42 protein-coding genes and 1 tRNA gene are annotated in these 52,387 nt (G+C 50.1%); 38 read left to right on the forward strand and 5 right to left on the reverse strand.

The annotated features are described in order from the left end of the window. The 14 genes from ULO1_RS14840 to ULO1_RS12775 form a co-directional block, all read left to right on the forward strand. A partial coding sequence (locus tag ULO1_RS14840; protein WP_159446903.1) for a PD-(D/E)XK nuclease family protein occupies window positions 1–533 on the forward strand: 533 nt, incomplete at its 5' end. Then, on the forward strand, window positions 530–2,776 hold the full coding sequence (gene recJ / locus ULO1_RS12715; protein ID WP_079933708.1) for a single-stranded-DNA-specific exonuclease RecJ: 2,247 nt from the start codon (window positions 530–532) through the stop codon (window positions 2,774–2,776). The genes ULO1_RS14840 and recJ, both read left to right, overlap by 4 nt. Before the next feature lie 26 nt (window positions 2,777–2,802). Beyond that, entirely contained in the window at window positions 2,803–5,046 is a 2,244-nt protein-coding gene (locus ULO1_RS12720; protein WP_079933709.1) for a PQQ-binding-like beta-propeller repeat protein, read from the forward strand. A gap of 48 nt (window positions 5,047–5,094) precedes the next feature. Next, on the forward strand, window positions 5,095–6,078 hold the full coding sequence (locus tag ULO1_RS12725) for a CotS family spore coat protein (protein WP_079933710.1): 984 nt from the start codon (window positions 5,095–5,097) through the stop codon (window positions 6,076–6,078). A gap of 181 nt (window positions 6,079–6,259) precedes the next feature. Continuing rightward, entirely contained in the window at window positions 6,260–6,535 is a 276-nt protein-coding gene (locus ULO1_RS12730) for a hypothetical protein (RefSeq protein WP_078664921.1), read from the forward strand. Window positions 6,536–6,743: 208 nt separating this feature from the next. Then, a complete protein-coding gene (locus ULO1_RS12735; RefSeq protein WP_159073846.1) occupies window positions 6,744–8,720 on the forward strand; it encodes a sigma-54-dependent Fis family transcriptional regulator in 1,977 nt (658 codons plus the stop codon). Window positions 8,721–8,864: 144 nt separating this feature from the next. Further along, window positions 8,865–9,350, forward strand: coding sequence for a 4Fe-4S dicluster domain-containing protein (locus tag ULO1_RS12740; RefSeq protein WP_079906224.1), 486 nt, complete (start codon window positions 8,865–8,867; stop codon window positions 9,348–9,350). A gap of 1 nt (window position 9,351) precedes the next feature. After that, the gene (locus tag ULO1_RS12745; protein WP_078664918.1) at window positions 9,352–10,071 is read left to right on the forward strand and encodes a CoB--CoM heterodisulfide reductase iron-sulfur subunit B family protein; all 720 of its coding nucleotides are present in this window, start codon (window positions 9,352–9,354) and stop codon (window positions 10,069–10,071) included. Beyond that, the gene (locus tag ULO1_RS12750; RefSeq protein ID WP_079933711.1) at window positions 10,068–14,429 is read left to right on the forward strand and encodes an FAD-dependent oxidoreductase; all 4,362 of its coding nucleotides are present in this window, start codon (window positions 10,068–10,070) and stop codon (window positions 14,427–14,429) included. Before ULO1_RS12745 ends, ULO1_RS12750 begins: the two co-directional genes overlap by 4 nt. A gap of 1 nt (window position 14,430) precedes the next feature. After that, entirely contained in the window at window positions 14,431–14,868 is a 438-nt protein-coding gene (locus ULO1_RS12755) for a hydrogenase iron-sulfur subunit (protein ID WP_078664916.1), read from the forward strand. After that, a complete protein-coding gene (locus tag ULO1_RS12760) occupies window positions 14,855–15,520 on the forward strand; it encodes a methylenetetrahydrofolate reductase C-terminal domain-containing protein (RefSeq protein WP_078664915.1) in 666 nt (221 codons plus the stop codon). Before ULO1_RS12755 ends, ULO1_RS12760 begins: the two co-directional genes overlap by 14 nt. Continuing rightward, on the forward strand, window positions 15,517–16,410 hold the full coding sequence (locus tag ULO1_RS12765; RefSeq protein ID WP_079933712.1) for a methylenetetrahydrofolate reductase: 894 nt from the start codon (window positions 15,517–15,519) through the stop codon (window positions 16,408–16,410). The genes ULO1_RS12760 and ULO1_RS12765 overlap by 4 nt, the downstream gene beginning before the upstream one ends. A gap of 130 nt (window positions 16,411–16,540) precedes the next feature. Further along, window positions 16,541–17,599, forward strand: a complete 1,059-nt coding sequence (locus ULO1_RS12770) for a hypothetical protein (protein WP_079906221.1) — start codon at window positions 16,541–16,543, stop codon at window positions 17,597–17,599. 134 nt (window positions 17,600–17,733) lie between these two features. Further along, window positions 17,734–19,389: an AMP-binding protein gene (locus ULO1_RS12775; RefSeq protein WP_079906220.1), complete on the forward strand. Its 1,656-nt coding sequence runs from the start codon at window positions 17,734–17,736 to the stop codon at window positions 19,387–19,389. A gap of 48 nt (window positions 19,390–19,437) precedes the next feature. Here the strand turns inward: ULO1_RS12775 and ULO1_RS12780 are convergent, their stop codons facing one another. Continuing rightward, complete coding sequence (locus ULO1_RS12780; protein WP_079933713.1) at window positions 19,438–19,962, reverse strand: hypothetical protein; 525 nt, start codon at window positions 19,960–19,962, stop codon at window positions 19,438–19,440. Window positions 19,963–20,007: 45 nt separating this feature from the next. Then, a complete protein-coding gene (locus ULO1_RS12785; RefSeq protein WP_079933714.1) occupies window positions 20,008–20,520 on the reverse strand; it encodes a hypothetical protein in 513 nt (170 codons plus the stop codon). A gap of 217 nt (window positions 20,521–20,737) precedes the next feature. On the opposite strand from ULO1_RS12785, the gene ULO1_RS12790 reads away from it, so the two are divergent. From ULO1_RS12790 to ULO1_RS12805, 4 genes are read left to right on the forward strand one after another with little or no spacing between them, the layout of a single operon-like run. Further along, window positions 20,738–22,603, forward strand: coding sequence for a methyl-accepting chemotaxis protein (locus ULO1_RS12790; protein WP_079906217.1), 1,866 nt, complete (start codon window positions 20,738–20,740; stop codon window positions 22,601–22,603). A 56-nt stretch (window positions 22,604–22,659) separates the two neighbouring features. Beyond that, window positions 22,660–23,673: an ATP-binding cassette domain-containing protein gene (locus tag ULO1_RS12795; RefSeq protein ID WP_078664910.1), complete on the forward strand. Its 1,014-nt coding sequence runs from the start codon at window positions 22,660–22,662 to the stop codon at window positions 23,671–23,673. Beyond that, window positions 23,670–24,461 (forward strand): ABC-2 family transporter protein, encoded by a 792-nt coding sequence (locus tag ULO1_RS12800; protein ID WP_078664909.1) that lies wholly within the window; start codon window positions 23,670–23,672, stop codon window positions 24,459–24,461. Before ULO1_RS12795 ends, ULO1_RS12800 begins: the two co-directional genes overlap by 4 nt. Window position 24,462: 1 nt before the next feature. Continuing rightward, complete coding sequence (locus ULO1_RS12805; protein ID WP_078664908.1) at window positions 24,463–25,251, forward strand: ABC transporter permease; 789 nt, start codon at window positions 24,463–24,465, stop codon at window positions 25,249–25,251. Here the strand turns inward: ULO1_RS12805 and ULO1_RS12810 are convergent, their stop codons facing one another. Continuing rightward, window positions 25,252–26,253, reverse strand: a complete 1,002-nt coding sequence (locus ULO1_RS12810; protein ID WP_159446904.1) for a 4Fe-4S binding protein — start codon at window positions 26,251–26,253, stop codon at window positions 25,252–25,254. Window positions 26,254–26,419: 166 nt separating this feature from the next. On the opposite strand from ULO1_RS12810, the gene ULO1_RS12815 reads away from it, so the two are divergent. The 18 genes from ULO1_RS12815 to ULO1_RS12900 all read left to right on the forward strand — a co-directional run bounded on the left by ULO1_RS12815 (window position 26,420) and on the right by ULO1_RS12900 (window position 47,988). Continuing rightward, window positions 26,420–28,039, forward strand: a complete 1,620-nt coding sequence (locus ULO1_RS12815) for a sensor histidine kinase (RefSeq protein ID WP_078664906.1) — start codon at window positions 26,420–26,422, stop codon at window positions 28,037–28,039. Then, the gene (locus ULO1_RS12820) at window positions 28,008–28,694 is read left to right on the forward strand and encodes a response regulator (RefSeq protein ID WP_079933716.1); all 687 of its coding nucleotides are present in this window, start codon (window positions 28,008–28,010) and stop codon (window positions 28,692–28,694) included. The genes ULO1_RS12815 and ULO1_RS12820 overlap by 32 nt, the downstream gene beginning before the upstream one ends. A 126-nt stretch (window positions 28,695–28,820) precedes the next feature. Continuing rightward, window positions 28,821–29,855 carry a TRAP transporter substrate-binding protein gene (locus tag ULO1_RS12825; protein WP_078664904.1) on the forward strand — a complete coding sequence of 345 codons (1,035 nt, stop codon included), beginning with the start codon at window positions 28,821–28,823 and terminating at the stop codon, window positions 29,853–29,855. A gap of 63 nt (window positions 29,856–29,918) precedes the next feature. Further along, window positions 29,919–30,473: a TRAP transporter small permease gene (locus ULO1_RS12830; RefSeq protein ID WP_242946579.1), complete on the forward strand. Its 555-nt coding sequence runs from the start codon at window positions 29,919–29,921 to the stop codon at window positions 30,471–30,473. Continuing rightward, window positions 30,439–31,734: a TRAP transporter large permease gene (locus ULO1_RS12835; RefSeq protein WP_079906213.1), complete on the forward strand. Its 1,296-nt coding sequence runs from the start codon at window positions 30,439–30,441 to the stop codon at window positions 31,732–31,734. The genes ULO1_RS12830 and ULO1_RS12835 overlap by 35 nt, the downstream gene beginning before the upstream one ends. Window positions 31,735–31,788: 54 nt before the next feature. Then, on the forward strand, window positions 31,789–32,775 hold the full coding sequence (locus tag ULO1_RS12840) for a DctP family TRAP transporter solute-binding subunit (protein ID WP_079933717.1): 987 nt from the start codon (window positions 31,789–31,791) through the stop codon (window positions 32,773–32,775). A gap of 83 nt (window positions 32,776–32,858) precedes the next feature. After that, window positions 32,859–33,428, forward strand: a complete 570-nt coding sequence (locus tag ULO1_RS12845) for a hypothetical protein (protein ID WP_079933718.1) — start codon at window positions 32,859–32,861, stop codon at window positions 33,426–33,428. A 19-nt stretch (window positions 33,429–33,447) separates the two neighbouring features. Beyond that, on the forward strand, window positions 33,448–36,534 hold the full coding sequence (locus ULO1_RS12850; RefSeq protein WP_079933719.1) for an efflux RND transporter permease subunit: 3,087 nt from the start codon (window positions 33,448–33,450) through the stop codon (window positions 36,532–36,534). Next, entirely contained in the window at window positions 36,524–38,446 is a 1,923-nt protein-coding gene (locus tag ULO1_RS12855) for a sigma 54-interacting transcriptional regulator (protein ID WP_159446905.1), read from the forward strand. The genes ULO1_RS12850 and ULO1_RS12855 overlap by 11 nt, the downstream gene beginning before the upstream one ends. A 146-nt stretch (window positions 38,447–38,592) precedes the next feature. After that, complete coding sequence (locus tag ULO1_RS12860; protein WP_078664898.1) at window positions 38,593–39,459, forward strand: CoA ester lyase; 867 nt, start codon at window positions 38,593–38,595, stop codon at window positions 39,457–39,459. A 30-nt stretch (window positions 39,460–39,489) separates the two neighbouring features. Continuing rightward, window positions 39,490–40,704 carry a succinate--CoA ligase subunit beta gene (locus ULO1_RS12865; RefSeq protein ID WP_079933720.1) on the forward strand — a complete coding sequence of 405 codons (1,215 nt, stop codon included), beginning with the start codon at window positions 39,490–39,492 and terminating at the stop codon, window positions 40,702–40,704. 50 nt (window positions 40,705–40,754) lie between these two features. After that, window positions 40,755–41,651 (forward strand): CoA-binding protein, encoded by an 897-nt coding sequence (locus ULO1_RS12870; protein ID WP_079906207.1) that lies wholly within the window; start codon window positions 40,755–40,757, stop codon window positions 41,649–41,651. A 15-nt stretch (window positions 41,652–41,666) separates the two neighbouring features. Next, on the forward strand, window positions 41,667–43,007 hold the full coding sequence (locus ULO1_RS12875) for an MmgE/PrpD family protein (RefSeq protein WP_078664895.1): 1,341 nt from the start codon (window positions 41,667–41,669) through the stop codon (window positions 43,005–43,007). 20 nt (window positions 43,008–43,027) lie between these two features. After that, entirely contained in the window at window positions 43,028–43,639 is a 612-nt protein-coding gene (locus tag ULO1_RS12880) for a succinate dehydrogenase cytochrome b558 subunit (RefSeq protein WP_079933721.1), read from the forward strand. Window positions 43,640–43,657: 18 nt separating this feature from the next. Then, window positions 43,658–45,442 carry a succinate dehydrogenase flavoprotein subunit gene (sdhA, locus tag ULO1_RS12885; protein ID WP_079906205.1) on the forward strand — a complete coding sequence of 595 codons (1,785 nt, stop codon included), beginning with the start codon at window positions 43,658–43,660 and terminating at the stop codon, window positions 45,440–45,442. After that, complete coding sequence (gene sdhB, locus ULO1_RS12890) at window positions 45,414–46,160, forward strand: succinate dehydrogenase iron-sulfur subunit (RefSeq protein WP_078664892.1); 747 nt, start codon at window positions 45,414–45,416, stop codon at window positions 46,158–46,160. The genes sdhA and sdhB overlap by 29 nt, the downstream gene beginning before the upstream one ends. A gap of 24 nt (window positions 46,161–46,184) precedes the next feature. Beyond that, window positions 46,185–46,766 carry a DUF1847 domain-containing protein gene (locus tag ULO1_RS12895; RefSeq protein ID WP_079933722.1) on the forward strand — a complete coding sequence of 194 codons (582 nt, stop codon included), beginning with the start codon at window positions 46,185–46,187 and terminating at the stop codon, window positions 46,764–46,766. Between the two features lie 16 nt (window positions 46,767–46,782). Then, window positions 46,783–47,988, forward strand: coding sequence for a Coenzyme F420 hydrogenase/dehydrogenase, beta subunit C-terminal domain (locus ULO1_RS12900; protein WP_079933723.1), 1,206 nt, complete (start codon window positions 46,783–46,785; stop codon window positions 47,986–47,988). Window positions 47,989–48,077: 89 nt separating this feature from the next. On the opposite strand, the gene ULO1_RS12905 is transcribed toward ULO1_RS12900, so the two are convergent. Continuing rightward, window positions 48,078–48,455, reverse strand: coding sequence for an ATP-binding protein (locus tag ULO1_RS12905; RefSeq protein WP_078664889.1), 378 nt, complete (start codon window positions 48,453–48,455; stop codon window positions 48,078–48,080). Between the two features lie 159 nt (window positions 48,456–48,614). Next, window positions 48,615–48,712, reverse strand: a tRNA-Sec gene (locus ULO1_RS14845). Between the two features lie 111 nt (window positions 48,713–48,823). Between ULO1_RS14845 and ULO1_RS12910 the strand changes: the two genes are divergently transcribed. Next, window positions 48,824–49,915: a cache domain-containing protein gene (locus ULO1_RS12910; RefSeq protein WP_078664888.1), complete on the forward strand. Its 1,092-nt coding sequence runs from the start codon at window positions 48,824–48,826 to the stop codon at window positions 49,913–49,915. A 152-nt stretch (window positions 49,916–50,067) separates the two neighbouring features. After that, the coding region (gene fdnG, locus ULO1_RS12920; RefSeq protein ID WP_242947964.1) for a formate dehydrogenase-N subunit alpha at window positions 50,068–52,387 on the forward strand (2,320 nt) is incomplete at its 3' end.

Consider the following 52,387-nt stretch of genomic DNA (forward strand, 5'->3'; position numbering starts at 1 on the left):
CCCGCCAGGACGGGTACAGCTATTATCCCGAACAGGAATTGCGCTGGCAAAGTCCCTGGGGTTCTTTGCTGGTTAAATATGATTTGCTGGTGCAAATTCCCGATGGCCGCCTGTTAATTTATGACTGGAAGACTCAGGCTGCTCCTCTGCAAGAGAAACTGCTGACAGAACGCTGGCAAACCCGCCTCTACCTGCTGGTAGCCGCTCGCTGTGGTCGCAACTATCTGGGTTTGCCCCCTGATGCCGAGGTTAGCCTGGTCTACTGGAATCCCCGCTATCCGGCCCAGCGGGTAGTCATACCGGGAAAGGAAAAGTTTCTGGCCGAGGCAGAAGAACGTTTAAGTCAGGTGCTGGCGGAAATCCAGGCAACAATTGCTGCTGCCGATTATCCGCCTGTAGGCGTGGAGGAGGTTTGTCGCAGTTGTGAATACCGCCCTCTCTGTCAGGGTCAGATTACTGAAGAGCTGGATCCAGCCAGGGAACTGGGGCTGGAGGATTTAAGCTGGCAACTGGTTGAGGGGGAAAGCTGGTGAGAGAGGTCAGATTTCAGTTGCGTAACCTCCGGCCGATGCCGGTTGAACTGCAGGAACTGGCAGGCAGCAAACCTTATCTGGCCCAGCTCCTCTGGCAGCGGGGCTGGACTGAATTGCCGCCAGAAGCGGAGTTGAGCTCTCCGCTGGATTTACCCCAGCTGGAAACCGGCGCCCGCCTGGTCTGGCAGGCCATCGAAACGGGGCAACCTATCCTGGTCTATGGGGACTATGATGTGGATGGAGTCACTGCTACCGCTGTTCTGTACCGGGCCCTGCATGCTCTGGGGGCAAAGGTGGAGTACCACGTACCTGACCGGTTTGAGGAAGGATATGGATTAAATAAGGAGCGGCTGGAACAGGCAGCGGCTGCCGGGATCCAGCTGGTGCTCACCTGTGACTGCGGAGTGAGCAATGAAGAAGAAGTACGGCGAGCCAGAGAGCTAGGGCTCAAGGTGGTGATTACTGATCACCACCTGCCACCGGAACGGCTGCCGGCGGCAGAGGCGGTGATCAATCCTCACCTGCTGGCCCAACCCGCCCATCCGGCTGCCTGGCTTTCCGGTGTCGGTGTAGCCTATTATCTGGTGCGTCAGCTCTATCAGCTGGCCGGGAGAGCGGGTCAGGAAAGAGAACTGGAACAGCTGGTAGCCCTGGGGTTGGTCGCTGATGTGGTACCTTTGCTGGGGGATAACCGTACACTGGTGAAACGGGGTTTACAGCTGTTGCAATCCGAACAGGTTTGTCCCGGTTTGGGCCTGCTGCTGGCCCGTTACCGGCAGGAGGAGATTGATGAAGAGCTGATAGCTTTTCAACTGGCACCCAGGCTCAATGCCGCCGGGCGGTTGGATCATGCTCGCCTGGCGGTAGAATTGTTGATTGGCCGTGATGAAACCAGGTTAGATGAAATTGCCCGCAGGCTGGAATTGCTGAACCGGCAACGCAAAGCCATCGGGGATGAAATGGGGCAGGAAGCGGAAGAATTATTGCGCCTGAGGGGCTGGCAACCGGGTGAACCCATTCTGCTCTGGCAGCCGCACTGGCATCATGGCGTACTGGGAATAGTGGCCGGGCGCCTCTGCGAAAAATATCGGGTGCCGGTATTGCTGGCAGGATTGAAGGAAGATGGGGAAACCCTGACCGGTTCTGCCCGGGCACCGGCAGGTTACCATTGCCGGGAGGCTTTGCAACAGGCTGAAGTTCATTTGCAGAAATATGGCGGTCATGCGGAAGCAGCCGGATTTTCCCTGCCTCGCCTGAACTGGGAAGCTTTTACCACCACTCTCAAATCGGTTTTGATGCAACAGCAGCAAAATCTGCCGACCACTACAACCCTGCTGTATGATCTACCTTTCAATCTGACCGAGTTAAGCCCGGAACTGGCCCGGGAATGGCAGGAATTGAAGCCTTTTGGACCAGGCAATCCCCCTCCTGTATTTTTACTGGAAGGGGTGGAGATAGTTTCGACCCAGGTCCTGGCTCAACGCCATTTGAAGCTTACCATCAGACAGCAGGGAATAGGACAAACGTTGAACTGGTGGCTGGCGGCGGAACGGGCAGAACAAATTGTGCCGGGAACCCGGGGGGATTTGCTGGTGCAGCCAGTCTGGCAGAAGGAAAGTACGCAGCTGATTTGCCTGGATTTTCTGGCTCGCACCCTGCCGGGACCACAGCCAGCCCTCAATCTGGTTATTGAGGACTGGCGCAACTGGAGGGAGGAAGGGCGGCAACTGCCGCTCTGGCAGGAGAGCTGGTATTATCAGTGGGGTGAAGGGTATACTCCGCCAGTCAGGGCAGAAACCCTGGTTTTGTTGAAACCACCGCCATCGGAACGCCAGCTGCGGGAAATGCTGGCCTTGACCGGGGCCCGGCGGCTGGTACTGGCTTTTGGCAGAGCAGATTTGGGCAGGGCTGATGATTTCCTCCAGAATTTGCTGGCACTCTTGAAACATAACCTGGCCCTTTTGCCTCCCTTTCTGGGGCGGATTAACCTGGAAGAGGCGGCAGCCAGGCTGGGGGAAACGGTGGAAACTGTTTTTCTTGGTCTGCAGGTATTACAGGCCCGTCATTTTCTGCAAATATTAGAAGTAGAAGAGGAAGAGCTGATTCTGCAAAAAGGACCCGGGAAAGGGCCAGGAGACCGTAAACTGGAAGCGGGTTTGCTGGCAGCTTTACAGGAAAGTACAGCCTTTCGCCGATTTCTTTTAGAAAAAGAGCTAGATAGAATAAAACTTTATTTACATTAAATTTGTTTTTAAAGGGGACTGGAGTTATGCGTAAGTTAATATTCCTCTTGAGCCTGGTTCTGGCCTGGTTCTGGCCTGGGCTGGCCCGGGCTTCCGAAACTGTGGCTGCGGCAGTCTACCAGGGCTACCTGGATCCGGCTGCGGACTTAACCTTTGCTGTAATTACCGATTCCCATGTGGGTTTTAGTACAGGCCTGGCCCGAACCAGGCTGGCAGTAACTGAACTCAACCAGAATCCTGTGGCCCTGGATTTTGTCATTCACATGGGTGATATGACGGAAAAAGGACTGGCCTGGGAAATCAATGCTTATCGCCAGGCGGTCAGCCCTCTAAAGGTGCCTTTGTACAACGCTCTGGGCAACCATGACAGCCGCTGGAGTGATCAAACCAAACCCGTTTGGGCCCGGCTGTTCGGGCAGGGAGGCAAAAGCTATTATTCCTTTGATTATAAGGGCTACCATTTTATTATCCTGGATTCAGCTATCCCTGGTGCTACCCATGGCCATATCGATGGACCCCAGCTCAGCTGGTTGCAAGCTGACCTGGCCCGGCTGGCTCCTGGTACGCCGGTGCTGGTTTTCAGCCATCATCCGCTGGCTTTTAGTAACCGCTTTATCGATAATGAGGATCAGGTACTGGAAATACTGCAAGGCTATAATGTTCTGGCCTATTTTGCCGGACATGGCCACAGCCACCTGCAGTGGAACCGCAATGGTCGTCCCTTTTTTATGGTGAAGGCCATTGTGGATGGTGGCTATGCCCTGGTTCAAATCAAAGAGGGGAAATTGACCCTCTGGCATAAACAGATCGGTTTCCCCTGGCTGAAAAAGCTGGCGGAAGTTTCAACTCGCGAAACTGTTAACCTGCAAGGAGCGGAAGTGCAGGCTGCGGCTGCGGGAATCAGCCTGCGCTTATCCGGGGAAGAACGTCCTGAGCGTATTGAAGCCCGGGTAGACCGGTCTGGCAACTGGCAGAAACTCGCTCCCCGGCCTGATGGCAGCTGGCAGCTGAACTGGCAGATTACTACCCCTGGTCAACATCTGGCTACAGTTCGCCTGGTTTTTTCCGGCGGCCAGGTCTACCATCTCAATCAAACCTTCCAGGTTACCGGTCAACCGGCTCTGCTCTGGCAGGCTGAAGTAAAGGGCAGTGTCCAGTCTGCTCCACTGCCCTGGAACAAACAACTGCTGGTTACTTCCAGTGATGGGCAACTGACGGCTCTGGACCGCTTCACCGGTAACCGTCTCTGGTCATACCAGGTGAGCCCGGAAGGGGAGGCTCTGGTGGGAGGAGCAGTGCTTTTCCCTGAGGGAGCCATGGCTGTGGCAGTGGATGGCTGGGCTGCCGCTGTTAATGACGAAGGCCAGGTGCTCTGGCAGGTTAAGTTACCGGCGGGTTCCCTGGCTACACCGATATGGAGCGGCAAGTACCTGATCTGTGCCCTGGCTACCGGGCAGGTAGTGGCACTGGCTCCTGAAAATGGTGGGATTGTCTGGAACTACAAAACCGGCGGGGGTCTACGGGCCCAGCCGGTGCTGGCTGGTAACCGTCTTTTTGTAGGTAGTAACGATGGTTACGTATATGCCCTGGCGGCCGATAGCGGCAAGCTTCTCTGGAAGACCCTGATCAATAGCGGATTTTATTATGCTCCGGCTACCGCACCGATGGCGGTAGGGTATGGGCTGGTCTATGCCGTTGCCCCTGCGGACAAACGCCAGGGCGGCTATTCCCTCTTTGCTCTGGACCAGCTGGACGGCAAACTGGCCTGGAAGGCCAAACTGGCAGGAGGCTATGGTGCACCGCTGGTACAGGGACAGGCGGTATTTGTTAATGCTGTCAGTGGCCGCTTGTATGCTTATCATCCTCTGACCGGCAAGGAATTATGGCAATTTAATAGCGGCAAGACCATCTATGATACCCGACCCGTTCTGGTGGGTGGTCAGCTGGTCTGGAACACCTTCTATGGTGGCTTAATTGGGATCGATGCTCAGAATGGCCGCCTCAGCTGGCAGTACAAGACAGGGGATGCCTTTATGCTGGCGGCACCGGCAGCAATGGGGGATGTAGTCTATGGGGCAGACCTTGAGGGCCAGGTCCTGGCCCTCAAGGTACCTCTCACGCCGACGGGAGCTATTCTGCAGGGGAAACTGCCAGACTGGCGGATATACCTGGCCGAGCAGGAACGGCTCAAGGCCGAGGCCCAGAAAAAACTGGCTGAACAGGCGAAAAAGAAGAAAAAGGCGAAAGCAAAAAGAAAAAAGAAAAAATAACTCCTTTCTTCCCCCGGGCATAAACTGTGCCAAAGGGGGAATTTTTTTATGAAAAGAATAGCAGAGGCTTACGGTTGGGAAAAAGCCAGGTTTCGACGAATCAATGATACAGTCTGGAAAGTGCGGGCCCGGCAAGGGGTATTTGCTTTAAAACGACCTACTACCAGTCCGGAACGACTGGCGTTTATTACAGCTGCCCTTCAGTATTTAAAACAAAAGCAGTTTCCCTGGTTTGCTCCCCTGGTACTGACAGGGCAGGGCGAAGCAATCTGGCAGGAGGGGGGAGAGAGCTGGCTGGCCACGGGCTGGGTTCAGGGTAGGGGCTGTGATTTTCGCCGCCGGCAGGATTGCTTGCAGGCAGCCCGGACCCTGGCGGCTTTGCATCAGGTGGCTCATGGGCTGACACCACCGCCGGGCAGCCGGCCCAAAACCATGTACTGGGCCTGGCCGGAAAAATATGAGGAAAGGATTGAGGAGTTGCAGGCTTTTCAAAAACTGCTGGCCATGAAGGGAAAACTCAATTCCTTTGAACGGGGATTTTTGCAGGCTTTGCCCCGGGGTTTGCAACTGGCCAGGCAGGCTCTGGAAGTACTCAACAGCAGCCAGTACCAGGTGGTGGCTAGTGAAGCTGAAAGAGCTCAGGCTTTTATCCATCGGGATGTGGCGGCCCGTAATTTCATCATTCATCTGGATGGGCATGCTTATTTAATCGATTTCGATTATTGTCGCCAGGACTTACCAGCAGCCGATGTGGCCCGGTTGTTGCAACGGGCTATGAAGCGCCAGGGCTGGCAGAGGGAAAAGGCAGAAGCCATTCTGGCCGCTTATGAGGAGATACGCCCCCTGTCAGCTGAGGAAAAGACGGTGATCGCTGCTTTTCTCACTTTTCCCCAGAAATTCTGGCGCCTGGCCAATCGCTATTTTTACCGCAAAGAAGGCTGGAACCAGGAGAAATACGCCGCCAAACTAAATAAGGCTGTAAACTACTGGGAGAAGGTGCCTGAAGTATGTGCCTTGCTGCTGGCGGGATAAGACAGTATGCAACAGATGCTGGGACACTGGGAAGAGGCCGCATAACAATTAAACTGCCTGAATAACCATTGAGGGACGAAAAACTTCTTTTCGCCGATAAGGCCCGCAGCGGGCATTGCTCTTGCTAGGATAATAGTCAAAAGCAGCCGAAAGCAGGAGCGGCGGAAAGGAGGAATGGAAGATGGCGGTGGATAAAATTCGCTATCCCGAAGGGATGCCGGAAGTGCTGCCTGGCCCGGAAAAGCCCCAATTGCGCCTGGTGCAGAAAATGGAGTTAAAGGAGGTGCGGCGGGGGGCGATTGTAACTTCGGTTACGGCCGTCTATTTCTGCCGAGCCTGCCAGGAGAAAAAGACAGCTCTGGATGTAAAACTGTGTGATTGTGGTTTGATTATGTGCAACCAGTGCTGGTCTGAGTGGGATGACCGCTGTCCCCTCTGCGAAACCGATTTATCATGACCTTTAACTGCTGATTTTGACCATTGGCCGCCCGGCTGTTTCAATTTTGCTGAAAAAAAGGTACATTGAAAGCAAAGGGGGAAAAAGGGGCGGACGCTTATGCAACAGGTTTGGTGGGGAAAAAGGCGCATAGGGTGGAATGGGCAAACCGGTCCGAACAGGACCGGTTCTGTTTTTGTGCAGACAGGAACAAGAGGGGGAGTGCGGGATGGTACATCTGCTCTCTGACCATTTGTATCAGGCCTGGCTGGAATTTCAGCGTCAGGGCCGGGCTGGAATAAACCAGGAGCACCTGAGGCCGGAAATAGCCGAGTCCTGGCGGCGTTCCCGCCAGGCCGGGATCAAATCGGAGCTAAAAAAAGTACCGCTGGTGCTGGGCAAGGAAGAATTGTTCAGCCGGCGGCGGGAAAGGGAAGAGTTAATCAATCTGGCTACTCCCTATTTAAAATCTCTCTACTCTTTTGTCCAGGGCTCCGGGTTTATCGTATCCCTGGTGGATGAAGAGGGCTATTTGCTGGAAAGCGTTGGGGACCCGGAAACCCTGCGTTTGGCTCGTGAATGTCGTCTCGTGCCTGGTGCCTGCCTGGCGGAAGGAGTGAGCGGCACCAATGCCACCGGGCTGGCTTTGCGCTTACTGCGGCCTATTCAGGTTTTTGCTGCCGAACACTATCTTGAGGGCCTGCATCCCTGGACCTGTTCTGCCGCTCCCATTATGGGCCTGGCTGGCCAACCTCTGGGCGCTATCAGCATGACGGGCAGCTTTGAAAAGGTGCATAGCCACACGCTGGGGATGGTAGTAGCCGCTACCCAGGCTATTGAAGGGCAGTTAAAAATCAATCGGGCGCTGGAGAGAATGACGGTGTTAAATCGTTATCAGAGCGCCATTATGGAGGCTATCTCAGAAGGATTACTGGCTCTGGATGAGCAAGGCCGGGTAACCCGTTTGAATCAGGCGGCGGCCCGGATTTTGCGGTTAAACAGCGAGGGGGCCATTGGGCAGAGAATCGACGAAATCCTGGGGGAAGGTAACCCTGTCAGCCGGGCCCTGACCCGGGCGGAGGAAATTTCCGAGGAGGAGTGGCAACAGGAAAGCTGGCGGGGGCAGATTCACTGTACTGTCTCCTGCCGGCCTATTTATAACAGCCAGCAACGGCTGGTGGGGATGGTAGTGGTGGTCAGGGAAATCCAGAAAGTAAGACAGCTGGTATCTAAAATGGTGGGAGCCCGGGCCCGCTTCAGTTTTAATGACCTGATCGGTACTAACCCGGCTTTTCTGCGGACAGTGGAGCTGGCTCGCCAGGCGGCCCGCAGCAATTCCACCGTGCTCTTGCTGGGGGAAAGCGGCACCGGCAAGGAGGTTTTTGCTCAGGCTATTCACAATGCCGGGCCCAGGGCCAGCGGACCGTTCATCGCTATCAACTGTGCCGCCCTGCCGCGGGAACTGATCGGTTCTGAGCTGTTCGGCTATGCGGAAGGAGCCTTCACCGGGGCCAAACGGGGTGGTAACCCCGGTAAATTCGAGCTGGCTGATGGCGGGACAGTATTTCTGGACGAAATCGGGGAAATGCCCCTGGAAATGCAGGCCCATTTGCTCAGAGTCTTGCAGGAACGGACAGTGATGCGTATCGGGGGCCAGCAGGTTATTCCGGTGGATGTACGGGTGATTGCGGCTACCAACAAGAATTTGCGGGAGGAAGTGGAAAAAGGGCGTTTTCGCCTTGACCTCTACTACCGTTTGAATGTCCTGACCATCCAGATGGTGCCCTTGCGCCAGCGCCCGGATGATATCATGCCTCTGGCTAGATTTTTCCTGCAACAGATGACTGAGCGGCTGGGTAAGCAGATCAGAGGCTTTCATCCCCGGGCCGAAGAGCTGCTGGTGCGGTATTCCTGGCCGGGGAATGTGCGGGAGCTGGAAAATGTAATCGAACGGGCAGTCAATGTAGCGCAGGGGCCCTGGTTGACCCCGGCGGAGCTAGGACCGGAATTTCTCATGGAGGGCAAATCCCTTCGGCTGGAGCCGGTAAATAGCAAAACCATGCGGCGTTCCCTGGATGAAGAAACCATTCTCAATACCATCAAGCGCTGTCAGGGTAATCTGGCCCGGGCGGCCCGGGAACTGGGAGTTGCCCGCAGCACTTTGTATCGCAGACTGGAACAGCTGGGACTGTTGCGCGACAGATAAGAAGACATTTAACAGGTAAATGGTTTTAACCGTTTACCTGTCTTTTTTTGTTCTTGAGCAGGCGGTATTGACATTTTACCGGGAAGGGGGAGGAATTGGAGTGTCCCTTGCATGTAATTAAAGCAACACGAGGAGGTGACCGGTATGTTGCCAGTTGATGGCTGTTACCAGTGTCAGAAGTGTACCGCCGGGTGTCCGGTAGCTCCCTGGACGGACATCGGACCTGCCCGGCTGGTAGAGCTTTTGTTAAATGGTCAGGAACAGGAGGCCCTGCAGTCCAATCGCCTCTGGCTGTGTTTGCACTGCGGTACCTGTGCTGCCCGCTGTCCAAACGGAATCGATGCGGGGGAAGTTACCGCTAGTTTGAAACAGAAAGCCTGGCTGCAGAAAATGGTAACCCCATCCCCGTTGCCGGCTTTTTACCAGAGTTTTCTAGCCAGTGTGGCCCGCTGGGGCCGGGTCTATGAACTGGGTATGATACTGGGGTATAAATGGCGGACCGGCCGCTGGCTGGCGGACCTGGCTCTGGGCTGGCAGTTGCTAAGGCAGGGCAATTTACGTCTTCTGCCCCAGCCCATTCAGGGGCGATCTGAGGTAGCGGCTTTGCTGCAGCGGGAAGGGAGGGCATAGAATGGTTTACGGATATTTTCCCGGTTGTTCCCTGCATTCAACAGCCCAGCTTTATGAAGATACTGCCCGCAAGGCCCTGGCTCTGCTGGGGATTGAGGTCAGGGAAGTACCGGACTGGAATTGCTGTGGAGCGACCCCGGGCCATGCCTGGTTGCCACCGGTAGGGGAGGCCCTGGCTCAGCGCAATTTAAAGCAGGCTCGCAAGGCGGGGCTGGGAGAAGTGCTGGTCCCTTGTGCTGCCTGTTACAACGTGCTGGCCCGTCAGGCCGGACCGGACCTGAAGATCCGGCATCTGCTGGAACTGATGACTGAAGCCGGGCTTTTACAGGAAATAGAGAAACGGGCCCGGGGACAGCTATCCGGGCGCAAAATTGCGCCTTATTATGGTTGCCTGTTAGTACGACCAGCGGAAATCGCCTTTGATGATCCTGAACAGCCCCGGCGGCTGGATCAACTGTTGCTGGCTTTGGGAGCAGAACCTGTGCTCTGGTCCTACAAAACCGCTTGTTGTGGGGGCAGCATGGCCGTGCCCCATGGCCAGGTTGTTTCCGAACTGGTTAAAAAGATTGTGGAGGCTGCGCGACAGGCCGGAGCTGCGGAAATAGTTACTGCCTGTCCCCTCTGTTATGCCAATCTGGCCTGGCGGCAAGGGGGCAGCAAAAAGCTGCCGGTTCGCTATTTTACAGAATTGATTGTGGCAGCACTGGGGGTGAGCAGATGAAACCGGAACAAGTGATAGGAGCAGCTCTGGTGGTAGGGGGCGGACCAGCGGGGATGACTGCCGCCCTGGATTTGGCGGAAAGCGGGCATCTGGTTCATCTGGTCACCATCGGCCCCAGTCTGGGGGGAACCATGGCCCAGCTGGATAAAACTTTTCCCACCAATGATTGCGCGATGTGTTTGTTAGGTCCCAAAATGACTGATACTCTGAATCATCCCAATATTCGCCTCTCTACCTGCACCGATTTACTGGAGTTAAAGGGAGAGCCAGGTCAGTTCACAGCCCGGCTGAGGGTGCGGCCCCGCTATGTAAAAGAGGAAGAATGCACTGCCTGCGGGGAATGTGAACAGGTCTGTCCGGTGGAACTGCCCGCTGAGTTTAACCAGGGCCTGAACCGGCGCAAAGCTGTGCATAAAGCTTTTCCCCAGGCAGTGCCTAATAAATATTTGATCAGCAAGCGGGGGACCAGTCCCTGCCGTCTGGCCTGTCCAGCCGGAATCAATGTTCACGCCTATATTGCCCTGGCGGCCCAGGGGCGCTGGCGGGAGGCCTGGGATATTATTCGTGAGGCTATTCCTTTTCCCATCATCTGCGGTACCGTCTGTCACCATCCCTGTGAACAGGTTTGCCAGCGGGGGCAGGTAGAGGAATCGGTGGCCATTAGTCGGATCAAACGCTTTATTGGGGTCAAGGTGCTGGAAGAACTCAGGGATGAAGATATACGTCCGGCTATCAGGCGGCAGGAACGAGTAGCGGTGGTGGGGTCTGGACCAGCAGGTCTTTCCTGTGCCTATCACCTGGCCCGACGGGGTTATCAGGTTACGGTTTTTGAGGCCTTGCCGGTAGCCGGAGGTATGATGCAGGTTGGTATCCCCGAATATCGCTTGCCCAAAGCTCTGGTGCAGAAGGAAATCGAGCTAGTTCAGCGTCTGGGGGTAGAAATTCGGGTTAATAGTCCCATCGGTGGGGAAAGAACTATCACCAGTCTCCTGGAAAAAGAAGGATTCCAGGCGGTGTTTCTGGGCATCGGTGCCCATGAGCCTCAGACTCTGGGATTGCCCGGGGAAGAACTGGATGGTATCTATCACGGGGTCAGCTTTCTCCGCCAGGTAGCATTAGGGGAAAGACCTGTCCTGGGGCGCAAAGTGGCGGTGATCGGCGGCGGCAACACCGCTATGGATGCTGCTCGTACTGCCTTGCGCCTGGGGGCAGAAGAAGTGACTGTTATATACCGGCGCACGGAAGAGGAAATGACTGCTTTACCGGAAGAAGTGGTGGAAGCCCGGGAGGAAGGGGTGGAATTCCGTTTCCTGACTTCCCCATTAGCCTTCCTGGGTCAAGAGCGGGTTCAGGCGATTAAAATCCAGAAAAACCAGCTGGGGCCTCCTGGACCGGACGGGCGGCGGCAGCCCCGGGGTATTCCCGGTTCGGAGGAGGAACTGGCGGTAGATGCAGTGATTATCGCTGTCAGCCAGGCGCCGGAAAAATCCTTCCTGGGGGAACATCCCGGTCTTAAAACCCGGGGCCGTCTTATCGAAGTGGACCCTGTCACACTGGCCACCAGTCTGCCTGGCGTTTTTGCCGGCGGCGATGCTGTGACTGGACCCAAAACTCTGGTGGAAGCCTGTGCTGCCGGCCGGGAAGCGGCGGAATCGATTGATCGTTACCTGAACGGCCTGGATCTCTACCAGGGCCGGGAGTGCCGCTTCCTGCCTGAAGCCCGCTGGACCCCGGAAGAGCTGGCCCGGGTGCAGCGGCAGCGCCGGGTAGCGGCCAGTAAATTGCATCCGCTGGAACGACGGCAGACCTTTGCGGAAGTGGTACAGCAATACAGTGAGGAACTGGCCCGCCAGGAGGCTGCCCGTTGCTTGAATTGTGGCGGCTGTTGTGAATGCCGTCTCTGTGAGAGCGCCTGTAAGAAACAGGCCATCGCCCATGACCAGCAGGCAGAAGAAAGGGAAATAGCCATTGGAGCGGTTTTGCTGGCTCCCGGTTTCAGTTTGTTTGATGCTCGCCGTTACGGGGAGCTGGGCTATGGGATTTACCCTGATGTGGTTACATCCCTGGAATTTGAACGCATTCTCAGTTCCACCGGACCCAGTCAGGGCCATGTGGTCAGGCCCAGTGACGGGCAGACTCCCCGTAAAATCGCTTTTATCCAGTGTGTAGGGTCCCGGGATGCCTGTCGGGGTAACTCCTGGTGTTCATCCATCTGCTGTATGTATTCGGTTAAGGAAGCCATCATTGCCCGTGAACATGACCCGGAAATCGAGCCCACCATTTTTTATCTGGACCTGAGGGCCTATGGCAAAAATTTTGACCGCTATGTCCAGTCGGCCCGGGAGCAGGGAGTGCGCTTTATTCGCTCTATGGTGGCAGGAGTAAAATATGACCCTGTAAGAAAAAAACTGCTGGTCCAGTTTAGCCGGGAGGGTCAGGCAGCAGAAGAGGAATTTGACCTGGTGGTGCTGGCCGTAGGGGTAGAGCCACCGGCAGGGGCAAAGGAACTGGCCCGGGCGGCCGGGATTGAGCTCAACCAGTACGGCTTTGCCTGGACCCCACCGGAAGACCCGGTGGCGACCAGCCGGTCCGGGGTTTTTGTGGCAGGAGCTTTCCAGGGACCGCGGGATATTCCTGAGACAGTAGCCAATGCCAGTGCTGCTGCAGCCAGAATCGCCGCTCTGCTGGCCCCGGGACGTCATACTCTGGTCCAGCCCAAAACCTATCCCCCGGAACGGGATGTGAGTCAGGAGGAAGCGCGCATCGGGGTGTTTATCTGCCGCTGTGGGATCAATATCGCTGCTGTGATAAATGTGCCCCGGGTGGTAGAGGCAGCTGCCCGTTTGCCAGGTGTGGTCTGGGCGGAGGAATTCCTATATTCCTGTTCCCAGGATTCTCTGAAACAGATTATTAACCGCATCCATGAACACCAGCTGAACCGGATAGTAGTGGCTTCTTGTACGATCCGCACCCACCAGCCGCTGTTCCGGGAAGCACTAAAGGAAGCAGGTCTCAATCAGTTCCTGTTTGAAATGGCCAATATCCGCGATCAGTGTTCCTGGGTGCACCGGCTGGAACCGGAAGCGGCCACGGCCAAAGCCATTGACCTGGTGAAAATGGCTGTTGCCAAAGTGGCCCTGCATCGTCCTCTGCAACTGCATCCAGTACCGGTAGTGAATCAGGCTTTGATAATCGGGGGAGGACCGGCCGGAATGGCAGCCGCCTATAACCTGGCGGAAATGGGCTTTCCTGTTCACCTGGTAGAAAAAAAGGAGGAACTGGGTGGCCTGGCTGGTTACCCCGGGGATGAAAGCGTTATTGCTGACCTGAGGCAGCGGGTTCAGTCTCATGCCCGGATCAGTATCTATACCCGGTCGCATCTGACCGAGATCGGAGGCCATCAGGGCCATTTCCGCTCCCGCATTGAGACGCCTGCCGGACCGGTAGTGGTGGAACACGGAGCGGTGGTTGTGGCAACAGGATTGGAGGAAGCAGAACCTGATCCGGATTTGACGGCCAACCTGGGCGAGGGCTGGTTAAGCCTCAGGCAGGTGACCCAACTGCTGGAAAAAGAACCTGACTGGCAACCTGCTTTTGAGCGGATCAGCATTGTCCTCTGTGCCTCCCAGCCCTTAGGTCCGGTATCCTTCTGTTCTCGCACCTGTTGTCTGCAGGGGCTGCGGTTGGCCCGCCAGCTCAAAAGCCGCTGGCCCCGGCTGCAGGTTCACATCCATTTCCGGGAGATGCGCAGCTATGGTTTCCTGGAAGAAGAATACCGCCAGGCTCGCCAGGAAAAAATCCGCTTTTTCCGCTACGAAGAAAATTGGCCCCGGCTCAATCTCCGGCAGGAAGGGGTGGTGCTGGCAACAGGGGCCCGGCCCCCGGCGGATCTGGGTCAACTTGCTTCCTTGCTCAAGGTGCATCGCAATGAACAGGGTCTGCTGGTGGAAACCCATGCCAAGCTGGGCCCCCTGGATTTTCCTTCTGCTGGTTTTTATCTGGCTGGTGCGGCTCATGCGCCCAAACTGCTGGCAGAAGCCATTGCCCAGGGGGCGGGGGCGGCGGCCCGGGCAGCTACCATTCTTTCCCGCCGCCACTTGCTAGCTGGTGGAGTAGTGGCCTTTATGGCTAGACCTGAGCAGTGTGCAGCCTGCCTTACCTGTGTCCGGGTCTGTCCTTACGGGGTCCCGCACATCAATGCCGATATGGTGGCGGAAATCAATCCTGTCCAGTGCCATGGCTGTGGTACCTGTGTGGGTGAATGTCCCGGTCAGGCCCTGGAGCTGGCCCATTACCATCAGGATTATCTGGCGGCCAAAGTCAGGGCTCTGGCGTACACCAGCAAAGGGGGTAGGTAGGATGAAGGATTTTGAGCCCAAAATCATCGCCTTTTGTTGCTATTACTGTGCTTATGCTGCCGCCGACCTGGCAGGTACCATGCGTCTGCAATATCCCCCTGCAGTAAGGCTGGTGGAACAGCCCTGTTCCGGCCGGGTAGATGTGCGGGTAATCCTGGAGGCATTTCTGCAGGGAGCCGATGGGGTTTTTGTAGCCGGCTGTCTGGAGGGAGATTGCCATTTTCTGAAAGGCAACCTGCGAGCCCGTAAAAGGGTGGAAGCGGCGAAAAAAATCCTGGATGAACTGGGACTGGGCCGGGAACGGTTAGAAATGTTCAATCTCTCCGGCTCTATGGGCCCTCGCTTCAAAGAGATTGTGGAGGAAATGACAGAGCGGATTCTCGCTTTAGGACCCAATCCGCTCAATAGAAGGGAGGTAGCTGGGGATGATTGTCGCTGAACCCAAACCCTATCGCCAGCTTTATCAGCTACTGGCAGGAGTGGAAAAGGTATTGATAGTGGGCTGTGCCGAGTGTGTTACTGTCTGTCTGGCCGGAGGGGCCCGGGAAGCAGGGATTCTGGCCACCTCCCTGCAAATTCTGGCAGCGGGGGAGGGACGTTCGCTGAAGATAAAAGAACATACCTGCATTCGCCAGTGTGAGTGGGAGTACCTGGAGGAACTGGAAAACCTGGCTCAGGATGTGGAGGTAATCATCTCCCTGGCCTGTGGGGTAGGAGTACAGTTTCTGGCAGAAAAATTTCCCCACCACTGGGTTATACCCGGGGTGGATACTAAATTTGCCGGGGGTGCGGTGGCCCATGGCCACTGGGAGGAACGCTGCGGCCTTTGCGGGCAATGTCTGCTTCACCGCACCGGTGGCATATGTCCCATCGCCCGCTGTGCCAAACGCATTCTCAATGGTCCCTGTGGTGGCAGTCAGAATGGCCGCTGTGAAGTTAAAGACAATCCCTGTGCCTGGCAGCTCATTATCGACCGTATGACGGCCCTGGGCCGGCTGGAGCAGTTACTGGAAATAGAGGAGGAAAAGGACTGGCGCCTGGCCCGGGATGGAGGTCCACGGCGGCTGATCCGGGAGGAGGTGAGCCTATGAGCCGTCTCCAACAGTTGCTGGAAGCTGGCAGGTTCGTGGTTACCGCAGAAGTCGGGCCCCCGAAAGGAGCGGATGCCAGCACTATCCGCCATCATGCTGAACTGCTGGCTCCTTATGTGGATGCCCTCAATGTTACTGACAACCAGACTGCCATTTGCCGTCTCTCATCCATTGCCGGGGCTTTTCACGTTCAGGCTGCCGGAGTAGAAGGAGTTGTACAGATGACTGTGAGGGACCGGAACCGCATTGCCCTGCAGTCCGATTTGCTGGGGGCCTGGTCCCTGGGGCTGAAAAACGTTCTTTGCCTGTCCGGTGACCATCAGACTTTTGGCAATCATCCCACTGCGTCCAATGTCTATGATATTGATTCCATCCAGTTCATTCGCGGTTTGCAACGCCTGCGGGAGGGCAAATTCTTCAATGGTGAACCGTTACATGGCGAACCGCCGCAGTTTTTTGTCGGTGCTGTTGCCAATCCCTTTGCCGATCCCTTTGAGTACCGGGTACTGAGACTGGAAAAGAAAATCCGGGCCGGTGCCCGTTTTATCCAGACCCAGAGTATTTTTGACCTGGAGCGCTTTGACCGCTTTATGCAGCTGGTACGGCAACGGGGTTTACATGAACAGGCTTTTATCCTGGCGGGAGTAACACCGGTTAAATCGGTGCGCATGGCGGAATACATGCAAAAAAATGTTTCCGGCATGATTGTGCCGGATGCGCTCATCCAGCGCTTGAAACAGGCCGAAAATCCCAAACAGGAAGCGGTGCGGGTTGTGGTGGAACAAATTCAGGCACTGCGCCAGATTCCGGGAGTAAGAGGAGTGCATATTATGGCGGTGGCCTGGGAAGAAGTGGTGCCTGAAATCATCATACAGTCGGGATTACGCTGATTTTACTTATAGTAGTAGAAGTTTGTTCGCTAAATATGAACAAACTTCTATTTTTTTAATGTGATTTGCAGGAATCTGTAATTTTGTGGCGAAAAGGAATAGTAACATATTGCACAAAGGGGGACAGAGAATGAAAAAAATGGTTAAAGCCGCTGCCGGCTTGACCTTGTTAGCACTTGCACTATCCTTGCTATTCTTGCTAATGCCAGGGGATGCCGCCGTCAATCTCAATAGTTCAGCTTTGCTTTCACCGATCCCCATGCAGGCTGTGCCGGAGGCCATGACCCTGCAGGTAGATGGGACTTATGCCTATTTTATTGACGGTGGTGGCGACCTGGCCCGGATTAAACTCAGTGACTCTTCGGTGGAAAAACTGGTTACCAAAACCAATGTGGGAGAAATCGTTGAGCTGGCGCTAGATGGCAACTATCTGGTTTTCACAACCATTTACAATGGACTGAGTAAAATCTTCTGCCTGGATTTAACCACTAAAACCATTACAGATTTAGTCCCCTCCCGGCTCACTACGAAAAAAGCCTTTCCTGATGTAGCTGGTGGCAAGGCGGTTTGGTCAGAATGGACAGAGACGGTGGGGACTGATGGCCGAATCAGTTACTCCCGGGCGATTATTTACATGAAAACCTTGCCCAATGGGGCAGAAACAACCATAGATTCCAGTGCGGCCTATTTGGCCCGTGCCCGTATAACTACTACGCATGTGGCTTATGAGACTTTAAATGGTGGTACCAATTTCATCAAATTGCATAATATCAGTAATTCTACCAAGACGGATGTATCCGGAGCCAAGCGCTTGCATGATATCAGTCCCAATTATGTTTTATACAGTAGCAGTGGCTATGATTTGCAGCTCTATGCCATCAGCGGCGGCGCCAAATATCCAGTCATTAAAAACAGCTATCCTGGTGGTGCTGCTCCTACCGCTTTTGCTATCGGCAAGGCGGAACTGGTGACCAACCAGCTGGTAGTCTGGTCTGCTAGTAGCGGTAAAATCTATGGTTCGGATATCAGAACAGTTACCGCTCCTACCGGTCCCACCCAGCTGGTGGATTGCGGTCATCCCTGGCCAGCTTTTGCCTTGAGCAAAGTAGGGACAAACCCGCATAATATTGTCTACTGCCAGAATAGCGGTACTGCCGGAGTCTACAAATCCAGTGTAAATGTACAATAACTTCCTGAATGGCTGTTCACAGACAACAAATCACCATTCAGGGTAGAAAATCTACTTTTTACCAGCCGATGTTGTCGGCTGGTCTATTTTTGTTTATGCTGAAAATACAAAGAAGACAAGGGGGTAGAGAAGGGATGGAAGATTTGCGCAAACCCAATATGGAGGACTATGATAAGGTCTATGCTGAGTTCAAGCATCAGGTGCCGGAGTATTTCAACTTCGCCCGGGATGTAGTGGACAAGTGGGCCCAGGATCCGGATAAACTGGCCATGTGGTGGGTGGATGACTACGGCAATGAAGCCAAGTATACCTTCAAGTACTTTTCCGAACGGTCCCAGCAGCTGGCCAATGCTCTCAGCAAGCTGGGCATCAAGCAAGGGGACATGGTGTTCCTGCTCTTACCTCGGCTGCCGGAATGGTGGGAAAGCATTCTGGCAATTATGCGCATTGGGGCTGTTTATATTCCCGGGACGAGCCAGTTGACTCCCAAAGACCTGAAATACCGTTTTGAAGCTTCCGAAGGGGTAGCCATCATAACTGATGCTGAAAATGCCCCCAAAGTGGATGCTATCCGCAATGAATGCCCGACCTTGAAGCATTGCATTATGGTGGGCGGCAAAGCCGAGGGCTGGCTGGATTATGGTGAATTGATTGCCAATGAGCCCACTGTATTTGAAACTGCCAACACTCGTTCGGATGATCCGGCTATTATCTTCTTTACCTCCGGTACTACCGGGTATCCCAAAATGACTGTGCATACCCATGCCAGCTATCCCATTGGCCATATTGTCACCGGGAAATACTGGCTGGATCTGAAGCCTGGAGATTTGCACTGGAACCTCTCCGATACCGGCTGGGCTAAAGCAGCCTGGAGCTCTATCTTCGGGCCCTGGAACTGCGGTGCTGCCATTTTCATCCATCATTCCACCGGGAAATTCGATCCCAAGAAAACTTTGGAACTTCTGGCCACTTACCCCATTACCACTCTCTGTGGACCGCCGACCGCCTACCGGGTCATGGTGCTGGAAGACCTGAAGTCTTATAAATTCCCCCACCTGCGCCATTGTGTCGGCGCCGGTGAACCCCTTAACCCGGAAGTCATCGAGGTCTGGAAAGAAGCAACCGGTTGCATAATTCGCGATGGCTATGGCCAGACGGAATCGGTGATCATGGTAGCCACCTGGCCCTGCATTGAACCCCGGTTCGGTTCCATGGGCAAACCGGCTCCCGGTTTCTATATTTCCGTTATCGATGAAGATGGCAATGAACTGCCCCCCGGTCAGGAAGGGGATATTGCTGTCAGGATTAAACCGGAACGGCCGGTGGGATTGTTTAAGGAATACTGGAAAGACCCGGAACGCACCAGAGCCACCGAGCGGGGCGACTGGTATATTACCGGTGACCGTGCCTATAAAGATGAGGATGGCTATTTCTGGTTTGTGGGCCGGGCGGATGATGTCATTCTCTCCGCTGGTTACCGGATTGGACCCTTTGAGGTGGAGTCCGCTCTGGTTGAACATCCGGCAGTGGCCGAAGCAGCGGTAGTGGCCAGCCCCGATGAACTGCGGGGAGAAATCGTCAAGGCCTTTGTCATTCTGGCTCCTGGTTATCAGCCGTCAGATGCCCTGGTCAAGGAGCTGCAGGAACATGTCAAAAATGTAACTGCACCATATAAATATCCGCGGGAAATCGAGTTCGTCGCTTCACTGCCCAAGACCATCAGCGGCAAAATTCGCCGGGTAGAGCTGCGGGAACTGGAAAGAAGGAGAAAGCTAGGGGAAGGTAAGTAAAAGGGATAAATATAGAAGAGAGCAGGGGATGGCTGATGCCATCCCCTTTTATTTATGCTGAGCAATAATCTTTTCCAGTCCGTCCAGGGTCAGACTGCGTTGCAGGAACATATTTAAGGCTTTATCTCCTTCCAGCTTATAAACTGTAGGTCCACTGCCAACGGAATAATATTTTGCTGGCTCATCCGGGTATTTTTTTAGGAAGAGCAAATATCTTTCTCCGGGGGTGAAAATTTTATAGTTATCAAATTGAATAGTTTTGCCTATATCTTTATCATAGCCCCCTTCCTGGGCAAAAACAAAATTGCCGTTGATAACTCCCTTAAGATTTTTTTCTACCTGGATCTCAAAGTCGGTATAAGGAAACATATTTTCCTGGTAAGTTCCTAGATTTTTTACTACCCGGCCGATGACGATATTATCAGCCTGTGCAGCTGCTTTTTCTGGAGACATGATTTCCGCATAACTGGCATGGACAACTACCGGTTGTGAGGTGATATATTTGTAAAAACCAAAGAGACCAAAGACAGTCACAATTATGCCATATGAAAAAAATTTTAGTATTTTTTTCAAATAAATCGCCCCCTTTAATTTATGGATAAATAGCATTAATTCCTGCTATATCATCACTTCTTGGCAGATAAGTTCTCTGTAGTTCCTTTCCTCATCAGAGGGATACATCAATGCCCAGAGATCGCCAGAGTCACCCAAACCCCAGACATGCCCGAATTCATGTCCAAGTACACTTTGTTTTTGCGTTGAATTATATTTGTTTGTTACATAAGTATTTATTATTACTCTGGCTCCAATTATTGTATTGCCTAACCCTCCAAAATCAGTTTGAAGAGTTGTATAACCTGATAGATTCGATTTCGAATTATACGTAGAAGTTAAAGCGACTGTTCCGGAATTATTATAAGTGAGACTTAATTTACTGGAAGCGTTCATCCAACTTTTAGCAGCATTATTAGCAGCAGTTTGCAAATCGCTTGGGAAACCAGAGACCCAGTAATATTTTGGCGTTTTGGGATCGACCCATTTTTTTCCTGTTAAATTATATGCCAATGCATTTTCTAACATTGTAAAGATATATATACTTAAAAATAATACAATCCAAACCTTCTTTTTCATTTTTTCACTCCTTTAAAAAATATTTCCGGGCGCCCAAATAAATTATAATACAAAAAAAAAAGAAATCAACCAAATATTTCCGACAATGTGTTTATCTTGTGATCATCGCTCATTGACTACTCGATTGTATAAAACATGTCAAAAAAACAAAAATTGTGCAGGATTTAATCATAAAATGTAGAAATAATTATAAAAACAAAAAGAAAGGGGAAGCGGAGTGAGTTATGCCAGAAAACTTTATGCAGCACTAGTTGGATTAACTTTTTTTGCAGTGCTATTGTTAGCTTTTTATACTGCATCAGCTGCCAAAGACCAGTTGCTGGCAGCTGCCAGACAAAAACTTCGAAGCGACCTGGAAATGAGTAAAATTATCCTGAATTACAAATATCCCGGGCCCTGGCAGGTTCGCGATGGTCAGCTTTACAAAGGCGAGTACCGGATCAATGATGATTATTCTGCTGTGGATTTAATCGGCCAGAAAACAGGCGATACCGTTACCATCTTTCAGGGCGATGTTCGGGTAGCTACTAATGTTCGCAAGCCTGATGGCAGCCGGGCGGTGGGTACAAAAGTTTCTGAAAAAGTTCGCCAGGAAGTGCTGGTAGAACAGAAAACCTTTCTTGGTGAGGCAGAAGTAGTGGGCCGCATGTACCAGACTATCTACGAGCCGATCAAAAACCCGGAAGGGAAAGTTATCGGCATACTTTATGTGGGTGTGCCCAATGCCTATTATGACCAGCTGGCTGCAGCTTTCCGCTGGCGGACCATCGGTTTAGGAGCTCTATCTCTAGTAGGTGCGCTGGTATTAGGTTTTGTCTTACAGCGCCATCTGTTAAAGCCCATTAAAGAACTGCAATCAGGAATGCAGCTGGTAGCCAGTGGACAGCTTTATACCAGATTGAATTTGGGCGGCCGAAAGGATGAATTTGGTCAGCTGGAGCGCAGCTTTAATCAAATGGTAGAACATTTGTATACTCTGGTAGAAGGCATGAAAATGAAAGCCGTTGATCTGACCCACTTTGCCCGGCAAATGGCAGCAGGGGCTGAGAACGGGGCGGAAGCCAATGGTCAGCTGGCAGCTGCCATAACGGTTGTTGACCAGAAAGCCCATGTCCAGGTAGGAGAAAGCCAGCAGGCCCTGAGTGCAGTGGAGAATCTGGTTGAAAGCGTGAACCAGATTGCGGCTTTGCTGGAAGAACAAAGTGAACAGGCAGAAGAAGTAAGAAAAATGGTAGCTGTTACCGCTGCCGGGATTCGTAAAATCAGTGAAGAAAACCAGGAGCTGGCTAAACAGGCCACCCAGACGCAGCAGGTGGCCAGTGACAGCAGACAAGTAGTGGCTGAAACTGTTGCCGGGATGGCCAAAGTGCGCCAGTCCGTCAGTTATGCTGCGGAACAGGTTAAACGCCTGGGGGCTGCTTCCAATCAGATTGATGGGATAATCCAGGTGATTGTGGACATTGCCGAACAGACTAATTTGCTAGCCTTAAATGCTGCTATTGAGGCAGCCCGGGCCGGCGAACATGGCAAAGGTTTTGCCGTGGTGGCTGATGAGGTGAGAAAGCTGGCCGAAAAGTCGGCAGGAGCGGCCCGGGAAATCAGCCAGCTGGTCCACGATATTCAGGCGGGCATCCAGCGTGCGGTTGACGGTATGGTACAAGGGGAGTCAGAAGTGGAAACTGGCATCAGCCTGGCTGAGCGCACCGGACAGGCGCTGGAAACCATAGTTCAGCAAATGAACAGTACGTTTAATCAGGTGGAACGGATTGCTGGCGAATCGGAAAACATTAATCAGGCTGGTAAAGGTGCTGTTGCTGCTGTCAAAGAGCTGACCAGGGCCATTAAGGAATCGGCTGCTCAGGCAGAAGAAATTAGTGCTGCGGCCAGGACTATTGAAACAGTAATGGTTAAAATTACGGAAATGGCTGGTGAAAACAGCGCCAGTGCCCAGGAGATGTCAGCCCTTAGTGAACAACTGCAGGGTTTGACTGCGGAAATTTCTACCGCCAGTGAGCAGCTGGTGGAAATGACCAGGGAAATGGAGGAAGCAGTAAGTCAATTTCATTTAGAGCCGCAGGCTTAACGCCTGGGGCTCTAATTTTATGTTATAATGAGGGAGGCGAAGGAGGAGAAAAGGAGATGGACTATATCATCGAAACTGTGAACTTAACCAAAGAATTTCGTTTGTTTAAACGCCGGGAGGGTTTATGGGGAGCAGTACTGGATTTGTTCCAGCGGGACTACCGTATCCTCAGGGCTGTGGATAACCTGAACCTGCAAGTGAAGCGGGGGGAGATTATCGGTTTTATCGGCGCTAATGGAGCCGGTAAATCTACCACCATCAAAATGCTGACCGGGGTCCTGGTACCCAGCTCGGGGCGGCTTCTGGTCAATGGGTTTACGCCCTACCAGGAGAGGGAAAGGTATGTACGGCAGATCGGGGTGGTGTTTGGCCAGCGCAGCCAGCTCTGGTGGGATCTGGCGGTGATTGAGTCGCTGCGCTTGCTGGGTCAGCTCTACCGGGTTCCTGATTCTTTGCTGGAGAAGCGGATTGCCGATTTTGCTGATCGCCTGTCTCTATCATCTTTTCTGCATACTCCGGTACGCAAATTGAGCCTGGGTCAGCGCATGCGCAGTGAGCTGGCAGCCGCCCTTATTCACCGTCCGCCCTTGATATTCCTGGATGAACCTACTATCGGTCTGGATGTGGTAGCCAAAAATGAAATCCGGCGCTTTCTCCAGGAAGTAAACCGGGAAGACGGTACGACCATTTTTCTTACTACCCATGACCTGGGGGATATCGAAGCTCTCTGTCAGCGGGTAGTGATTATTGACCAGGGCAGAAAAATTTATGATGGTAATCTGGACAACCTGCGCCAGCAATTTGGCCGGGAGCGCCAGTTGCGGATTGAACTGGAACAACCGGTGGCGCCAATTGTCTGGCAGGAGATCTGCGGCCACCTGCCGGTGAGATGGCAGGCTCAGGATGAGGGGCGGATCTGGAATGGCTCTTTTGTGGAACAAGAGGTGACAACAGCTGCTATCCTGCAGCCTATCCTGAACCGGTTACCGGTACTGGATATCAAAATTGAGGAGACACCTATTGAGGAAATTGTCGCCGATATTTATCGCCAGGGAGGCCTGGCCTTATGAGAATATATCTGACTCTGATCCGCATGGAATTCATGAAACAGCTGGCTTACCGGGTTTCCAACCTGACCGGTGTGCTCAACTACCTGGTGCAGATTGGTGGCTATTTTTTTCTCTGGGATGCTATCTATGCTGCCAGGCGGCCCCTGGCTGGTTTTACTCATTCGGAAATGCTAAGTTACGTAATCGTAGCCTGGGTAGTGCGCTCTTTTTATTTCAATAATCTGGAAAGGGAAATCGCCCTGGAAGTGCGAGAAGGGCGGATTGTGCTGGAATTGTTGCGGCCTTATGATTACGGGGCGGTCAAGCTGGCCCGGGCTCTGGGAGAAGCCCTTTTTCGTCTTCTGGTCTTTACTCTTCCTAGCGGCTTAGTGATGTATCTCTTTTATCCCTTTAAATTACCGTCCAGTCTGACAGCCTGGGGGATGTTTTTGTTAGCGGCTTTAGGCAGTTTTCTGGTCAATGCCCAGCTCAATTTGCTTACCGGTTACCTGACTTTTTATACCTATAATAATACGGGCATTCAGCGGATGAAGCGAGTGCTGGTGGATTTGCTCTCCGGACTGTTAGTTCCGATCAGCTTTTATCCTGCCTGGGCCCAGCAAATCATCGATTTTTTGCCCTTTCGTTCTATCAGTTATTTGCCCACCTTGATCTGGCTGGGGAAAATCAGTCCGGCTGCAGGCTGGCAGGTCCTGGCGGAACAGGTCCTCTGGTTTCTGGTGCTGGCTTTCATTTCCCGGCTGCTCTGGCAGCGGGCTCTGAAAGGGCTAATGATACAGGGGGGATAACATGCATTACTGGCGGCTTTTTAGCGGATACAGCAAACAGTACCTGAAGAAACTGCTGGCATACCGGGGAGATTTTTTTGCCCAGTTTTTCGCTGATCTTATGAGTCAGATTATGAGTCTGGTGCTGATTCTGGTCATTTTTCGCCAGATTCCCAGGCTCAATGGTTGGAATGAAGGGGAAATGCTGTTTCTCTATGGTTTTTTTCTCTTACCCTATGCTCTGTTCAATGTTTTTTTCAGCAATTTCTTTGAAGTTCCCCGTCGCTATATTCTTCAGGGGGAACTGGACCGGGTCCTGGTTCGTCCAGCCCCTTCCCTGTTTCAGGTAATGCTGGAACAGATTGAACTGGAATCAGCCCTCAGCCTGGTCAGCGGCTTTCTCGTTTTGCTTTATGGTGCCAAAACCGCTGGGCTGGACTGGAGCTGGTGGCATTTTCCCGTGCTGATTTTGACGGTTACCGGAGGAACGCTGGTCTATGGTGGCATCTTCATAGCACTGGCCAGTCTGGCCTTCTGGTTTGAAGGCAATATCGCCCTGATGCCCACTATGTATAATATCTCGGTTTATGGCCGTTATCCTGTCACTGTATATCGGGGAATTGTCCGTTTCATCCTCACCTTTATATTGCCCTTTGCCTTTACCGGCTATTTTCCGGCAGCCTTGCTGCTGGGCAAAAAAGAAGGCCTGACCGGCGGGATTTTAACTCCGCTGGTCGGCCTGGTAGTTTTCCTAATCGGGGTGCTGATCTGGAATCGGGGCATCAGGCGCTATACCGGTGCTGGAAACTGATCAGGGGTGGCCGGTATAAAAGGCCCGCATTTGCCGGTAAAAATCGATGGAGAGGCCATTATCCCAGTGGCCGGTCAACCGGGCTACAACGTAAACCAGCAGGAACAGTCCTAGAACCAGTACTGCGACAGTCATTGCCTCCTTGCCGGTAAAGCGGGACCAGAAACCGGGCTTTAAGGTGCCTGGAACCGGGCAGGCGCTGACACACTGCAGACAGAGATGGCAATCGGGGCTGTGTACCCGCCGGGATTCAGCCACTGGCAGCCAGTTGGGGCAGGCCCGGTTACAGGCCTGACAGTTAATGCAGCTATTGTTATCCCGCTGGACCCGGCTCAGGCCCAGGCTGCCCATAAGTCCCATGAGGGCGCCATAGGGGCAGAGGTAGCGACACCAGAGATTGGTGCCGAACAGGCTGCCCAGCAGAAAGATACCTACCACCGTCAAAAAAACGGTACCCGGGCTGAGGAAAAACTGCAACATGGCTACATCAGCCAGAGCCATATAGGGTGTTTGCAGATAGGCGGCCAGTTCTTCACCACTCATGCCCAGGAGAATGTAATACAGGAAAAAGATCATCAAGATATACTTGATACTGCGCAACAACCAGTCCAGGATTTTCAATACCAGGTGACGGCGGGGCCAGGGCTGTTTATGGCCGGGCAGGCCCAGTTTCCGACCCAGCCAGCTCACGCTCTCGAATAAGCTGCCGATCGGGCAAATCCAGCTACAAAAGGCTTTATGTAACAGCCAGGAAATAGCCAGGAAAAAGAGGAGCAAAGTCAGGCCGGCAGGGTGAACCGGGTCCCAGTTACCAGTAGTTAGCCAGTATTTTAGCCCCACCAGGGCGGCAATGGGCAGATAGCCTTCTACTCCGGGGGGACGGCTGGCAGCAGGCCCAGTCCCTTCCAGGTAGAGATAAAACTGATAGAATTGATAGCCGATCCAGAGGCTGGCAAGAACAAAAAAGGCCTGACTCAGGCGACGCCAGAATTGCTGTGACAATTTCTTCCTCTCCCTTCTGCGGATTGTACTTTTTATAACAAATACCATTTTAACTAATCTTTTTGGAAATAGCAATGACTTTTATCACATTTTCGCTTGTTCGGGCAGGGAAGCTGTTAAAAATGTCGAAGTATAGCAGCAGCGGGGATGAGGGAGGTTTTCCGGAATGACTATACGCTTGCGGACCAAAATGACCCTGCTGGCTTTTCTGATCGTCATGTTTTCGGTAACCATTGTGGCGGTGGTAGTGAGCTGGCAATCAGTTCAGGATTTTCGTTCTGAACTGGGGCGGCGGGCCCTGGCCATTGGCCGCACCGTGGCCCAATCTCCTTTGATTCAGCAAAATGTCGGGCGTCCGGGGGCAGAAAAAATTATTCAGCCTTATGTGGAACGGATTCGGCTGGCTACCAATGTAGATTATATTGTGGTACTGGATATGAACAAAAAGCGCTTATCCCATCCGGTGGCCAATCGGATCGGCACGATTTTTGCCGGTGGAGATGAGGGACCGGCCTTTGCCGATAATGAATATACTTCTCTGGCAGTGGGAGTCAACGGGGAAGCTGTGCGTGCCTTTGTCCCGATTAAGGATGAACGGGGCATTGCCCAGGTGGGAGTAGTAGTGGTGGGGATTTTGACCCCTTCCCTGGGGGAAGTGCTGCTGGAGTGGAAAAGCAGTATATATCTGACGATGATCCTCGCCCTGTTCGCTGGTGCTATTGGTGCTTTTTATCTGGCTGCTCATGTCAAGCAGGCCATTTTTGGCCTGGAACCGGAGGAAATCGCCGCTTTGATGGAAGAAAGGGAGGCGATCCTGGCGGCTATTAATGAAGGAATTATCGCTATCGACCGGGAAAATCGCATTACCTTGATTAATCCTGCGGCCCGACAAATTCTGGGCATAGCAGAGGAAGAATTGCTGGGACGTCCAATAAATGAGGTTATCCCCAATACCGCACTGCCGGAAGTGATCAGCACCGGCAGCAGTCAATTCAATCAGGAACTGGTATTTAACCGCAAGATCATTGTTTCCAATCGCTTGCCCATCCGCTGGCGGGAGAAAATCATCGGGGCGGTAGCGGTGTTTCGGGATAAGTCGGAAGTAAGGCGGCTGGCGGAAGAATTAACCGGGGTGAAAAAGTTTGTCGAGGCCCTGCGGGTGCAGAACCACGAAAACCTGAATAAGCTCCATACCATCGCCGGGTTAATCCAGCTTCATCGTTATCAGGAGGCGCTGGATTATATCTTCCGCATTACGGAACAGCAACAGGAAATCACAGCTTTTCTTACGCGACAGGTCAAAGATCCGGCTATTGCCGGGCTGTTGCTGGGCAAAATGGGTCGGGCCAAGGAACTCAATATCCGGTTTGAACTGGACCGAAAATCAGAGTTAAAGACCCTGCCAGCCAATTTGACTGCCAGTGACATCGTGCTGATTATGGGGAACCTGCTGGAAAACGCTATGGAAGCAGTATTACCCTGCCAGCAGGAAAAGCGCTGGGTGAAATGCGGGATCAAACAGGATCAAAAGGAATTGATACTCTGGGTGGCCGATGGGGGCCCGGGTCTGATTGATGTGGATTTTGACCGCTATTTTCAGCTGGGGTATTCTACCAAACGGCCAGAGGGGAGAGGGCTGGGCCTGTATTTAATCAAACAGCAGGCGGAAAACGCCGGAGGTAAAATTATTTTGCGCTCACGGCCCCAGCAGGGAACCCTTTTTCTGGTTAAATTTAGTTATGAGGGGGTAATGGATGGTGCAACCTCTGCGCGTATTGCTGATTGAAGATGACCCCATGGTGGTAGAGGTGAACCAGAGCTTTATCAATATGATTCCCGGCTTTCAGGTGATAGGGGCATTGCGGCAGGGGAGCAGGGCAGTGGAGGAAATCCGGTACCTGCAACCCGACCTGGTGATTCTGGATATCTATCTGCCGGATACGAATGGTATCCAGGTAATTCAGCAAATCCGCAGTACAGCCTTACCGGTGGACGTCATAGCCATTACCGCGGCCCAGGATAGTGAGACAGTTCAGCAGATGTTGCGCTTCGGGGTAGTGGATTATTTAATTAAGCCTTTTAAATTTGAGCGGCTGAAACAGGCTCTGGAAACCTATCTGGAGCGACGCAAACAGCTGATCAGCAAGGAGCAGGTGGACCAGAAGGATATCGATCAGCTGGCAGTGCCGGTGATTGTTCAGGAAAAGCTCAAGCATACTGAGCTGCCGAAAGGCTTGAACTTATTTACCCTGGAACAAGTGCTTACCTGTCTCAGACAAAAAGCCATCCCTCTGACGGCTGAAGAGGTAGCGGAACTGGTGGGGGTGGCCCGGGTGACTGCAAGACGCTACCTGGAATATTTGGAGAAAGAGGAATTGATCCAAAAAGAGATTCAATATGGTTCAGTGGGCAGACCGGTTCACCGCTATTTTTTGCGGTGAACTCCTTTTTTTGACCAAAATGAACAAAATAATCAATATGAACAAAAGGTTCTCATTTAAAGACATATTAGATAGAATACAAGTAAAATTAAAAATTATCAAAAAATTTACAAGGAGGTAACAGGGATGAAAAATTTCTGGCGTAAGGCTGCTGCGCTTGCCCTCTCAGGTCTACTGGCTTTCGGTCTGGCCGGCTGTGGCTCCGGGGGTGAAAAGAGCAGCCAGGGGGAACAGAAAAAGGATGAGCCCATTGTTATCAAATTTTCCCATGTGGTAAAGGAAACCACTCCCAAAGGGCAGGCTGCTCTCAAATTCAAGGAGCTGGTGGAACAGAAAACAGGCGGCAAAGTCAAGGTAGAAGTATATCCTTCTTCCCAGCTCTATGGTGACAAGGAAGAGCTGGAAGCCCTGGTGGCCAACAATGTGCAAATGATCGCTCCTTCTGCAACCAAACTGGTGGGTTTAAATCCGGCATACCAGATTGTTGATATGCCTTTTATCTTCAAGAACGATCAGGCTGCCTTAAACTTCTACAATGGACCGGTAGGACAAAAATTGCTGACCAGTCTGGAAGACAAAGGCATTCTCGGTTTGGCCTGGTGGCCCAATGGTGCCAAGCATTTTACCAACTCCAAGCGGCCTCTGAAGCGGCCGGAAGACTTCAAGGGGCTGAAGTTCCGGACCCAATCCGGCGGGGTGCTGGATGCCCAGTTTAAAGCCCTGGGGGCTGGTTCCCAGACCATTCCCTTCGGTGAAGTTTATCCGGCTCTGCAGAATGGTACTGTGGATGGTCAGGAAAATACCTTCAATAATATTGATACCCAGAAATACATTGAAGTTCAGAAGTATCTGACTGTCTCTGGCCATGGTCGCATAGATTATGTGGTGCTGGTTAATAAGTCCTTCTGGGACAGCATTCCCGAAGATCTGCGTTCTAAGGTTAAAGAAGCCATGGATGAAGCAACAAAACTGGCTACTGAGCTCTCCGATAAACAGAATAAGGAAAGTTTCGAAAAAATCAAACAGAGCGGTAAAGTGGAAATTTATGAACTGACTGAAGCCGACCGGGCAGAATTTGTGAAAGCAATGGAACCCGTCTACAGGGAGTATGAAAGCAAAATCGGCAAGGAAATCATGGATGCCGCCCGGAATGCTCAATAATTTGTCTTGCAGGGGCACATCCGCAGGGTGTGCCCTTTTTTCCGGAGAAGGGAGGCTAGGCTGATGGAGAAGTTTATGAAGAGATTCATTGCCATGTATGAAGCAATAGAGGATTATCTGTCCGGTGGATTAATCTTCCTGGGTCTGACCCTGGTTATGGTCAATGTCGTTTTGCGTTATGTAACCGGTAAACCGGAATCCATTTTAGATGAATATTCGGTTTATCTGATTGTCTGGGGGGCAATGATCGGTTTTGCTGTGGCCCTGCGGGATGATCATCATATTAAGGTGGATATGCTGTACCGTCTCTTGCCATTAGGGGTGAAGCGAATTGTCACCATTTTCGCTCATCTGGTGGGTCTGGCTTTTGCCGGAGCTATCACCGTGTTCGGCACCCAACTGGTAATGACTTATAAACTGCTGGGCCAGGGCTCTGCGGATAGTCAGACTCCTCTCTGGATTGTTTCCCTGGTCCTGCCGCTCAGCGGTATCATGCTGGCTATCCGTTATCTGGACAAAATTCACGATGTTTTCAAAAATGGCGGCCGGGATTGGGCAGCGGCTGAGGAAGGAGGCAGGGGCCATGACAGTAATGACAACTACCACTCTGCTATTTAGTCTGTTTATTATCCTCTTTCTTTTGAATGTGCCCATTGCCGTCAGTCTTGGTACAGCGGCCAGTATTATCCTTTATCTGGGTGGCAAGTTTTCGTTGTATATGATTGTACAGCGGATGTTCTCCGCTTTGCTGGCACCGCCCCTGATTGCCATTCCCGCTTTCGTGATGGCAGGGGTGCTAATGTCCCGCGGCGGTATTGCCAAATATTTAATTGCTGCATTGAGGGCCTGGATCGGCCATCTGCCTGGCGGTCTCTCGGTGGTAACAATTCTGGCCTGTGCTATATTCGCCGCTATTTCCGGCTCTTCCCCGGCGACGGCAGCGGCGATTGGTGCCCTGATGCTACCGGCGATGATTGAAGGCGGTTACCCCAAACGCTATGCCATGGGTCTGATTGCCGCTTCCGGTACCCTGGGTATTCTCATTCCTCCCAGTGTGACATTGATCATCTACGGGATCACTGTGGAAGAGTCCATCGGCAAGCTGTTCATGGGCGGTCTGTTACCGGGTCTGTTCATGGCCCTGGTCCTGATTATCAGTGCTATAATTTATGCTAAAAAGAATGGTTTTGGCCGTGGCGAAAAGGCTACGATGGAGGAAAGATGGCGGGCTACTTTTAAAGCATTGCCCGGGGCGTTTTTGCCGGTATTTATTCTGGGCAGCATCTACTCCGGTATTGTTACGCCTACTGAGGCGGCGGTATTATCAGTCTTTTATACCATTATCGTTTCGGTGTTTATCTATCGTGAACTAAGCTGGAAAGACATCCGCCCGGCATTACGGGACGCAACCAATACTATTTCCATGATTTATCTGGTAATTGCTGCGGCGATGGTCTTCAGCTTATATATTACCGATGCCCAGGTTCCTAATCTGGTGGGTGACTGGATCAAAACTGCCAATCTGAATAAATTCACTTTCTTCCTGGTTACGAACTTGATGTTCTTTATCATGGGCACCTTCCTGGAAGCGGTATCCATTACTCTCATTACTTTGCCTATCCTGCTGCCTATGATTGAACATCTTGGAATTGACCTAATTCAGTTCGCCATTGTTATGACTGTAAACATGGAGCTGGCTATGATTACTCCCCCGGTGGGTCTTAACCTCTTCGTGGTCAGCAATATGGCCAGAGAACGGCTGGAGGAAGTGGTCAAAGGGGTTGTGCCCTTTATTGTGTTGATGATTGCCGTTATGATTCTGCTCATGGTCTGGCCGGATATTTCCCTCTATATTCCGCGGGTGTTAATGGCAGATTAAAAAAGGATTTTGGCAAGCTGGCCTCGAAATAATTAAAAAAAGGAGAGAGGCCGGATGCGCAAGTTACTTATACTTATATTGGTACTTGCTTTTCTGGCCGGAGGATGTCAAACTCCGGCCAGAGATTTTGAGCAGGTAAGCAGTCAGGAAAAAGTTATTCTTAAATTTTCTCATGTTGTAGGAGACAATACCCCGAAAGGCCGGGCGGCCCGGCGCTGGGCCCAGCTGGTGCAGGAGCGCAGCAGGGGCAGAGTGGAAATCCAGGTTTTCCCCAATTCCACTTTGTATAAGGATGGGGAGGAGCTGGCGGCTGTGCAGAAGGGTTATGTCCAGATTATTGCTCCTGCCACCAGTAAACTGACGGAATTCAGTCCGGTCTGGCAATTGCTGGACTTGCCTTTTTATTATGAAGATATCGATGCTGTTCACCGTTTGCTGGATGGGCCGGTAGGTGAAAAACTGAAACAATCTCTCTTTGCCCGAAATCTGCTGGTGCTAGCTTACTGGGATAATGGTTTCAAGGTAATGGCAGCCAATCGGCCGCTGGTAAAAGTCAGCGATTTCCGGGATTTGAATTTCCGGATCATGAACAGCCCCATGCTGGCAAAACAATTCCGGCGTCTGGGGGCCAATCCCGTTGCTATGGCTTTCAGTGACGTTTACTCGGCGCTGGAGAAGGGACAGGTGGAAGGCAGTGAAAATCCCCCTTCCAATCTTTATTCCAAAAAATTTTACCAGTTGCAGAAATATATAACCTTGAGTAATCACGGTTATGTGGGTTATGCCGTAGTTGTTAACAAGAGCCAGTGGGAAGCTCTGGATCAAAAAATCAGACAGCTGCTCCTGGATACTTTGCAGGAAGTCACTATCTGGGAACGACAGGAAGCGTTTAAACAAAATCTGGAGGATCTGGAAAGAATACGTCGGGCGCAGGGTACTAAAATCATTGAGCTTACTCCTGAACAAAGAAAAGAATGGCAGCGGATTCTAATGCCTTTGCGAGAAGAATTGGCCCAGGAAATCGGTGAAGATTGGTTTTAGTCGAAAGACCCGGTATTTTTGTACCGGGTCTTGCTTTTCTACCGTCCTTCCCTGTGCTAAAATAGGGGCGGGAGGAGAAGCTGATGAATCATTTTGATCTGAGTTCAGCATTGCAGGAAATTGTTCACGATGTTCAGGAGGGGCCCGGCCTTTACCGGGAGGAACGGGAGAAATTTTTTAACTCTATGCTTCCCGTATTACAGGAAAAAGTGCAAATCGCCTTTGCCCGGTTGCTTTTGACCAATGAACTGGTTCAGGAATGGCAAGAACAATATAATATGCTGTTACTGGATCAGCTGAAACAGGCCGCCGGACTGGGAGTGGACTTATTCCTGGCAGCGCGCCTGTTAAACCGGGGAGAGCTGGTTTTCCAAGACCTGGCAGTGGCCAGTTTGCTGGAACTGGAAAGACATTTGTACGAAGCTGTTCACTGGGCAGCAGAGGTTCAGGCTCAATATGAAACCGCCTATTTAATTCAGCATGCCAGTATCGGGATTATTTACGAATTGAAGGAACATATTCCTGAACTGGCAACGGCCCCCTGGCAAGAGGTAGAGGACCTTCGTCTGGCTTTTGCCGCTATTGCCCGGGAAACTTTTTTGTTATCCATGCTGCATAGTGTGTTAGGGGAGCAACCACAACCACTGGCCTAACATCCGGGAGGGGAGAGAGATGAATATTACCCGCTGGGCACTGGAAAAAACCAGGGCCCTGTCTGTCCTGTTTGCCCTGCTGGCAGTGCTGGGGATTATCGGTTACCGCGGGCTGGGAGTGGACCTGTTTCCGGTAGCCAATCTGCCCTATGTTACTATCCTGACTATCTATCCGGGAGCGGGAGCTGCTGAAATCGAGCAAACCATTGTTGATCCTATTGAGGAAGCGGTTGCTCCCCTGGCGGGGCTGAAGCGCATCAATTCCACCGCCGGGGAAGGCATTGCCATGACGGTACTGGAGTTTACCATGAGTACCAATGCTGATACTGCCGCTCAGGATGCACAGAAAGCCATTGACGGGATAATCAACAAACTGCCTAAAGATGCGCAAAAACCGGTAGTGAAAAAATTTGATTTTAACAATCAGCCCTTTATGACTCTGGCGCTGACCGGCCCTTTTCCTGCCAATGAGTTGTATCGTCTTGCCGACGAAAAACTCAAGGATGCGCTGCAGAACATCCAGGGCGTGGCTCAAGTGGATATTGTCGGTGGGCAAAAACAGGAAGTGCAGATCAATGTGGATTTGCTCAAACTGGAACAATATGGCCTGACCTTAAACCAGCTGGCCCGCAAACTGGCAGCAGAAAATCTGAATGTACCTTCGGGACAGATTGCCCAGGGGGAGAGGGAGTATGGTGTCCGCCTGGTGGGGCAATTTACCGATCTTGATGATATCCGCCATTTACCCCTTTTGCCGGGTTTGACTCTGGATAAAGTGGCTGAGGTGAAAATGGCCAACAAGGAAAACCGGGATTATAGCCGCCTGAACGGACAGGAGGCTGTGGCCCTGATTATCCAGAAGCAAAGCAGCGCCAATCTGGTGGCTACTGCTGAACAGGTAACCAGCCGCCTGCAGGATTTGGAGCGCCTCTTGCCACCAGGGGTTAAACTCTCAGTTGTCAAAGATGATTCCACCTTTACCAATGCCTCTTTAAAAGATACCCAGCGGAACCTGGTAGAAGGGGTATTGATGACCGGGTTGGTGCTGTTCTTTTTCCTGCGCGAATGGCGTTCACTGCTAATCGCTCTGCTGGCCATTCCTGTTTCAATCATTTCCACCTTTATGGCTATGAAATGGGCCGGATTCAGTCTAAACCTGCTCTCTCTGATGGGTCTATCCCTTTCAGTGGGGATTCTGGTCGATGATTCAATTGTAGTTCTGGAAAACATTCATCGCCATTTGAAACAGGGAAAATCCGGGTTTCAGGCAGCTCTGGATGGCAGGATGGAAATTGGCCTGGCGGCAGTAGCTATCACTTTATCAGATGTGGTTGTCTTTGGTCCCATGGCTTTTATGAAAGGCATGGTAGGGCAGTTTTTCCGGGAGTTTGGTTTAACAGTAGTCTTTGCTACTCTCTTTTCCTTGCTGGTATCCTTTACTCTGACGCCTGCGCTGGCCAGCAGGCTCTTTGCCAGTGGCGGTAAAGAAGCCCAGGGCAGTTTCTGGCGCTATCTGGAGCGGCTGGGAGCCTGGGTTGTGGTTGCTTATCGCCGGGCCTTGCTCTGGACCCTTGACCACCGGGGCCTTACCATCCTGGTGGTGTTATTGCTGGTAGGTGGGGCAGTAGCCCTGATTCCTCTTGGCTTTATTGGAACAGAGTTTATTGCCCGGACAGATCAGAATCGTTTTACCATCACTCTGGAATTGCCGGAAGGGGCCTCCCTGCGAGCCACTGATGCTGCTGTCAAAAAACTGGAGGCCAGGGTCAGGCAACTGCCGGAACTGAAAAGCTATCTGGCTACCATTGGTCGAAATACCGGCCAAAAATACGGTATCAGCTCTGCTGTAAACTTAGGCAGTGTAGACGTGCTGCTGGTGGACAAAAAAGAACGCCAGCGCACCGTCTGGGAAATTATGGACGAAGTTCGCACCTGGGCTCCGGATTTTCCTGGGATAAAACTGGTAGTCAGTGATCCGGGAATAGTAGGGGGCCGGGGAGGATTGCCCATTCAAATCGAAGTGACAGGCCCGGACTTTCAGACCCTGGAGAAACTGGCTAGCCAGGTGGAAAGGATTGTGCGCCAGACTCCGGGAACCGTGGATGTGATGAGCAGCTGGAAAAAGGAAGGTAAGCCAGAATGGCAGCTGATTTTACAGCGGGAACGGGCGGTTCTGCTGGGGGTAACAGCTTATGAAGCCGGGACGACCCTGCGCACAGCAGTAGATGGCCAGATAGCCGGGGTTTTGCGCCAGCAGGGCAAGGAAACCGATGTCCGTTTACAGGCCCGCCGGGAGCAGGTGCAGGATAGGGAACAGCTGGCTGCTATTAAAGTTCAGACTTTGACAGGAGATCTGGTCACCCTGGCCCAGGTAGCTGATTTGCAGGAAAGGACGGCACCCCCGGTAATTTACCATAAGGACCGTCAGCGCTTGATTACCGTTTCGGCCAACTATCAGGGGAGAAAACTGGGGGATGTAACTGGAGATATCCAGCGGCAGCTGGACCAGTTAGTTCTGCCGCCAGGGTACCACATCAGTTTTTATGGAGAACAGAAGGATATGGAAGAATCCTTCCAGGATCTGATTCAGGCGTTATTGTTGTCCATTATGTTTGTATACATGATTCTGGTGGTGCTTTATGAATCCTATCTTACTCCTTTCATTCGTATGTTATCATTGCCGGCGGGGCTAATTGGCGCTCTGGCGGCACTGGCTATAACCGGCAATTCCTTGAATATCCTCTCACTTATTGGCCTAATCATGCTGGATGGGCTGGCGGCAAAAAACGGTACTCTTTTAATCGACTACACCAATACGCTGCGGGCCCGGGGGCTTTCTTTACGGGAAGCTCTGCTGGAAGCGGGTACAACCCGCTTGCGTCCCATTTTTATGACCTCTATGACCATGATTTTCGGTATGCTGCCTACGGCCCTGGCTGTAGCCGAAGGAGCGGAGATGCGTTCATCGATGGGGATTGTGCTGGTGGGCGGCTTGCTAACCTCTACTATCCTTACCCCTCTACTTATCCCGGCAGCATACACTCTAATTGAGGAAAAACTGTTGTGTAAAACAAATGGTTCGAGGGGGGGATTTGATGAAGCCTAAGATTGCAGTGACTTCGTCTTATCCGGAGCTTACCACCCTTTTCAGACGGGTCTCGGAAGAGATGGCTACGCCTGCTATTGTTGTGGAAGCGGTTTTGGAAGAAGCTGTGCAAAAACTCCAGGAAGTCCTTAACCAGCATAAGATAGAAGTCATTATCAGCCGGGGGGGTACGGCCGAAACACTGAAAAAGAATTTTAGTATCCCGGTGATCAATGCAGATGCTACCGATTTTGATATTTTACAGGCTTTTTGGAAAGCAAGAAAGGTGAGTCACCATATTGGTTTTTTCACATATGACCACGCGCGGCTTGAATCGGACTTTCTGGCTGGTATGGAAGAAATAATAGGCTGCCCGATCCGGCAATTTATCTACAGTAATATAAAGGAACTACAGGAACAAATTATTGCTGCCAAGAAATCAGGAGTAGAGGTAGTAGTAGGCGGAGGTAACACAGGGGTACAGTTAGCACAAAAGGCTGGCATGCATGGTGTCTTGGTTTATACAAGTCGACGGGCCGTAGTCCGTGCTTTCCAAAGGGCTTTGGAAATAATCGAGTTGCGCCAAAAGGACCTCGAACAGACACAGTGGCTTAAGACGATTATTGATCATGCTTTTGATGGAATAGTAGCATTGAATCAGGAAAGAGAGATAACGGTCTTTAATCCAGCAGCGGAAAAAATCCTGGGATTGCCCAGGGAAAAAGTGTTAAGCCGGTCGGCAGATACTCTTGTATCAACACTTTTGCCGGCCCCTCTTTTAATGGACGGTACAGAAGAAACGGAGAAGGTGCTGCGTCTTGGTGATGCCCAGATTGTCTTTAACCGGGTGCCAATTATGGTAGAAGGGCAGAATATTGGCATGGTTATTACTTTTCAGGATGTTACCAGGGTGCAGAGGCTGGAACAACGCATCAGGAAAGAACTCTACAATAAAGGTTTGATCTCCAGGTTTAATTTTGACGATATTGTTTACTGCAGTAGTATCATGGAAAAAACAATTGAACGGGCCAAACAGTTCGGTCGGACTGACTCTACTGTATTGATTATTGGTGAGAGCGGTACTGGTAAAGAACTATTTGCCCATAGTATGCATGCTATCAGTGACAGACGGAAGGGGCCTTTTGTTGCTATAAATTGTGCAGCCTTGCCGGAAAACCTTTTGGAAAGTGAACTTTTTGGTTATGAAGAAGGGGCTTTTACCGGGGCAAGAAAAGGCGGTAAGCCGGGGTTGTTTGAGTTGGCTCATGGTGGAACTATATTTCTTGATGAAATAGGAAAGATATCGTTGAACTTGCAGGCTAGGCTTCTAAGAGTATTGCAGGAAAAGGAAGTTAGGCGGGTTGGCGGAGATCGGATTATCCCCGTCGATGTGCGGGTTATCTCAGCGGCAAACGAAGATTTAAACCGGGCGGTTCAAAATGGAGAATTCCGATCGGATTTATATTTCCGTCTGAACGTCCTTAATTTGAAAATTCCGCCGCTGAGGGAAAGAAAAGAGGACATCCCGGTATTGATTAACCACTTTTTAAATAAATTTAATAGGAAATTTGATAAAAAAGTAACATCAATCCCTTCATATTTAAAGGAATTGATGTTAAGTTATTCTTGGCCGGGAAATGTGAGGGAATTGGAGAACATCATCGAGCGTTATGTTATTCTGGAACAAAATAACCAGGCCTCTAAGGAATTGGAGTGTTATTTTAAGGAAACCTTTCAACAGCCTGACAGGTCAGAGGTTAACTGCTGGCAAGGTGACACAATTACAGTTCGGGAGGGAACATTGGAAGAAATGGAGTTAGAAATCATTAGAAAGCTTGATGCCAAAATGAATGGAAACAGGACTCTTTTGGCTCAAAAACTTGGTATAAGTCGTACCACTCTTTGGAAGAAGTTAAAAGAGTTTAAAATTTAAACAAATGTCAAGTTTATTGTTCAGTAAATAAACGGCGAATATCAAAATAGGCGAAAAAACCATGCCAAAATGCTGGCATGGTTTTTGCTTTTTAATAAAAATGAAAAAATTAATAAAATTCTGATTATGAAAGGAGGCGATATTTAATGAAACCGTTGCGTACTTTTATGTTTGCTCCTGGCAGTGATTCCAAAAAATCAGACAAGGTACTGACATTAGGAGCTGATGCCGTTATCCTCGATCTGGAGGATGCAGTAGCAATCAGTGAAAAGGAGCAAGCACGCAAGGTGGTCCAGGAAACTTTGTTAAAACCCAGGGGTTGTAAGGCTTATGTTAGGGTTAATTCCATTTCCACTAATTTTTTCTTTGATGATTTAGAAGCAGTTATCTGCTCGCGGTTGGACGGTATTATGCTACCCAAGGCCGAATCCGCTGAAGACATTCGTATGGTTGATTGGCTGATAACTGAAGGTGAGAAAAAAAGAGGGCTCCCTCCGGGACAAATAGACCTCATCCCTCTAATTGAAAGTGCAGCTGGTGTCTATCGGGCGGCGGAAATTGCATCTGCTTCACCAAGGATTTCGCGGCTTGCTTTTGGGGCGATTGATTTTAGTCTCGATATTGGAACAACCTGGAGCAAAGATGGCAATGCTTTCTTTTATGCCCGCTCACAGTTAGTAATTGCTTCCAGGGTTGCTGGTATTGAAGCACCTATCGATACAGTCTATCCAGAAATTAAGGACATAGATGGACTGGTGGAAGAGTGCCGGTTGGTTAGAAGTATGGGATTCCAGAGTAAATTAGTCATTCACCCAGGACAGATAGAACCAGTAAATAAAGTTTTCTCACCCACCCCTGATGAAATAGCCCAGGCAAGAAAAATTGTTGTTGCTTTTGAAGAAGCCGAAAAACAAGGATTGGCTGCGATTCAGGTGGACGGTAAATTTATTGACTACCCTGTGGCCATGCGTGCAAAAAAATTATTGGCTATAGCTGAAGCATTAGGAATGTAAATATTTCTTAAATTTTAAGGAGGGTTTAGTATGGGAAGAATTACGGAAAATCACAGTAAACAACTAATACGGCAGTTTGGTATTCCGGCTCCGCAAAACGATGTAGCGGCAAGCCCTGAGGAAGCCCGGGAAATTGCTAAACGTTTTGGCAAACCGGTAGTTTTAAAAGCTTTAGTACCTATCGGCAAAAGAGGAAAAGCAGGTGCAATAAAATTTGCTGATACTCCTGATGAAGCATCCCATTTAGCGGCTGAACTGTTGCGGATGAAAGTGGCCAGTTTCCCCGTTGAAAGAGTTTTGGTGGAAGAAAAGATTTCTATTGCCGAGGAATGGTTTGTTTCAATTACTATTGACAAGAGCAAAAAAGCGCCTGTGATTATTGCCAGTACTTGTGGTGGTATCGATGTAGAAGAACTAAGCCGCAAGTCGCCGGAAAAAATTATTACCTATCATGTAGACCCGATTCTTGGCTTTTGTGATTATGAAGCCAAGGAAATATGGAGTGAATTAGGTGTTAAGGGCAAGCTTTTGACTAAAGCAACCGGAGTTTTATCTAAACTTTACCGTTTATTTGATAGTACTGATGCCTATCTTTTAGAAATTAACCCACTGGTGGTAACAACCGATGAGGACATTGTTGCTGCTGCTTCAGTTATGAGTGTTGATGATTCAGCTATGTACCGTCATCCTGAACTTAAAGACATAGTGCAGATTGGCAGTGAAAGAGCCTGGCGACCGCTCACAGAATTGGAGAAGCAAATGATTGCGGTTAATGAAGCAGATCCTTATCGCGGCACTGCCCGTTATACCGAAATGGATGGTGGAGATATAGGTTTTATGTGCGGTGGTGGTGGCGGCAGTTTGTTAAGTTTTGACGCTTTGGTTTCTTTTGGCGGCAAACCGGCTAACTATTCTGAAGTTGGTGGAAACCCGACAGAGGAAAAAGTGTACGGACTGACCAGGGGTATTTTATCGAAACCTGGTGTTAAAGGGCTTTTTGTTGCTCATAACATTACCAACAACACTCAGGTTGACATAATGGCCAAAGGGATTATCAGGGCTCTTAAAGACTTAAACATTGATCCATCAAAGTTCCCGGTTGTTGTCCGGGAGGCAGGGGTTAACGATGCTGTAGCCAAGGAACTGTTTGTCAATGCCGGTATTGAATATTACGGTGATGATGTTACTATTACAGAAGCTGCTGCCAAAATGGTACAGCGCATGAAAGAAACCTACGGTGAATAGAGAATATACGACCCGATGAAACAAAATCAGTATTTGGGAGGGACAATCTAATGGCAATTTTAATTGACCGCAATTCGAAAATAGTTATTCAAGGTATTACCGGGCGGGAAGCTACCATGGTCACTAAGCATACCTTAGCTTACGGAACGAAAATTGTTGCTGGCATTACCCCTGGGAAGGGGGGGCAGGATGTTGAAGGTGTACCTGTTTACGATACATTAAAAGCTGCCTGTCGTGAGCATGAACTGGACACCTCTCTCGTTTATGTGCCACCGGCCTTTGTCTTTGACGCTGTGATGGAAGCAATAGCTAATGGAATTAAGTTAATCTTGATTGCTACAGAAAACGTGCCACAAAAGGATGCCATTAAATTTTTAAATATAGCTCAGCAACGGGGTGTTAGGATTGTAGGGCCCAATTCCGTGGGTATGATCAGTCCCGGGGAAAGGGTAAAACTGGGAGCCATTGGCGGGGACAATGTAGAAAGGTGTTTTGTTCCGGGCCCGGTAGGGGTAATATCTCGGAGCGGAGGTATGACAGCCGAGACGTCCTGGATGGTCAAAAGAGCCGGCTATGGGGTTAGCACTGCCATAAGCATCGGTGGAGACGCCTTGATCGGTAGCTCTATTAAAGATCTGCTTGCCCTGTTTGAGAAAGACCCTGAAACAAAAGCGGTGGTAACTTATTCCGAACCGGGTACCAGCTTTGAGGAAGAGGCGGCTGAATTTATTAAGTCAGGAGGCTTTACCAAACCATTAATTTCTTATATTTCTGGCAGGTTTACCGAGTCCATGCCTGAAGGGACGGTCTTTGGCCATGCTGGAGCGATGATTTCCGGCGGAACAGGGAAACCCTCAACAAAAATGGCTAAACTCAAAGAGGCCGGTGCATATGTGCTTGAAAAATTTGATGATATGATTCCGACCTTAAAAAAGTTGCTGGGTTAAGGGAGGCTTGCTGTAATGATTTCGCAAAAGCTGGCTGATTATATCTGTAACCTCAAATATACCGATTTGCCTGACGAAGTTATTGAAATTACCAGGTTATCTTTTCTGGACTGGCTGGGGTCTGCCCTGGCCGGTGCCGGAAAAGAAGCGGGACAAATGGTTTATGCTGTAGCTGAGGATATTGGGGGAAACCCCCAGGCGACATTAATTCCGTCCTTGCGGAAATCTTCTTGTCTTAACGCTGCTCTGGTCAACGGGGCGGTTTCGCATATTGTAGAGCTGGATGATGTTCACAAGGCATCAATTTTACACGCTGCTGCTGCAATAATTCCGGCAGCCCTGGCAGCGGCTGAGAAAATCGGGGCATCTGGTGAAGAACTGATAACTGCTATTGTGGCTGGCTATGAAGTCGGTATCAGAATTGGCGAGGCGGTTACTCCCTCCCATTACTATTATTGGCATAATACCGGTACTTGTGGAACTTTTGGCGCTGCGGCAGCAGCGGGAAAAATTTTAGGTTTGAATCGCGACCAGATGGTTCATGCCCTTGGCAATGCAGGCACTCAGGCTGCGGGGCTGTGGGAGTTCCTGGCGGACGGTGCCATGAGTAAACATCTTCACCCGGGAAAAGCAGCCATGAACGGTCTTCTGGCAGCTTTGCTGGCAGCCCGGGGGTTTACTGGTGCGAGCAAAATTTTAGAAGGTGAGAAAGGTTTCTGTAAAGCAACAGCCAGGGAATACGATTTAAATAAAATTACTGACGGCCTGGGCCAGAGTTATAAAATTCTGGAGAATTCTTTCAAGATTCATGCCTCTTGCCGGCATACCCATCCGGGATTAGATTTGGTTATCGCATTAGCCAAGCAGTTTGATTTAACTCCCGGCCAGGTTGAAAAAATAGTTGTTAAAACTTACGGGATTGCTTTGGATATTACTGGAAATTATCAGCCCAATTCTCTTTATGCAGCCAAGTTTAGCCTTCCCTTTTGTGTTGCCCTTGGATTAAAAAAGCGGAAGGCCGGACTCGCCGAGTTTAACGAGGCAGCTCTGGAAGACAAAGAGATCCGCGAGCTGATGTCCAGGGTTGAGCTGGTTCAAGATCCGGAAATAGAAGCTTTATACCCGGAACAGTGGCCTGCTATAGTAGAAATTTACTGTTCAGATAATCGAGTCTATACTGAGCGGACCAACTTCCCGAAAGGTGATCCGGAAAATCCGGTAACTGCTGAGGAATTATCTGTGAAATTCCGGGAACTGGCGGGTATCAGACTAAAACCAGAAGAAGCAGAAAGGCTTTTACAAAAGGCATTAAAAATGGAGAACATACAAAATATCGCTTTATTTTTTACTAATTGAAAGGAGGGAGTTTATTAGATATGAGCACAAACAGCTTTTTTCTTCGCCGGATTCATTCTCTCTCAGGTTTAATACCTATCGGATTATTTCTGCTGGAACATCTTTTTACCAATTCATTTGCACTTAAAGGGGCCAAAGCTTTTAACGAAAAAATTGAATTCTTTCAAACCTTGCCTTATCTCACTTTTATTGAAATATTGTTTATCGGCTTACCCATTGCCTTTCACGCATTTTATGGTTTGTATATAGTTTATGTTGCCAAGAATAATATCTTATCTTATAGCTATTTCCGTAACTGGATGTTTTACTTGCAACGTGTAACGGCTATCGTAACTTTAGTTTTTTTGGTTTGGCATGTATATGTCTTGCGTTTGGCAAAAGCTCTTTACGATACCGAGGTCAGTTTTGAGGCTATAAGCGCTTCTCTCAGTAATCCAGGAATTTTTGCTTTTTATATTGTCGGTTTAGTTGCAGCTGTTTTTCATTTTGCCAACGGGTTATGGACATTCCTCATCACCTGGGGTATTACAATTGGTCCAAGGGCGCAGCAAGTGACCACTTATGTTACGGGGCTGCTTTTCCTGGTACTCAACATAATTGGTATCAACGTATTGGTAGCCTTTACGAGATAGGATTGGAGGTAAACAGATATGAGTAAAGGAAAAATCGTGGTTGTTGGCGGTGGATTAGCCGGTTTGATGGCCGCTATTAAAATAGCTGAGGCAGGTATGCATGTTGATTTGTTCTCTCTAGTTCCCGCCAAGCGCTCCCATTCTGCCTGTGCCCAGGGAGGAATTAACGCTGCTGTTAATACCAAGGGTGAAGGGGATTCTACCTGGGAACATTTTGATGATACTATTTACGGTGGCGACTTTTTAGCCAACCAAACTCCGGTGAAAGGGATGTGTGATGCTGCACCCGGTATAATATACCTGATGGACCGGATGGGAGTGCCTTTCAACCGTACCCCGGAAGGGCACCTTGATGTTCGCCGGCTCGGGGGGGCAAAGTACTCCAGAACAGTTTTTGCTGGTGCAACCACCGGTCAACAGCTCCTTTATGCCCTGGATGAACAGACGCGGCGTTATGAAGACGCTGGTTTAATCAAACGGTATGAAGGCTGGGAAATGTTATCGGCAATTATTGATGATGAGGGAATCTGCCGTGGTCTTGTAGTACAGGAAATGAAATCTATGGAAATCCATGCAGTCAAGGCAGACGCGGTGATTCTTGCCACCGGTGGCCCGGGAATGATTTTCGGCCGTACCACCAATTCTACCATTAATACCGGTTCGGCGGCGAGCGCTGTTTACCAGCAGGGAGCAATTTATGCCAACGGGGAATTTATTCAGATTCACCCGACGGGTATCCCTGGAGAAGATAAGCGCCGCCTGATGTCTGAATCTATTAGGGGCGAAGGCGGCCGGATCTGGGTTTACAAAGATGGCAAGCCCTGGTATTTTCTTGAAGAATGGTATCCCGCCTATAAGAATTTGGTGCCAAGAGATATTGCCGCAAGGGCTATCCATAAAGTTTGTTACGAGTTAAAGCTTGGCATTAACGGGGAGAATATGGTTTACCTGGATATTTCCCACCTTCCAGCCAAAGAAATTGACCGCAAACTTGGTGGTGTCGTGGAAATTTATGAAAAGTTTATGGGAGAAGATCCTAGAAAGGTACCGATGAAGATTTTCCCCTCTGTTCATTATTCGATGGGCGGACTTTGGGTGGACTATAACCAGATGACCAATATTCCAGGCCTCTTTGCTTGCGGGGAATGTGAATATCAATATCATGGCGCCAACCGGTTAGGGGCTAACTCTTTGATTTCTGCCATATACGGTGGAATGATTGCAGGGCCGAAAGCTGTTGAATATGTAAAAAATATTGGCAAATCTGCCGAAACTGTCAGCAGCAAGGTTATAGAACGCGAGTTAAAACGTCAAATTGATTTCCAGGAAAGAATTTATAAGATGAACGGAACAGAAAACCCCTTCGCCTTGCACCGGGAAATGGGTGAAATAATGAATGAAAATGTTACCATTGTCCGATATAATGATAAACTAAAGAAGACTGATGAAAAACTGGTAGAGCTTCAGGAACGCTGGCAGAAAATTAATATTAACGATACCAGTCGCTGGGCTAACCAGGCCGTCCAATTTACCAGACAGCTGTGGAACATGCTACAACTGGCCCGGGTAATTACTATTGGTGCTCTTAACCGGAATGAAAGTCGGGGTGCCCATTATAAACCGGAGTTTCCGGACCGGGATGACGCTAATTGGCTGAAAACAACTATGGCCAGGTATACTCCGGAAGGCCCTGTCTTTAGTTATGAGGAAGTTGACCTTAAATACATTAAACCAAGACCACGACGTTATGATGTGGAAAAGGAGGCTACTATGAATGTCGAAGACAATTCATCTAAAAATTAAACGACAAGATAGCCCCCAGGATCGTCCACGCTGGGAAGAATTTAAAGTGCCTTACCGGACGGGAGCCAACGTGGTTTCCGTATTAATGGAAATTCAAAGAAATCCGGTTAATGCCCAGGGACAGAAAACAACGGCTGTAGTTTGGGAATGTAATTGTCTGGAAGAAGTCTGCGGAGCATGTACCATGATTATCAATGGCAAACCCCGTCAGGCCTGTTCGGCCTTGATTGACCAGCTAACACAGCCTATTGTGCTTGAACCATTAACCAAGTTCCCCGTTATCAGGGATTTGATGGTAGATCGCAGCATTATGTTTGAAAACCTGAAAAAGGTCAAGGCCTGGATTGATATTGACGGGACATATGATTTGGGACCTGGACCCAAGGTGTCCCAGGAAGTACAGGAGAAGATATATCCATTGTCCCGTTGCATGACTTGTGGGTGTTGCATGGAAGCGTGTCCCAATGTCAACCCCAAATCGAAGTTTATCGGTCCTGCACCCATTGCTCAGGTTCGCCTTTTTAATGCTCATCCCACCGGAGCAATGAGTAAAGGCCAACGCCTTGAATCCCTGATGGGTGAAGGCGGTATAGCTGAATGCGGTAATGCCCAGAACTGTGTCCGGGTTTGCCCAAAAGAAATACCTTTGACAGCTTCTATTGCCGATGTAAACCGTCAGGTTACACTTCACAGTATTTTGCGCTGGTTAGATAAGTAAAATGGAGAGAAGGAGCAATGCAAAGTGAAATGCGCCGATTGTTCAAAAAATGATTGTAATTTCCAGGGGAAGGTTTGTACCAAGGAAAGAATCCCGGTTCCGGAGTATGAGGACGAATTAGTAAGAAAGATGTGGACTGCTGCAGCAAAAATTGAAGCCGAACATTACATGAAGAAGACCCGTTTGGAAGAAGTTATTTTGTTTTGCCAGGAAGTAGGTATCAAGCATATAGGATTGGCCTTTTGTGTCGGCCTTTCCAATGAGGCCAAGATAATTTCCCGAATTTTGGAGAATTATTTTAAAGTAGATTCAGTTATATGTAAAGTATGCGGTATGGATAAAAAAGAATTTGGCATGCCTAATGTTGTTGAAGGACGCTATGAAGCTACCTGTAATCCGATAGCTCAAGCTAAAATATTAGGTGAGGCCGGAACGGAGTTGAATTTAATAATCGGACTTTGTATTGGCCACGATGCTATTTTTACAAAATATTCAACCGCCCCTGTCTCCACTTTGGTGGTAAAAGATCGAGTTACTTGCCATAATCCCCTGGCGCCTGTTTATTCTAAATATTATCAAAGAAAATTGTTGCCGCCCGAAAAATAAGGAGGAAAAATTTATAATGAAATCTTTTGAACAACTTAAAAGGGATGTAATTGACCGGGGACTTTGCACCACCTGCGGCACTTGTGTAGGTTTGTGCCCCTGGCGGGTATTGGGAATTACAGAAGAAGATGGGGAGTTATTGCCTGAGTTAAAAGGTGAGTGTAAGGCTTGTGGAATATGCACTCAGGCCTGCCCGGGGGCCGATATTCCCATCCCGGTACTGGAACAGAAATTTTTTGGCCGGGTAAGGCCGGAAAGAAAAGATGATTTAGGCGTTTATGCGGGTTGTTACTATGGTTATGCCTCTGACCCGACAATTAGGGAAAAAGGTACCGGGGGAGGCCTGGTTAGCGCCCTGCTGGCATTTTCGCTGGAAAGAGGAGTAATCGACTGTGCCCTTGTAGCGGGCTTTCAACAGGATAACCCATTGCGGACAGAAGCAAGGTTGGTAACTACAAAAGAAGAAGTATTGGCTGCTGCGGGTTCTAAATATGCGGTGGTACCTATTAACAGTTTGCTGAATGAGGCAGTAGCCCGTGGTTATACTAGAATTGCGATTGTAGGCTGTCCCTGTCATATCCATGGAATTCGCAAGATGCAGTTTTCCGGTAAACCGGACAGTATAGCAAAAGCTGTTAAACTTGTGATTGGCCTTTTTTGCGCTTCTCAATTTTATTTTGAAGGGACCAGGCATTTGCTGGTTGAACAGGGTGGTATTAAGGATTTAAAATATGTTAAATGTCTTAATTACCGGGGCAGTAACTGGCCCGGCCATTTAACGGTTCGTTTGGCTGATGGTAAGGAAATAGTTATTGATCGGCATCATTACATGTACCACATATTAATGCCTGCATACAAGCGGGATCGGTGTGAAATGTGCACGGACTGGGCTGCAGAACTTGCGGACGTTGCTGTTGGTGACTACTGGGATCCGACTATGAAACCGGGAACCGAGGCTGGTAAGTCGACCATTTTGGTACGTTCCTCTGCTGGAGAGGAATTAGTCGGTTTAGCACGAACACAGGGGGCTATCAGTCTTGAGTTATTAGAGCCCAAAAAAGTAACTGCAGGTATTGGTTTTGAACTTAAAAAACATGCTGCTGCTTTTCGGCTCAAACAACGGCGCCGTTTCGGCTGGCCAGTTCCCAATTACCACCGGGAAACAGACTATACTCCTTTTTTACGTGAAACCCATCTAGCCCCTTCAACCAGGAGCGAATAAAAGCTTCTGAAACTGAACCCTGGAGAACGGAAAATGAAATAAAATTCCCCCTATGGTAGATTTGAATTACTATCATAGGGGGAAAACTTTTAGCCATGTATCAGGGCCGGTAAACAGCGGACACAGACCCACTGGCTGTCCTGCTTATGCCGGTAAGGGATAAGGACGCGCTCCATTTCACTGGCACCGCAGCGGGCACACTTGACGATTGCCAGCTGGTCCAGAATTTGTTTGCGGTGTTCTTCCACAGCATGGTGGTCAAATTCCACTGTTTCCCTTTCTTCGATGGTCAGAGCTCCGGTGGGACAAACAGCCAGGCAATAGCCAGCGCCATCACAGAGTTCCTCCCGCAAGACTTTGGCTTTGCCATTTACGATAGTTATGGCACCTTCGGCACAGGGGCTGACGCATTTACCACAGCCAGTGCACAGGTCTTCATTGATTTTTACTATTTTTCTTTTAACCATTTTTTACTCCTCCTCAATTTCCTGTTGTGCTTATTTTAGCAAAGACCAGTTATCATCATACAGTAAAACAGTCACAGAAAACTGTTAGTTTCATCACATTTTCGTAAAAATATAAAAGCCTATAAATCCTGCTGGGATTTATAGGCTTCAAATCTGTTCTGGCGGGAATGCGTGGGAATCGAACCCACCTTTCGAGGGGCTACCCCGAAACACGCGGCTTTGAAGGCCGGGGAGGCCACCAGACCTCATTCATTCCCTTACCGTATTAGATTATATTAAATAAAATGCTTATTGTCAAATTTATTGATTGAAAAATACGGGCTTTTCCTGTATAACTGTAAGTAGATGTTTGTAGGGAGTGATAAAAGATGAAGTCCCTGAAACAACAATTATTACTATTAGTTCTGGGACCTATCCTCCTGCTGTCGCTCTTATTAACTGTTGTGATCAGCATTCATATGAAGGAAAGGGCCATTCTGGCCACGGAAACTAAAGCTAAAAGCGACCTGGCCACAGGGGAAGCTATTATCGATTTAATGTACCCGGGTTCCTGGCAGGTGAAAAATGGCGAGTTATATAAAGGCGAGCATAAAATCAATAACGACCTGGAACTGGTAGATTATATTGCCAGTCTAACGGGGGATACTGTGACCATTTTCCTGGGTGATACCAGAGTGGCCACTACTGTACGGGGGCCGGATGGCCAGCGGGCTTTAAAAACGAAAGTTTCGGATGCGGTGGCCCGCACAGTGTTGAAGAATGGACAGGTGTACCTGGGTGAAGCCAATGTGGTTGGCGAGTACTATCAGACCGCTTATAAACCCCTGCGGGATAGTCAGGGTAACATCATTGGCATGTTTTATGTAGGTATTTCCAAGCGACTGTCAGATCAGCTGTTAAAAGAATCAATTTTTACTGTGATTTCCATCAGCGCTGGTATAACCTTGCTGGTAGCACTGGCGGGCTGGTTTTTTACCCAGCGGGTTATTATCGGCCCCTTGCAGCAAATTACAGCGGGAACTATGGAAGTAGCTTCCGGGCATCAGGCAGTCAAGGTGGAAGTGGATAGCTCCAATGAGATCGGGCAACTGGCTCAGGCTTTTAACCAGATGGTAGAGGAATTGCAGAAGTTGACCCAGCAGATCAGTCAGCAGCAGGGGCAGCCTCAGCTGGCTTCAAAGGGGGCAGCCGAAGTTGATACCCCTGCCAGTCTTGCCAGCGTTGAAGAAAGTTTACCCAAGGGTCTGAACGAATCTACCTTAAAGCAGATACTGGCCTATTTGACCCAGCAAACAGAGGCCCTGTCGGCGGAAGAAATAGCTGAAGGGGTGAATCTGACCAGGGTAACAGTTAAACGCTATCTGGATTACCTGGAAAAAAACGGTAGAATTCAGGTGGAAGTAAAATACGGAGCTATTGGTAGACCGGTAAAGTTATATCAGATTTTCGAAAAAGGATAAGCCTGTGGTTTTTCTGGCCACAGGATCTATTTTTGTAAATTACATTAGTTTCATAATTTACTTTACTTACAAAAAATTGACCTATCGCGGAAGCTGATGGATAATAGAAAAGCAAAAATTCAAAAAATTAAGATGAGAAAGGGGATGAAGGCATGGCCGTAACAAGACGGGATTTTCTCAAAATCTCTGGTCTTAGTGGTGCTCTGGCGGCAGCGGGTGTACTTGGCATTGATACTGCACCTGCCAGGGCCCAGGCCAAACAGTTCCGAATCAAGGATGCCAAACGAGTACCTACCCTGTGCCCGTTTTGCAGTGCTGGCTGTGGGATGATCGCTCACGTGGACACTGCTAATGGGGAGTTATTGTTGATTGACGGGGACCCGGACCATCCGGTTAACCGGGGCGGTGCCTGTAGTAAGGGAGCATCCATTTTCCAGATCCGTAATCTAGCAGTAGGTAAGCCCAATCCCCGGCGCTTGACTAAACCCCTCTACCGGGCTCCGGGCAGCGATAAGTTTGAAGAAAAAGATTGGGATTGGATGTTGACAGAAATTACAAAGCGGATTAAAGAAACCCGGGATAAGACCTTTGAAGTTGAAAAAGATGGCATCAAAGTCATGCGGACTGAAGCTATCGCCTCTTTAGGTGGTGCAGCTTTAGATAATGAAGAATGCTATCTGGTTCAAAAATTGATGCGGGGGCTGGGCGTAGTCTATCTCGAACACCAGGCCCGTATTTGACACAGCTCTACGGTCGCCGGTCTGGCGCCTTCATTTGGTCGTGGAGCAATGACCAACCACTGGATTGATTTAAAAAATACCGATTGTGCATTGATTATTGGTTCCAATGCCTTTGAAAATCATCCTATCTCCAGCAAGTGGCTGATGGAAGCCAAGGAGAAGCGCGGAGCCAAAATCATTTCCGTTGACCCGCGTTTTACCCGTACCTCTTCCAAAGCCGATATTTATGCACCGATGCGTTCTGGTACTGACATTGCCTTTATCGGGGGTATGATCAATTATATCCTGCAAAATAACCTGTACTTCAAAGACTATGTAGTCAATTACACCAACGCTTCTTTCATTGTAGCCGACACCTATGATTTCAATGATGGTATGTTCAGCGGCTATGATGGAAAAAACAGAAAATATGACAAAAAACTCTGGGGCTATAAACTTGATGCGGAAGGCAAGCCTTTGCGTGACCCCTCTTTACAGGATCCGCGCTGTGTCTTCCAGTTGCTGAAAAAGCATTATTCCCGTTATGATATTGATACCGTATGCCAGGTAACCGGTACACCGAAAGAGCTCTATGAAGAGATTTGTAAAACCTATGCGGCTACCGGTGTACCTGATAAAGCAGGCACGATTCTATATGCAATGGGTGGTACCCAGCATACTGTTGGTTCACAAAATGTGCGGGCCTATGCTATTCTGCAGCTCTTACTGGGTAATATAGGTATTCCTGGTGGCGGTGTAAATGCTCTGCGGGGTGAGTCCAACGTGCAGGGCTCTACTGATTTCGGTTTATTAAACAACATAATCACAGGCTATATACCTACGCCAACTGCGGATCCTGAACATGCTACCCTTTCAGCATTTATTGAAAAAGAAACTCCTAAAGGTGGATTTTTGACGAATCTGCCTAAGTTTTTTGTAAGTTACCTAAAAGCAATGTGGGGTGATGCTGCCCGCCCGGATAATGAGTTTGCCTATCAGTATTTGCCCAAGCGTGATCCTAAGACCAACTATACACATATTGGACTTTTTGAGGCCATGTATAAAGGAAAACTTAAAGGGCTTATCTGCTGGGGCCAGAACCCGGTTGTAGGTGGCCCAAATTCCAATAAAGAGAGAAAGGCTCTGGAGAAACTGGATTGGCTGGTCGCAGCCGACCTCTGGCTGACTGAAACTATGACCTTCTGGACAAAAGAAGCAGGGGCTAACCCGGCCGAGATCAAGACTGAGGTCTTTGTTTTACCGGCAGCTGCTTCCTTTGAAAAGGAGGGCAGCATTGCATCTTCCGGCCGCTGGTCTCAGTGGCGCTGGCAGGCGGTCGAACCTCTGGGTGAGTCGCGAGCTGATCTGGATATTATACATCAATTGGCGCGTCGGCTGAAGGAAACATACAAGGATAGTACCAACCCTGCTGATGAACCGATTAAGTATCTCTACTGGAACTTTGGTGATGGTGATGAGTGCGATGTAGATAAGGTTGCTCGCGAAATAAATGGTCAGGAAACTGCTACAGGCAAGCAGGTCAAAAACTTCCTCTCCTTAATGGATGATGGCTCCACCCTCTGTGGTAACTGGATTTATTCAGGAATTTACCCCGAAGAAGGAAAAAACCTGGCTCAGCTCCGGGAACAGGATGATCCCAGTGGTCTGGGTATTTATCCCAGATGGTCTTATGCCTGGCCGCTGAACCGCCGTATCCTGTACAACCGGGCTTCAGCAGACACCACCGGGAAGC

Origin of the sequence: Carboxydocella sp. ULO1 (assembly GCF_002049255.1) — a bacterium.
Classification (GTDB): Bacteria; Bacillota.

What these genes read in the sequence shown, in the direction of transcription:
- ULO1_RS12720 (WP_079933709.1), top strand. Translation starts at nt 2,803, where the DNA reads ATGCGTAAGTTAATATTCCTCTTGAGCCTGGTTCTGGCCTGGTTCTGG.
- ULO1_RS12725 (WP_079933710.1), top strand. Translation starts at nt 5,095, where the DNA reads ATGAAAAGAATAGCAGAGGCTTACGGTTGGGAAAAAGCCAGGTTTCGA.
- ULO1_RS12730 (WP_078664921.1), top strand. Translation starts at nt 6,260, where the DNA reads ATGGCGGTGGATAAAATTCGCTATCCCGAAGGGATGCCGGAAGTGCTG.
- ULO1_RS12735 (WP_159073846.1), top strand. Translation starts at nt 6,744, where the DNA reads ATGGTACATCTGCTCTCTGACCATTTGTATCAGGCCTGGCTGGAATTT.
- ULO1_RS12740 (WP_079906224.1), top strand. Translation starts at nt 8,865, where the DNA reads ATGTTGCCAGTTGATGGCTGTTACCAGTGTCAGAAGTGTACCGCCGGG.
- ULO1_RS12745 (WP_078664918.1), top strand. Translation starts at nt 9,352, where the DNA reads ATGGTTTACGGATATTTTCCCGGTTGTTCCCTGCATTCAACAGCCCAG.
- ULO1_RS12750 (WP_079933711.1), top strand. Translation starts at nt 10,068, where the DNA reads ATGAAACCGGAACAAGTGATAGGAGCAGCTCTGGTGGTAGGGGGCGGA.
- ULO1_RS12755 (WP_078664916.1), top strand. Translation starts at nt 14,431, where the DNA reads ATGAAGGATTTTGAGCCCAAAATCATCGCCTTTTGTTGCTATTACTGT.
- ULO1_RS12760 (WP_078664915.1), top strand. Translation starts at nt 14,855, where the DNA reads ATGATTGTCGCTGAACCCAAACCCTATCGCCAGCTTTATCAGCTACTG.
- ULO1_RS12765 (WP_079933712.1), top strand. Translation starts at nt 15,517, where the DNA reads ATGAGCCGTCTCCAACAGTTGCTGGAAGCTGGCAGGTTCGTGGTTACC.
- ULO1_RS12770 (WP_079906221.1), top strand. Translation starts at nt 16,541, where the DNA reads ATGAAAAAAATGGTTAAAGCCGCTGCCGGCTTGACCTTGTTAGCACTT.
- ULO1_RS12775 (WP_079906220.1), top strand. Translation starts at nt 17,734, where the DNA reads ATGGAAGATTTGCGCAAACCCAATATGGAGGACTATGATAAGGTCTAT.
- ULO1_RS12785 (WP_079933714.1), bottom strand. Translation starts at nt 20,520, where the DNA reads ATGAAAAAGAAGGTTTGGATTGTATTATTTTTAAGTATATATATCTTT.
- ULO1_RS12795 (WP_078664910.1), top strand. Translation starts at nt 22,660, where the DNA reads ATGGACTATATCATCGAAACTGTGAACTTAACCAAAGAATTTCGTTTG.
- ULO1_RS12800 (WP_078664909.1), top strand. Translation starts at nt 23,670, where the DNA reads ATGAGAATATATCTGACTCTGATCCGCATGGAATTCATGAAACAGCTG.
- ULO1_RS12805 (WP_078664908.1), top strand. Translation starts at nt 24,463, where the DNA reads ATGCATTACTGGCGGCTTTTTAGCGGATACAGCAAACAGTACCTGAAG.
- ULO1_RS12815 (WP_078664906.1), top strand. Translation starts at nt 26,420, where the DNA reads ATGACTATACGCTTGCGGACCAAAATGACCCTGCTGGCTTTTCTGATC.
- ULO1_RS12820 (WP_079933716.1), top strand. Translation starts at nt 28,008, where the DNA reads ATGGTGCAACCTCTGCGCGTATTGCTGATTGAAGATGACCCCATGGTG.
- ULO1_RS12825 (WP_078664904.1), top strand. Translation starts at nt 28,821, where the DNA reads ATGAAAAATTTCTGGCGTAAGGCTGCTGCGCTTGCCCTCTCAGGTCTA.
- ULO1_RS12830 (WP_242946579.1), top strand. Translation starts at nt 29,919, where the DNA reads ATGGAGAAGTTTATGAAGAGATTCATTGCCATGTATGAAGCAATAGAG.
- ULO1_RS12835 (WP_079906213.1), top strand. Translation starts at nt 30,439, where the DNA reads ATGACAGTAATGACAACTACCACTCTGCTATTTAGTCTGTTTATTATC.
- ULO1_RS12840 (WP_079933717.1), top strand. Translation starts at nt 31,789, where the DNA reads ATGCGCAAGTTACTTATACTTATATTGGTACTTGCTTTTCTGGCCGGA.
- ULO1_RS12845 (WP_079933718.1), top strand. Translation starts at nt 32,859, where the DNA reads ATGAATCATTTTGATCTGAGTTCAGCATTGCAGGAAATTGTTCACGAT.
- ULO1_RS12850 (WP_079933719.1), top strand. Translation starts at nt 33,448, where the DNA reads ATGAATATTACCCGCTGGGCACTGGAAAAAACCAGGGCCCTGTCTGTC.
- ULO1_RS12855 (WP_159446905.1), top strand. Translation starts at nt 36,524, where the DNA reads ATGAAGCCTAAGATTGCAGTGACTTCGTCTTATCCGGAGCTTACCACC.
- ULO1_RS12860 (WP_078664898.1), top strand. Translation starts at nt 38,593, where the DNA reads ATGAAACCGTTGCGTACTTTTATGTTTGCTCCTGGCAGTGATTCCAAA.
- ULO1_RS12865 (WP_079933720.1), top strand. Translation starts at nt 39,490, where the DNA reads ATGGGAAGAATTACGGAAAATCACAGTAAACAACTAATACGGCAGTTT.
- ULO1_RS12870 (WP_079906207.1), top strand. Translation starts at nt 40,755, where the DNA reads ATGGCAATTTTAATTGACCGCAATTCGAAAATAGTTATTCAAGGTATT.
- ULO1_RS12875 (WP_078664895.1), top strand. Translation starts at nt 41,667, where the DNA reads ATGATTTCGCAAAAGCTGGCTGATTATATCTGTAACCTCAAATATACC.
- ULO1_RS12880 (WP_079933721.1), top strand. Translation starts at nt 43,028, where the DNA reads ATGAGCACAAACAGCTTTTTTCTTCGCCGGATTCATTCTCTCTCAGGT.
- sdhA (WP_079906205.1), top strand. Translation starts at nt 43,658, where the DNA reads ATGAGTAAAGGAAAAATCGTGGTTGTTGGCGGTGGATTAGCCGGTTTG.
- sdhB (WP_078664892.1), top strand. Translation starts at nt 45,414, where the DNA reads ATGTCGAAGACAATTCATCTAAAAATTAAACGACAAGATAGCCCCCAG.
- ULO1_RS12900 (WP_079933723.1), top strand. Translation starts at nt 46,783, where the DNA reads ATGAAATCTTTTGAACAACTTAAAAGGGATGTAATTGACCGGGGACTT.
- ULO1_RS12905 (WP_078664889.1), bottom strand. Translation starts at nt 48,455, where the DNA reads ATGGTTAAAAGAAAAATAGTAAAAATCAATGAAGACCTGTGCACTGGC.
- ULO1_RS12910 (WP_078664888.1), top strand. Translation starts at nt 48,824, where the DNA reads ATGAAGTCCCTGAAACAACAATTATTACTATTAGTTCTGGGACCTATC.